Source organism: Streptomyces sp. TP-A0874 (genome assembly GCF_001748085.1).
Lineage (GTDB): Bacteria > Actinomycetota > Actinomycetes > Streptomycetales > Streptomycetaceae > Streptomyces.
Genome location: NZ_BBZK01000013.1, coordinates 57,447 through 112,938, shown reverse-complemented (window position 1 = coordinate 112,938; position 55,492 = coordinate 57,447). Strand labels below are relative to the sequence as shown.

58 protein-coding genes (2 of these 58 only partly in view) are annotated in these 55,492 nt (G+C 70.6%); 33 read left to right on the top strand and 25 right to left on the bottom strand.

Annotation, left to right across the window (positions count from 1 at the left end):
- Positions 1-384, top strand: the 3' portion of a protein-coding gene (locus tag BGP73_RS20465; protein ID WP_069817087.1) for an RICIN domain-containing protein. The gene continues 192 nt to the left of window position 1, outside the view; the window shows 384 of its 576 coding nt (coding positions 193-576); the start codon falls outside the window, past its left edge; its stop codon occupies positions 382-384.
- Positions 385-525: 141 nt separating this feature from the next.
- Here BGP73_RS20465 and BGP73_RS20460 read toward each other — a convergent pair whose 3' ends face one another.
- Positions 526-1,467, bottom strand: coding sequence for a DUF5996 family protein (locus BGP73_RS20460; RefSeq protein ID WP_069817086.1), 942 nt, complete (start codon positions 1,465-1,467; stop codon positions 526-528).
- A 491-nt stretch (positions 1,468-1,958) separates the two neighbouring features.
- On the opposite strand from BGP73_RS20460, the gene BGP73_RS20455 reads away from it, so the two are divergent.
- Positions 1,959-2,417, top strand: a complete 459-nt coding sequence (locus BGP73_RS20455; RefSeq protein WP_069817085.1) for a VOC family protein — start codon at positions 1,959-1,961, stop codon at positions 2,415-2,417.
- A gap of 179 nt (positions 2,418-2,596) precedes the next feature.
- Here BGP73_RS20455 and BGP73_RS20450 read toward each other — a convergent pair whose 3' ends face one another.
- Entirely contained in the window at positions 2,597-3,217 is a 621-nt protein-coding gene (locus BGP73_RS20450) for a DinB family protein (protein ID WP_069817084.1), read from the bottom strand.
- Between the two features lie 1,023 nt (positions 3,218-4,240).
- Positions 4,241-4,741 carry a hypothetical protein gene (locus BGP73_RS20445; protein ID WP_079127718.1) on the bottom strand — a complete coding sequence of 167 codons (501 nt, stop codon included), beginning with the start codon at positions 4,739-4,741 and terminating at the stop codon, positions 4,241-4,243.
- Between the two features lie 135 nt (positions 4,742-4,876).
- Here BGP73_RS20445 and BGP73_RS20440 point away from each other — a divergent pair, with 135 nt between their 5' ends.
- Positions 4,877-5,650, top strand: coding sequence for a class I SAM-dependent methyltransferase (locus tag BGP73_RS20440; protein ID WP_069817083.1), 774 nt, complete (start codon positions 4,877-4,879; stop codon positions 5,648-5,650).
- A 187-nt stretch (positions 5,651-5,837) separates the two neighbouring features.
- On the opposite strand, the gene BGP73_RS20435 is transcribed toward BGP73_RS20440, so the two are convergent.
- Positions 5,838-6,491: an AraC family transcriptional regulator gene (locus BGP73_RS20435; RefSeq protein WP_244501289.1), complete on the bottom strand. Its 654-nt coding sequence runs from the start codon at positions 6,489-6,491 to the stop codon at positions 5,838-5,840.
- A 355-nt stretch (positions 6,492-6,846) separates the two neighbouring features.
- Here BGP73_RS20435 and BGP73_RS20430 point away from each other — a divergent pair, with 355 nt between their 5' ends.
- From BGP73_RS20430 to BGP73_RS20415, 4 genes are all read left to right on the top strand, one after another.
- Positions 6,847-7,530 (top strand): TetR/AcrR family transcriptional regulator, encoded by a 684-nt coding sequence (locus tag BGP73_RS20430; RefSeq protein WP_069817082.1) that lies wholly within the window; start codon positions 6,847-6,849, stop codon positions 7,528-7,530.
- Complete coding sequence (locus BGP73_RS20425; protein WP_069817081.1) at positions 7,527-8,624, top strand: ABC transporter permease; 1,098 nt, start codon at positions 7,527-7,529, stop codon at positions 8,622-8,624. Before BGP73_RS20430 ends, BGP73_RS20425 begins: the two co-directional genes overlap by 4 nt.
- Before the next feature lie 318 nt (positions 8,625-8,942).
- Positions 8,943-9,224, top strand: a complete 282-nt coding sequence (locus BGP73_RS20420; protein ID WP_069817080.1) for a ribosomal protein L7/L12 — start codon at positions 8,943-8,945, stop codon at positions 9,222-9,224.
- 166 nt (positions 9,225-9,390) lie between these two features.
- Positions 9,391-9,789, top strand: a complete 399-nt coding sequence (locus BGP73_RS20415; RefSeq protein WP_069817079.1) for an SSI family serine proteinase inhibitor — start codon at positions 9,391-9,393, stop codon at positions 9,787-9,789.
- Positions 9,790-9,856: 67 nt separating this feature from the next.
- Here the strand turns inward: BGP73_RS20415 and BGP73_RS20410 are convergent, their stop codons facing one another.
- Both BGP73_RS20410 and BGP73_RS20405 read right to left on the bottom strand, forming a co-directional pair.
- Entirely contained in the window at positions 9,857-12,328 is a 2,472-nt protein-coding gene (locus BGP73_RS20410; protein ID WP_069817077.1) for a SpoIIE family protein phosphatase, read from the bottom strand.
- A 271-nt stretch (positions 12,329-12,599) separates the two neighbouring features.
- Positions 12,600-13,361: an SDR family oxidoreductase gene (locus BGP73_RS20405; RefSeq protein ID WP_244501288.1), complete on the bottom strand. Its 762-nt coding sequence runs from the start codon at positions 13,359-13,361 to the stop codon at positions 12,600-12,602.
- A 264-nt stretch (positions 13,362-13,625) separates the two neighbouring features.
- Here BGP73_RS20405 and BGP73_RS20400 point away from each other — a divergent pair, with 264 nt between their 5' ends.
- The gene (locus BGP73_RS20400; RefSeq protein ID WP_374701173.1) at positions 13,626-14,180 is read left to right on the top strand and encodes a snapalysin family zinc-dependent metalloprotease; all 555 of its coding nucleotides are present in this window, start codon (positions 13,626-13,628) and stop codon (positions 14,178-14,180) included.
- 71 nt (positions 14,181-14,251) lie between these two features.
- Here the strand turns inward: BGP73_RS20400 and BGP73_RS20395 are convergent, their stop codons facing one another.
- A complete protein-coding gene (locus BGP73_RS20395; protein ID WP_069817073.1) occupies positions 14,252-14,785 on the bottom strand; it encodes a hypothetical protein in 534 nt (177 codons plus the stop codon).
- 323 nt (positions 14,786-15,108) lie between these two features.
- Entirely contained in the window at positions 15,109-15,489 is a 381-nt protein-coding gene (locus tag BGP73_RS20390) for an RNA-binding S4 domain-containing protein (protein WP_069817071.1), read from the bottom strand.
- A 194-nt stretch (positions 15,490-15,683) separates the two neighbouring features.
- Between BGP73_RS20390 and BGP73_RS20385 the strand changes: the two genes are divergently transcribed.
- A complete protein-coding gene (locus BGP73_RS20385; protein ID WP_069817069.1) occupies positions 15,684-16,382 on the top strand; it encodes a type 1 glutamine amidotransferase in 699 nt (232 codons plus the stop codon).
- Positions 16,383-16,404: 22 nt separating this feature from the next.
- Here BGP73_RS20385 and BGP73_RS20380 read toward each other — a convergent pair whose 3' ends face one another.
- The 5 genes from BGP73_RS20380 to fdxA form a co-directional block, all read right to left on the bottom strand.
- Positions 16,405-17,388 carry an aldo/keto reductase gene (locus BGP73_RS20380; RefSeq protein ID WP_069817067.1) on the bottom strand — a complete coding sequence of 328 codons (984 nt, stop codon included), beginning with the start codon at positions 17,386-17,388 and terminating at the stop codon, positions 16,405-16,407.
- 55 nt (positions 17,389-17,443) lie between these two features.
- The gene (locus BGP73_RS20375) at positions 17,444-17,872 is read right to left on the bottom strand and encodes a hypothetical protein (RefSeq protein WP_069817065.1); all 429 of its coding nucleotides are present in this window, start codon (positions 17,870-17,872) and stop codon (positions 17,444-17,446) included.
- A 76-nt stretch (positions 17,873-17,948) separates the two neighbouring features.
- Entirely contained in the window at positions 17,949-18,317 is a 369-nt protein-coding gene (locus BGP73_RS20370) for a cupin domain-containing protein (protein WP_069817063.1), read from the bottom strand.
- Positions 18,318-18,414: 97 nt separating this feature from the next.
- On the bottom strand, positions 18,415-19,152 hold the full coding sequence (locus BGP73_RS20365) for a helix-turn-helix transcriptional regulator (RefSeq protein WP_069817061.1): 738 nt from the start codon (positions 19,150-19,152) through the stop codon (positions 18,415-18,417).
- A 2-nt stretch (positions 19,153-19,154) separates the two neighbouring features.
- Complete coding sequence (fdxA, locus tag BGP73_RS20360) at positions 19,155-19,481, bottom strand: ferredoxin (protein WP_069817059.1); 327 nt, start codon at positions 19,479-19,481, stop codon at positions 19,155-19,157.
- Positions 19,482-19,584: 103 nt separating this feature from the next.
- Here fdxA and BGP73_RS20355 point away from each other — a divergent pair, with 103 nt between their 5' ends.
- Both BGP73_RS20355 and BGP73_RS20350 read left to right on the top strand, forming a co-directional pair.
- Entirely contained in the window at positions 19,585-20,280 is a 696-nt protein-coding gene (locus BGP73_RS20355; protein ID WP_107474098.1) for a DUF2249 domain-containing protein, read from the top strand.
- Positions 20,273-20,701 carry a hypothetical protein gene (locus tag BGP73_RS20350; RefSeq protein WP_069817055.1) on the top strand — a complete coding sequence of 143 codons (429 nt, stop codon included), beginning with the start codon at positions 20,273-20,275 and terminating at the stop codon, positions 20,699-20,701. The genes BGP73_RS20355 and BGP73_RS20350 overlap by 8 nt, the downstream gene beginning before the upstream one ends.
- 101 nt (positions 20,702-20,802) lie before the next feature.
- On the opposite strand, the gene BGP73_RS20345 is transcribed toward BGP73_RS20350, so the two are convergent.
- Entirely contained in the window at positions 20,803-21,747 is a 945-nt protein-coding gene (locus BGP73_RS20345; protein ID WP_069817052.1) for a D-2-hydroxyacid dehydrogenase family protein, read from the bottom strand.
- Positions 21,748-21,856: 109 nt separating this feature from the next.
- On the bottom strand, positions 21,857-22,462 hold the full coding sequence (locus BGP73_RS20340) for a DNA polymerase ligase N-terminal domain-containing protein (RefSeq protein WP_069817050.1): 606 nt from the start codon (positions 22,460-22,462) through the stop codon (positions 21,857-21,859).
- A 242-nt stretch (positions 22,463-22,704) separates the two neighbouring features.
- Here BGP73_RS20340 and BGP73_RS20335 point away from each other — a divergent pair, with 242 nt between their 5' ends.
- Positions 22,705-24,171 (top strand): amino acid permease, encoded by a 1,467-nt coding sequence (locus BGP73_RS20335; protein ID WP_079127714.1) that lies wholly within the window; start codon positions 22,705-22,707, stop codon positions 24,169-24,171.
- 75 nt (positions 24,172-24,246) lie between these two features.
- Here BGP73_RS20335 and BGP73_RS20330 read toward each other — a convergent pair whose 3' ends face one another.
- From BGP73_RS20330 to BGP73_RS20315, 4 genes are all read right to left on the bottom strand, one after another.
- Entirely contained in the window at positions 24,247-25,347 is a 1,101-nt protein-coding gene (locus tag BGP73_RS20330; protein WP_069817048.1) for an LLM class flavin-dependent oxidoreductase, read from the bottom strand.
- Positions 25,348-25,407: 60 nt separating this feature from the next.
- Complete coding sequence (locus tag BGP73_RS20325) at positions 25,408-27,063, bottom strand: FAD-binding dehydrogenase (protein WP_069817046.1); 1,656 nt, start codon at positions 27,061-27,063, stop codon at positions 25,408-25,410.
- 249 nt (positions 27,064-27,312) lie between these two features.
- The gene (locus tag BGP73_RS20320) at positions 27,313-27,723 is read right to left on the bottom strand and encodes a hypothetical protein (protein WP_069817044.1); all 411 of its coding nucleotides are present in this window, start codon (positions 27,721-27,723) and stop codon (positions 27,313-27,315) included.
- A gap of 290 nt (positions 27,724-28,013) precedes the next feature.
- Complete coding sequence (locus BGP73_RS20315) at positions 28,014-28,661, bottom strand: phosphoribosyltransferase (RefSeq protein WP_069817042.1); 648 nt, start codon at positions 28,659-28,661, stop codon at positions 28,014-28,016.
- 394 nt (positions 28,662-29,055) lie between these two features.
- Here BGP73_RS20315 and BGP73_RS20310 point away from each other — a divergent pair, with 394 nt between their 5' ends.
- The 5 genes from BGP73_RS20310 (at position 29,056) to BGP73_RS20290 (ending at position 34,120) form a co-directional block, all read left to right on the top strand.
- On the top strand, positions 29,056-29,817 hold the full coding sequence (locus BGP73_RS20310) for a DeoR/GlpR family DNA-binding transcription regulator (RefSeq protein WP_107474100.1): 762 nt from the start codon (positions 29,056-29,058) through the stop codon (positions 29,815-29,817).
- Between the two features lie 118 nt (positions 29,818-29,935).
- On the top strand, positions 29,936-31,288 hold the full coding sequence (locus BGP73_RS20305; RefSeq protein ID WP_069817038.1) for an ABC transporter substrate-binding protein: 1,353 nt from the start codon (positions 29,936-29,938) through the stop codon (positions 31,286-31,288).
- Entirely contained in the window at positions 31,288-32,265 is a 978-nt protein-coding gene (locus BGP73_RS20300) for a carbohydrate ABC transporter permease (RefSeq protein ID WP_069817037.1), read from the top strand. The genes BGP73_RS20305 and BGP73_RS20300 overlap by 1 nt, the downstream gene beginning before the upstream one ends.
- Positions 32,262-33,134 carry a carbohydrate ABC transporter permease gene (locus tag BGP73_RS20295; RefSeq protein ID WP_069817035.1) on the top strand — a complete coding sequence of 291 codons (873 nt, stop codon included), beginning with the start codon at positions 32,262-32,264 and terminating at the stop codon, positions 33,132-33,134. The genes BGP73_RS20300 and BGP73_RS20295 overlap by 4 nt, the downstream gene beginning before the upstream one ends.
- Complete coding sequence (locus BGP73_RS20290; RefSeq protein WP_069817033.1) at positions 33,131-34,120, top strand: zinc-dependent alcohol dehydrogenase family protein; 990 nt, start codon at positions 33,131-33,133, stop codon at positions 34,118-34,120. The genes BGP73_RS20295 and BGP73_RS20290 overlap by 4 nt, the downstream gene beginning before the upstream one ends.
- 49 nt (positions 34,121-34,169) lie before the next feature.
- Here BGP73_RS20290 and BGP73_RS20285 read toward each other — a convergent pair whose 3' ends face one another.
- Positions 34,170-35,405, bottom strand: coding sequence for an acyl-CoA dehydrogenase family protein (locus BGP73_RS20285; RefSeq protein ID WP_069817031.1), 1,236 nt, complete (start codon positions 35,403-35,405; stop codon positions 34,170-34,172).
- Positions 35,406-35,581: 176 nt separating this feature from the next.
- Here BGP73_RS20285 and BGP73_RS20280 point away from each other — a divergent pair, with 176 nt between their 5' ends.
- The gene (locus tag BGP73_RS20280) at positions 35,582-36,238 is read left to right on the top strand and encodes a TetR family transcriptional regulator (RefSeq protein ID WP_069817029.1); all 657 of its coding nucleotides are present in this window, start codon (positions 35,582-35,584) and stop codon (positions 36,236-36,238) included.
- Between the two features lie 99 nt (positions 36,239-36,337).
- Here the strand turns inward: BGP73_RS20280 and def are convergent, their stop codons facing one another.
- Positions 36,338-36,880 (bottom strand): peptide deformylase, encoded by a 543-nt coding sequence (gene def / locus BGP73_RS20275; protein ID WP_069817027.1) that lies wholly within the window; start codon positions 36,878-36,880, stop codon positions 36,338-36,340.
- 195 nt (positions 36,881-37,075) lie between these two features.
- Here def and BGP73_RS20270 point away from each other — a divergent pair, with 195 nt between their 5' ends.
- The 6 genes from BGP73_RS20270 (at position 37,076) to BGP73_RS20250 (ending at position 42,752) form a co-directional block, all read left to right on the top strand.
- The gene (locus BGP73_RS20270; RefSeq protein WP_069817024.1) at positions 37,076-38,314 is read left to right on the top strand and encodes a Mur ligase family protein; all 1,239 of its coding nucleotides are present in this window, start codon (positions 37,076-37,078) and stop codon (positions 38,312-38,314) included.
- 30 nt (positions 38,315-38,344) lie between these two features.
- The gene (locus tag BGP73_RS20265) at positions 38,345-39,073 is read left to right on the top strand and encodes a type 1 glutamine amidotransferase (RefSeq protein ID WP_069817022.1); all 729 of its coding nucleotides are present in this window, start codon (positions 38,345-38,347) and stop codon (positions 39,071-39,073) included.
- Positions 39,074-39,233: 160 nt separating this feature from the next.
- Positions 39,234-40,184: a cytochrome c oxidase assembly protein gene (locus tag BGP73_RS20260; RefSeq protein ID WP_069817020.1), complete on the top strand. Its 951-nt coding sequence runs from the start codon at positions 39,234-39,236 to the stop codon at positions 40,182-40,184.
- A gap of 123 nt (positions 40,185-40,307) precedes the next feature.
- Positions 40,308-40,472 carry a hypothetical protein gene (locus BGP73_RS23220; protein WP_170837900.1) on the top strand — a complete coding sequence of 55 codons (165 nt, stop codon included), beginning with the start codon at positions 40,308-40,310 and terminating at the stop codon, positions 40,470-40,472.
- Positions 40,473-40,806: 334 nt separating this feature from the next.
- The gene (locus tag BGP73_RS20255) at positions 40,807-41,760 is read left to right on the top strand and encodes a M28 family metallopeptidase (RefSeq protein ID WP_069817018.1); all 954 of its coding nucleotides are present in this window, start codon (positions 40,807-40,809) and stop codon (positions 41,758-41,760) included.
- Positions 41,761-42,263: 503 nt separating this feature from the next.
- Positions 42,264-42,752, top strand: a complete 489-nt coding sequence (locus BGP73_RS20250) for a C40 family peptidase (RefSeq protein ID WP_069817016.1) — start codon at positions 42,264-42,266, stop codon at positions 42,750-42,752.
- Positions 42,753-42,871: 119 nt separating this feature from the next.
- On the opposite strand, the gene BGP73_RS20245 is transcribed toward BGP73_RS20250, so the two are convergent.
- Positions 42,872-44,017 (bottom strand): 8-amino-7-oxononanoate synthase, encoded by a 1,146-nt coding sequence (locus BGP73_RS20245; RefSeq protein WP_069817015.1) that lies wholly within the window; start codon positions 44,015-44,017, stop codon positions 42,872-42,874.
- Positions 44,018-44,176: 159 nt separating this feature from the next.
- Here BGP73_RS20245 and bioB point away from each other — a divergent pair, with 159 nt between their 5' ends.
- From bioB to bioD, 3 genes are read left to right on the top strand one after another with little or no spacing between them, the layout of a single operon-like run.
- On the top strand, positions 44,177-45,280 hold the full coding sequence (gene bioB / locus BGP73_RS20240; protein WP_069817014.1) for a biotin synthase BioB: 1,104 nt from the start codon (positions 44,177-44,179) through the stop codon (positions 45,278-45,280).
- Positions 45,273-46,577, top strand: coding sequence for an adenosylmethionine--8-amino-7-oxononanoate transaminase (locus BGP73_RS20235; protein WP_069817013.1), 1,305 nt, complete (start codon positions 45,273-45,275; stop codon positions 46,575-46,577). The genes bioB and BGP73_RS20235 overlap by 8 nt, the downstream gene beginning before the upstream one ends.
- 57 nt (positions 46,578-46,634) lie before the next feature.
- Positions 46,635-47,369 (top strand): dethiobiotin synthase, encoded by a 735-nt coding sequence (bioD, locus tag BGP73_RS20230; protein ID WP_069817012.1) that lies wholly within the window; start codon positions 46,635-46,637, stop codon positions 47,367-47,369.
- A 64-nt stretch (positions 47,370-47,433) separates the two neighbouring features.
- Here bioD and BGP73_RS20225 read toward each other — a convergent pair whose 3' ends face one another.
- Together BGP73_RS20225 and BGP73_RS20220 are read right to left on the bottom strand one after the other, a co-directional pair.
- The gene (locus BGP73_RS20225) at positions 47,434-47,805 is read right to left on the bottom strand and encodes a fic family toxin-antitoxin system, toxin component (protein ID WP_069817010.1); all 372 of its coding nucleotides are present in this window, start codon (positions 47,803-47,805) and stop codon (positions 47,434-47,436) included.
- Positions 47,802-48,092: an antitoxin gene (locus tag BGP73_RS20220; RefSeq protein WP_069817008.1), complete on the bottom strand. Its 291-nt coding sequence runs from the start codon at positions 48,090-48,092 to the stop codon at positions 47,802-47,804. The genes BGP73_RS20225 and BGP73_RS20220 overlap by 4 nt, the downstream gene beginning before the upstream one ends.
- Positions 48,093-48,341: 249 nt before the next feature.
- Here BGP73_RS20220 and BGP73_RS20215 point away from each other — a divergent pair, with 249 nt between their 5' ends.
- The 5 genes from BGP73_RS20215 (at position 48,342) to BGP73_RS20195 (ending at position 54,374) form a co-directional block, all read left to right on the top strand.
- Entirely contained in the window at positions 48,342-49,685 is a 1,344-nt protein-coding gene (locus BGP73_RS20215; protein WP_069817006.1) for a hemolysin family protein, read from the top strand.
- Entirely contained in the window at positions 49,682-50,698 is a 1,017-nt protein-coding gene (locus tag BGP73_RS20210; protein ID WP_069817003.1) for a hemolysin family protein, read from the top strand. Before BGP73_RS20215 ends, BGP73_RS20210 begins: the two co-directional genes overlap by 4 nt.
- Before the next feature lie 23 nt (positions 50,699-50,721).
- A complete protein-coding gene (locus BGP73_RS20205; protein WP_079127712.1) occupies positions 50,722-51,597 on the top strand; it encodes an SGNH/GDSL hydrolase family protein in 876 nt (291 codons plus the stop codon).
- A gap of 44 nt (positions 51,598-51,641) precedes the next feature.
- Positions 51,642-53,075 (top strand): adenylosuccinate lyase, encoded by a 1,434-nt coding sequence (gene purB, locus BGP73_RS20200; protein ID WP_069817001.1) that lies wholly within the window; start codon positions 51,642-51,644, stop codon positions 53,073-53,075.
- 108 nt (positions 53,076-53,183) lie between these two features.
- A complete protein-coding gene (locus BGP73_RS20195; RefSeq protein ID WP_069816999.1) occupies positions 53,184-54,374 on the top strand; it encodes an ROK family protein in 1,191 nt (396 codons plus the stop codon).
- Between the two features lie 88 nt (positions 54,375-54,462).
- Here the strand turns inward: BGP73_RS20195 and BGP73_RS20190 are convergent, their stop codons facing one another.
- The gene (locus BGP73_RS20190; protein ID WP_069817096.1) at positions 54,463-55,218 is read right to left on the bottom strand and encodes a GntR family transcriptional regulator; all 756 of its coding nucleotides are present in this window, start codon (positions 55,216-55,218) and stop codon (positions 54,463-54,465) included.
- 269 nt (positions 55,219-55,487) lie between these two features.
- On the opposite strand from BGP73_RS20190, the gene BGP73_RS20185 reads away from it, so the two are divergent.
- Positions 55,488-55,492, top strand: partial view of an alkaline phosphatase D family protein gene (locus BGP73_RS20185; RefSeq protein WP_069816997.1) — the 5' end (the start) only. Its footprint extends 1,570 nt past the window's final position; the window shows 5 of its 1,575 coding nt (coding positions 1-5); it begins with the start codon at positions 55,488-55,490; the stop codon falls past the right edge of the window.

Genomic DNA, 55,492 nt, shown 5'->3' with positions numbered 1-55,492 from the left:
TGGGACAGGGATCCAATGGCCAACAACGGCGCAGGCAGCGTCTGGCGCCTCTCTCCCCGAGGAGACGGCAGCTACAGCATCTCCCCCAGCGAGCCGTACGGCAGCAATCCGCGGTTCTGTCTCAGCAACGAGAAGGCTCCGAACAGCAGTGGGGAGGGGGCGGTGTGGGTCAGGCGCTGCAACAGCAGCGACTCCCGCCAGGCCTGGTGGATCTCTGAGACCAGCAGCCGCTCCTACGTGCACACCATCGTCCCGGTCAACGACACCGACTACGCGCTCGGCCCCTACCGCGGGCTGCCCGCTGCCGACACCTATGTGAACGTGACCCGTCAGTGGGGTGGCACACCCTCGACCGTCCAGATGTGGAAGATCAACCCCGCGTGAGGAAGCGAGAAGTGCGGCAGCCTCAGTAGGCCGCTCCCCCCCCTCTCGCCAGCCCGCGGGTACGCCGGCTGGCGAGAGGCCAACGGGAGCCCACCGCCCCCAGCCGCCGCGTCACAGCGCGTGCGCCTTGGACCCGGGACGTTATCGGACGTCGTCCCACCGGTGCGGGTCGTCCTCCAGCATGTTCCGGTCCCAGCCACCCCGTTCAGCCGCCGCTTCGTAGGTGGTCTGCAGAAACTCCATGAGTCTCAGGTCAGGATCGTCGGCGGTGCGCACCGCCTCGTAGGGCAGCAGGAACTGCCCGTTCTCCCTGCTGTAGAAGGCGCCTGCCGGCCCGATCGGGTGTTCGGAAAAGCCCTTCGGTTCGGGATACGCGTAGGCGTAGAACGCCCCCTCCTCGCCGCCTCCCGGCCAGAACCCGCAGCTACTCAACTCCCGTGAGTAGCCCTCCACCATCACCCGGTCCGGGCAGTTCGGTGCACCGCCCGGGTGCTGTGGAGCAGAACGTCCGGAGAACCTCGTGCAGGCCAGGTCCATGGACCCCCAGAAGAAGTGCACCGGGCTGACCTTGCCCATGAAGCGTGCCCGGAACTCGCTCATGACGCGATCGGCCTGCAGGAGTTGGCGCCAGAACAGGCTGGCGGCAGCAGGGTCGTAGGAGGTATGTGTGTGGTCCTCGGCGAACGGGATCGCCGGCTCGACCTCGTTCGGATGGGGCTGGATCGGCGCTTCGATGCCCAAGTCGTGTAGGGCGTGCATCGTCTCGTCGTAGAACTGGGCCACCGACTTTGGCTCCAGACCCACTCGGCTGGTGCTTCCTCCGCTGTCGCGGATGTTCAGTTCGTGATCAACGAAATCGAACTCGATATCGAAGGATCCGGACCGGTACGGAATGGCGGACGTGGTCAGTCCACGTGGGCTGACATACAGCGTGACCTGCCACCAGTGATTGACCAGCGGGGCGTGTGAGAGCCGTACCTTGCCCACGATCTGCGTCCACATGTGCAGGGTGTCTCTGGTTTCCGCCCAGTCGGCCACCAGTAGACGCGGCCAGGCTGAGAGCGTCGCTGCCTGTTTCGTCACCGCTCTGCCTCCTATGTCAGCGCCGTGGACATTCCCGAGTTGCGCAGGTGGGCCGCCTGTGTCTCGGCCCCGCCACCGGAAGTCGTCCCGGCGCCGCCGCCAGAAGTCGGAGAATCCTGACTCGCCGCCTGCTCCACCTTGGGGCGTCAGCGGCAACACATCGTTGAGCAGTGCCGACGGAGATGCCTCGGGTCTGCTACCTGTACGGCTGCACCGCGGAACTCCCCGACCGGCTTCCTTCCCTCAGGCTGACCGTTCTGCGGCCGACCGGCAACCCGGCCCCGCCAGGTCCGCCTCGGCAACACTCCCCACCCTGGTCCGGGGGCCGTCGTCCGCCGCGTTTCGCACACGTCGGGAACCGGTCCGTGCGGCGGTGGCGGCGGGACAGGTCTATCCCGGTCCGGGAGTGGATACCCGGTTCGGGTGGATCGGGCGTGGCGTACCCCTGTCCGATCCAGCCGAGTCTCCAGCATCCTGAGAGGACCAAGGCGATGGCGACCCACGGGAATCTGCCAGCCCCTGAGCAGGGGCTCGTTCTCACCCATTTCCTGACCGTGCGCGATGTCCAGAAGTCACGACGTTTCTACGCCGAGATCTTCGGCGGGGAGATCGTGTTGGAGGAGAACCCCGCCATCGTGAAGGTGGCCAACAGCTGGATCATCATGAACCCGGGAGGTGGCCCGACCCCGGACAAACCGAACGTCGCCCTGGCGCCGCCGACAACCGACGAGATGGTGTCCGGCTTCCTCAACGTCCGGGTGGCCGACATCGAGTCCTTCTACGCCGACGCCACCGCCAAGGGGGCCGACTTCCTCACCGAACCCCTCGACCGCAAGGCCGAGATCCGGTGTTATCTACGCGACCCGGACGGTTACCTCATCGAAGTCGGCCAGGCCACCGGGATGCTTCACGGGCTTCTCGCCGATCCACCGGCCGGATCGCGGCACTGACGACCGCGGCCGCGTACAGCAGTAGTCGGGGCGGACGCCGGGCTGCGTGTCCGGAAGGTGTCGCCCAGGGCGACGCCGGCGTCACCCACCGGTCGCCGCGCCGCTGAGCCCCGGCACTGCCCGCTGGGCGACCGACGGCCGACCCGTGGGCTTCCGCCGATTGCCCTGGCGCCGGGTAGTCAGCGCTGCCGGGAGCGGTACAGGTCGCGTATCAGGGCGATCTCTGCTCCGTGGTGGAGCAGTTCCTGGTTGACCCACCAGACGACGTCGATGAACGGGTCCTCGGGGTCGCTGCCGTGGGGGTAGCCGCTGTGCCCGATCGTGTCCAGGTCACTGTCATCCACACTGAGCAGGGCCGCCCGCCACGCCGTGGCTCCGGCCTCGAAGGCCGCGATGGCCCCGGCAGCGTCTCCGCTGCTGCGGTAGTCGTCCCGCGTCAGCTTGCGGCTGCCGGCCGTGTGGTCGGCACGGAGGGCCAGAAGTTCACTGAGGTGACTCAGCCGCCAAGCGATCGTGGTGAAGGGTGGTGGGGTGGGGTGGGGGGCCGGCCAGGCGTCTCGCCGCCAACGGCCGGATCCGACCAGGATCCTCGCACGCGGTCCCGGCCGCTCCGTACTTCGCCGGACCGACCAGCAGTCGGGCACCGGCTCCCAGAGGTACTCTTCGTCGGTCATGGAGCCGACCTCGATGTCCGTGCCGTTGCCGCTGTCCACGACAGGGCCCGTCAGCCGGTCGGCAAGTCGTTTGCGCGCGAAGTCGAACTGCCGCAGCAGCGGAACCAGACGCGGCGGCGTGGACATCCGACTCTCCTCCGGCAGGCTGTGGGACGTGGTGCAGAGCCCATGCCCGGTCAGCTTTTCACAGCCGGTTCAACGCCTCACCTCCTTTTCCCACGGGCTGTCACACAGCACCCGGACGCCGTTCCCGCGGTTTTCCCAGGGGGGTTTCGGCAACTCCACTCCGGGCGGGCTTGTCGGCCGACGCCCTCACCGGCCGACGGCACCTCGCGGCTGACCTTTGGCGGGAAGGAGAGATCAGCGCGTCGCTGACGGTTTCAGCAGCGGCAGCCAGACCTCGTCCACGATCTCGACGATGGTTTCCTCGGGCACCGGGCCCCGGGCGTCATCAGCATGTCGTGGCGGAAGAGGTCGAACGGCAGGTTGACGATGCGGGAGGCGCGGGCGGGTGGTCGGTGCCGGGCGGAACCGTGCCCGTTTGGAGGAGCTACTGTCCGAGGGCGCCGACGCGATCGTCCCCCTCGCTCCGGCCCCGGAGGTGACCGCGGCGGCGTACGCCGAGGTCAGGGCAGAGGTCGACGTGGTGCTCGACTACGTGGGGGCCCGCCGACGGAGCTCGCGCTGGAGGCGGTACTCGGGGCACGTACCGAGCACGCGAGGGTGCTCGACTGGGTGCAACTCGGCGGACGCGGAGACGGACGCGGAGACGGAGGCGGAGGCGGAGGCTCTGAGATCACCTTGCGCGGTTTCACCCGGATCTCGAGCGCCGTCCGCATCCTGGGGAGTGGCTACCGCACGACACCGCCCGGTTTCTGTCGCAGGGCCTTGCCGAGCTGGCCGCCACAGTGGCCGCGGGCGTGGTAGCGCTCCGCCCGCGTCCGGTGCCGCTCTCCGAAAGTTGAAAGGGCCTGGGCAGACGAGGATTCCCCGGGTGAGCGCACCGTCGGCCTCCTGGGACACGGCCCGTGTCGTCCAGGACGTGCGTCCTGGACGACACGAGAGCGGGTGGAGGGAGTGGACGGGCGAAGCTGGCGGTGGTTCAACACCCCGTTCCGAGGGCGACGCTGGACCGGGTCCGGCCCGAGATCACTGCTCGCCCACCGGTGGTTGTCGGGCCAGGAACTCTTCGAATGCCGCTGCCTGCTTGGGGTCCATGTAGGTCTGGCGCTTGTGCATGGCTCTGTTTTCGAGCCAGTCCGCCTCGTCGGAAGTCAGCTGCACGGCCACCACGATCCCGCTCCGTGACGCGAAGCTCACCCGCCTGCCGTCGGGGCGCACGTACCGGGTGTACGGTCCGTACTCCCGCGGTCGCGCCAACGGCTCGATCCGCAGCCGACCGACGTCCCACTTCGGCTCCTTCGCCTCCTCCTCTTCGCCCTCCGGTGACATGAGTGCGGCGTAGTCGGCGCGGGCCCAGTGTTCAAGCCGGGCCACAGTCCCCGCCGGGAGCAGCACACTCACCGGCACGCCATGCTCGGTGAACACCACGCGCTCGCCGGTGGACTCGACCAGCGAGACGAAGCGCTCATAGTCGATCGGGTTCGGGGCGTACTGACGCTCGACAACGATCTTCACGACATCGGTCATGCAACTGAACGCTACCGGGCGGGAATTGGCGGGGCGCTCTGGGCGGGGCTGGCTGCTGCCCCCGGCGGCGACGGATGCCGGAGGACGAGCGATTCGTTCAAGACGCGGCTCGTCCGTGCGGCCGACACTGCCGGTATGACGAACACGGACTTCACACCCGCGCTGGGCCGCTTCGCCCCCGTCCGCTTCTACGACGCGGTCGTCGGAGCCGTGACGCGCGAGCGCGTATGGCGTGGCCTGCTCGTGGCGCGTGTGGCGCCGCGCGCCGGCGAGCTGGTGGTCGATGTGGGCTGCGGCACCGGCACACTCGCACTGCTGCTCAAGCGTGCGCAGCCGGAGGGCCGCTTCATCGGCGTCGATCCGGACCCCAGGGTGCTGGCCCGTGCCCGGCGGAAGAGCGCGGGAGTCGACGTGGAGTGGCGGGTCGGCATGGGCGCCGGTCTGGCGACGATGCCCGAAGCCGGCACGGTGGACGCCGTGGTGTCCTCGCTCGTGCTGCACCAGTGCCCGATGGCGGTGAAGCGGGCGATCCTCACCTCGATGTTCGCGGTGCTGCGCCCCGGCGGCCGACTGGTGATCGCGGATTACGGACTGCAGCGAACCCGCCTCTCCCGTCTGGCCTTTCGCCTGGTTCAGTTCGCCGACGGTGTGCGGGACACCCAACCGAACGCCGACGGTGTTCTGCCCGAGTTGATCTCCGAGGCCGGTTTCCAGGACGTCCGTGAGGACGATGTCCTGCGCACGGTCACCGGGTCGATCTCCCTCTACACGGCCCGTCGTGCGGGCCGTCGCGGAAACCCCGGCGAGATCCCGACGACGGCTGGGCCCCTCCCCGCGTTGTCGGGGAATGACCTTGAACAGTCCTCCTTCACGGTGAACTCGGCTTTTTCGCGATGCACCGGGTCCTAAGGGTTGTCCCGTGATCCCCGGTGGATCAGCGCACGGCGTCAGATGCGATACATCGCAAGGCGGAGGGACGTCCCGATACTGGGCGTATCGGGACGTTCCGACAACGCGGCGAGGTGCCGCAGCTGTCGTCGTGCGCCCACCAGGGATTACGGGACAACCCTTAGGCCGTCCGCTGTTCCAACGGGGCTCATGGGGCGTCCCTCAGCTGATGCCGGAGAACGGGCAGTACGGACCCGGGCGTGACACCCATCAACTCGCGCATCCGCCGGGTGAGGTGGGCCTGGTCGGCGAACCCTCCGGCGACGGCCGCATCGGACAGCGAGTGGCCGTCGCCCAACGCCTCGACGGTGCGTCGCAGCCGTGCCCACATGCGCCAGCGGGACAACGGCATGCCCAACTGGTGTCGCGCGAGCGCGCGTAGTCGCTGGGGCGACAGACCTGCGAGGGCGGCGAGTTCGGGTATCGGTACTTCGCGCGCCAGCGCCGCGTCCATCGCGGTCCTGAGACGAGGATCGAGCGCGCCTGACGGGCGCGCCGGCACATCCGGCTCACCCTGGCCGCACAGTGCGCGCAGATGGTCGGCGAGATCGCACTGCGGCTCGACGAAGACGGTCAGCAGATCTTCGTCGGGCAGCAGGTGGTGCCGTGTCATCGGGGGCACTACCAGCACCGCGCCGCGGTGGCAGACCCCCGAGTCGTCCATCACCGCGACCTCGGCGTGTACCGCGACAGCGATCTGGTACGCCGCATGGGCGTGCATGACACTGTCGGCCACCGGGCCCCGATAGATCGCGTATCCGTTCCCGATGACGAACCGGCCCTCGGGCCCCCCACTGTCCACATGTCGATTCTGACAGAGCAGGGCGCCCGCTCAGAGGTACGGCCGCCAGCTCGACGGGTTTCTCCCGGCAGGGCAGCGCAGGAGGGGAACAGCTTGCCCGCCTGCCCGACGGCACCCGCCGCACCACTCACAGAGAGCCTCGGTATGGGCACTCTGCGAGATGCTCGTCCACTTTTTCGATACACCCTGTATCCGATACACTCTGTATCCAGCGGCACTCGACGCCTCCGCCCACGCCCGAAGAGACGGGGTTCGGTTTCCGCGGCCGGAGCCGCGCACCAGGACGCGAGCGATCGGGGAGCCCCGCGGCCCCGAAGACGGCCGCTCATCCCTGCCGAACGAAAGAGCCGTACCCGTGCCGAAGTCCCCGACCAAACGCCGCCCCGCCACGCTCGCCTCGCTCGCCGACAGCGCACTGGCCCTCTTCACCGACCACGGCTTCCATGCCACCTCGATCAGCGACATCGTCCAGCGCGCCGGGCTCACCCGCGGGGCCTTCTACTCCAACTACCGCGACAAGGAGGAAATCTTCCTCGCCCTCTATGACGCGCGGACCGACACCCTGCTGACCGGGCTCCAGGAGGCGGCGGCCCGCCTGAGGCCCGGACAGGGCCCGGTCGAGCAGTTCCTGGAGTACATCGCCGGCCGCACCCCGCAGGAACGCAAGTGGTTCCTGGTGTCGATGGAGTTCACCCTGCACGCCGCCCGCAACCCGGAAGTGGCGGAGGCACTGGCGACCCATGAGGACCGTCTGATCCACGGACTCTCCGAGATCTTCGGCAAGACCCTCGCCCGTGACGGCCTGAGTCCAGCCATCGCCGCGGATGACCTGACGCGACTGGTCATCGCCATCTCCAGGGGTCTGACCGCCATGGGGCTGATCCGCGGGAACCACGCAGGGAACCACGAACTGGCCGACCGCATCGCCCCCCACCTGCTCGATGCCCTGACCACCCGCGTCCCGTCCGACGGGACTCCGCGGCAAGGCTCCCGGCCGGGGCGCGACAACCGAGAAGACGAAGGAACCCGTACACCATGAGCGACCCGACCACCACCGACGAACGACCGCACCGTTCACAGCCGCGCCCACGGCGCCTCCTCGGCGAGGTGCGCGCTGCCCTCAGCTCTCGCGGCCTCCTGCTGATCTGCGGAGCGCTCCTGCTTCAGCTGGCCTTCATCCTGTCCTACATCGGGGCCTTCCACTCCCCCACCCCGCACAAGATCCCGGTGGCCGTGGTCGCGCCGACCGACGTATCCGGGCAGGTCGTCCAGCAGCTCAACGACCTGGACGGCACTCCGGTGGAGGCCCGCCCCGCCGAGAGTGAGGCCGCCGCCCGGGCCTCGTTGCTGGACCGGAGCGTGGACGCGGCCATCCTGGTCAACCCCCGGGGCGCCACCGACACCCTGCTCGTGGCCTCTGCCGGCGGACCGGCAGTCGCCGCCAGCGCGACCGAGATCGCCGAGAACGTCGAGGCTTCCCAGGGCCGGCAGGTGACCACGGAAGACATCCTTCCGCCCGCTCCCGGTGACAGTCGCGGAATGTCCCCGTTCTACCTGGCCATCGGGTGGATCGTCGGAGGATACCTGGCAGCGGCCATCCTCGGCATCGCCGGCGGGGCCCGTCCGAAGGGCGCCCCGCACACCGCCGTCCGACTCGGAGTGCTGGCGGTCTACGCCGTGGTCTCCGGACTGGGCGGCGCCATCATCGCCGATCCGGTACTCGGCGCCCTGACAGGACACTTCGGCGCACTATGGGCACTGGGCGTCCTGACCGTCTACGCCGCCGCAGTCACCACCGTCGCCCTGCAGGCGCTGCTCGGGCTCCTCGGTGTCGGCGTCGCGATCCTGGTCTTCGTCGTCCTGGGCAACCCCAGCGCCGGCGGCGTCTACCCGTCCTCACTCCTGCCGCCGTTCTGGCGGGCCCTCGGCGACCACATCCCGACCGGGGCCGCCACCAGCGCCATCCGCGACACGGTCTACTTCCCCTCGCACACCATCGACACCCCGCTGACCACTCTGGCCGTCTACACCGTCGCCAGTATCCTGGTCACCTTCCTCGCGGCCTCCCGGCGGGCAAAGGAACCTCTGCCAGGAAATACTGCCGAGGCACCGAAAGCATCCGCTGACGGCTGAAATCCGGAGCCTTGCCGCCCCGACGACACGGTCCGAGCACGTAACACCGTGTACAGGTAATTCACAAGCACCGTCTACTCACGGCCGCGTACGGCCGTCGTGTATGCCGATCCTGACTGCGGACGGGGTTCAGGAGGGAGCAGAATCACCTCCCCGTAGGCCCGGACGAGCGGCCAACTGCCCGGGGCCGTCAGGGAAGTCCTCCTCAGCGGCCCCGGGCGCTCCATCAGCGACCTGCGGGCCCCGGGCAGGAAAGCACTCCAGGCTCAGCTGTCCTTTACCGGAGGCCTCACACCGTTGCCGTTGTAGACTCCGGTCATGAGTGTTCCAGTCCTGTGCACATTCTTCGTTATCCTGCTCATAGCAACCGAGCTCAGGTCCTCCCGTATTGAACGGAAACTCGACCGGCTGGCCCGCAAAGTCGACGCCATTTCGAAGAACCTGGGTATTGAGGAAGTCGAATCAGCCGATCTGGCGCCGATAGAAGCACTCCTGCGGGAGGGAAAGCAGATAGCGGCGATCAAGAAATACCGCGAGATCACGGGCGCCGGGTTGCAGGAGGCCAAGGAGGCAGTCGAGCGGATGGCCGCTCAAAACTGATCAGCAGCGGCTTCGACGCGTCGGCTCCCTGCTCGGAGACCACCGCAACCGGCTCGGTGGCTCCTCGGCCTGACTCCCACGAAGCGGAAGGGCCGGAACACCGCTGTCCACGCCGCTCGGGTACCGCGGGAGTTACCCACCAGGGGGGTGACTCGTTGGGACGGTCATGAAGGCTCACCATGTGCTGCGGCACTGTGTCCGTGTTCTCGCGGCCGCTGCCCTCGCCAGCACCCCGCTGCTTCCCGGCACTGCCCAGGCGGTCGAACCAGACCAGCTGTTCCTCAGGGTCGTCGACAACAACCACTCATGGGTCCGCGGAGTGCGTCTGTCGTGCCCGCCCGACGGTGTTCGGCACCCCAACGCTCTGGCGGCCTGCCAGGACCTGAGGGCAGCTCGGGGCAACCTCAACCGGCTGCCCGGTGATCCGCACGCGTGCTCCCTCCACTCTGAACCGGTCACGGCCACTGCCGACGGGAGCTGGCGCGGAAAGCGGATCCACTGGCGCAAGGAGTTCGCGAACCCCTGCGCACTGGATGCCTACGCGGGCCCGGTCTTCCGGTTCTGAACCGCCGGTTCCCTTCCCCTTCCCAGGATGTCTCCGCAGGTCCGGGAAGCGATCGGGCAGGAGCCTCTCACCGCCCGACGCCTTCGGGGGTGAGGGGCTGTTCGGTCCAGATCACCTTGCCCTTCGGGGTGTAGCGGGCGCCCCAGCGGTCCGTGAGCTGGGAGATGAGAAAGAGCCCCCTGCCGCCCTCGTCCGTCGTTCGCGCGTGACGCAGGTGGGGCGAGGTGCTGCTGGAGTCGGAGACCTCGCAGATCAGCGAGCGCTCGCGGATCAGGCGCAGATTCAGCGGCCCCGAAGCGTGTCGGATGGCGTTGGTGACCAACTCGCTGACGATCAGTTCGGTGGAGAAGATCAGCTCGTCCAGGCCCCACTGGCTCAGCTGCCGGGTGGCCATTTCACGCGCCCGAGAGACGACGGCGGGATCGGTCAGCAACTCCCAGGTGGCCACGCGGTCCGGTCCCAGGGCCCGGGTCCTGGCCAGGAGCAGGGCCACATCGTCGACCGGTCGGCCGGGCACGAGTTCGTCCACGACGGCCTGACCGAGGCTCTCGAGTTCCGCTCCTCGGAAGCTGGTCAGAGCCTGCCCCAGCCGGCCCTGACCTTCCGTGCGCTCCGCTTCTCGGTCGTCTTCCCCGGCGATGAGCAGGCCGTCGGTGTAGAGCGCGAGGATGCTGCCTTCCTCCAGGAGGAGTTCGGCGCTGTCGAAAGGCAGGCCGCTGACGCCGAGAGCCGGGCCGCCGGGCAGCTGCGGGTAGTCCACCGTGCCGTCCGGTTTCAGGATCACCGGGCCTGGATGGCCTGCGCTGGCCATGGAGCAGCGACGGGTCACGGGGTCGTAGATGAGGTAGAGGCAGGTCGCTCCCAGCGCCTTCTCACCGCTGGCCTGATGCCCGGCACTCCCCTCTCGGGACACCCGGACGACGAGGTCGTCGAGGTGGGCGAGGAGATCCTGCGGGCGCAGATCGAGATCGGCGAGGGTCTGCACGGCGGTTCGGAGCCTGCCCATGATCGCGGCCGCTTCGATCCCCTGCCCGGCGACCTCGCCCACGACGAGGGCCACCTGGGCTCCGGACAGCGGGATCACGTCGAACCAGTCGCCTCCCACGCCTGCCATGTCGTCGGCGGGCCGGTAGCAGGAGGCGACCTCCACCGCCCCCTGACCACGGAGGCCGCGCGGGATCAGACTGCGTTGGAGCACCAGTGCGGCTTCCCGTTCCCGTGTGTAGCGGCGGGCGTTGTCGATGCAGACGGCTGCGCGGCCGAGGAACTCCTCGGCGAGCCGCAGGTCCCCCCGGTCAAAGGCGTCCGTCTGCCGGCCCCGGAAGAAGGTGGCGACCCCGAGGGTGACCCCGCGGGCGCGGATCGGAACGGCCATGGCCGTGTGGAATCCGAAGTCCCCGAAGCGCAGTGTCCGGCCCGCCTGGACACCGGCGGACCAGACCGGTTCCTGTGGGTCCATCTCTTCGGCGATCCAGGACTCGCCGGTGGCCAGGCATCGGATGGGAGGGGACCACGAGTGGTAGACGGCGAGCTCTCCCACCTCCACCGAGATGTCCGATCCGGGCGGCGGGGTGACCGAGCACCGTCCACTGCGGCGGAGCCGGATGGTGCTCGCCCCCCTGATCGGGCCGGGTGCCGGCTCGTCCCCCTTGGTCACCGCCTCCAGCAGGTCGACGTTGACGGCGTCTGCGAAGTCCGGCACCGCGACCTCGGCTGCCTCCTGCGCCGTCCGGAGGATGTCCATGGTGCGGCCGATGTTCTTGCTGGCCTTGTCGAGCAGGGTCAGGCGTCGCAGCGCCCGGTAGCGGTCGGTGATGTCGATCACCGTGTAGTACACGCCGAGGGGTCGTCCGTCCTCGTCTTCGAGGCGGACGAAGGACAGCGAGTGGGCGTGTTCGTGGCGGGGGTCTGATCTGGGGTGGCCGGTGTGCTCGTAGTCGATGATCGGTTGCCCGGTTCTCAGCACCTGCCTCATCTGGTCCTCGAGCCTTTCGACATCTATGCCGGGCTGGACCTCACCGAGTCGGCGTCCCAGCCGCCGTTCGAGTGATCCTCCACCGAACCGCTCCAGTGCGGCGTTGGACCACACGTACCGCAGATCGGTGTCGACCACCGCGGTGCCGATCGGAGACTGACTGATCATACGTTCGATAACAGGTCGGCTCATGTACCAGCCGGGCGAACGGGACAGGTTCTTCGCGATCACCAGCCAGGTCCTGTCCTCACCGCCCTTCTGCAGGCTGCAGACCCGCACCCGGAGGCGGCTCTCATGGCCGTCGCGGTGCCGCGCCGAGAGCAACCCCACCCACGCTTCCTCTTCTCGGCTCTTACGCGCGTAGGCGGGGAACCTCTGACGCTCCTCCGCAGCCAGCAGCGCGCCCACCGGCTGTCCGATGACCTCCTCGGCCGGGTAGCCCAGCAGCCGCTCGGCGTTCGAACTCCAGGCCGCCACCGCGCCGCTCGCGTCCACCAGCAGGGTGGCCGCGGCGTACGAAGCCGGGGCAGTGGCGAGATCGTCTCCCTCGTCAGCGCCTACCACCAGCCACTCCTCCCTGCCGGCCCCTGTACCGCCCGATGGTCCCCTTCTCGTGTCCGGCACGCTCCCAGGGCCGCCTCCGGGGCGGCGATGGCGACTGTGCGTGTGTGCTCCGCGTGTTCTCTGGTCCCCCCATGATGGGGGCACTGGAAGCCGATGCGCATGCTCGTCAGGTTGGCAGGGGGAACGGTCAGCCGCCCCGCTTACCGACTCGTCCGTGGAGCCGGTCACAGCGGTGGGCCCCGGCACGCCGGGAGGGGTCGTCACCAGTGGATCACTTCCGGGAGCGTCCGTGCGCGGCGGCGAGCCAAGTCCCGAAGGTCGTACTGCCATGGGTGTCGGGCTGTTCGGCGGTCAGCGCGCCGCGACGCAGCGCTCGGCCGAGCCTGCCGGGAAGGGGCAGGGGAAGCAGGAGCACCCGTCTGCCGGTGATCGACCTCCAACTCCGGGCGAGCTCTGGCAGCTCGGTGATCTCCGGACCGGCGACCTGTACGCGTTCCCGAAGAGCCGTTCCTTCGGCGATGTCGGCGACGGCCCGCGCCGCCTCGGCACTCCGCACGGTCTGCAGGGGCACACGGGGAACGGGGATGACCCGCCAGCGCGCGGCCGTGGTGAACAGAGCGTCGACCAGTTCGTGGAACTGGGTCGCACGAACGATGGTCCATGGGACCGGCTCCTGTTCAACTACCCGCTCCTGTTCGGTCTTGACCCGGTAGTAGGCCAGTCCGGCCTGGTCACACCCCACGATGGAGACGCAGACGTGGTGGCGCACGCCGGCCGTCCGCTCAGCCGTCAGCAACCGTTTGGATCCTTCGACGAGGGTTTCGGCCGCTCGGGTGGCCGACGAGGCGTTGCTGGCGTCGACGACGGCATCGCAGCCCTCCAGCGCCTCAGGGAGCCCCTCACCGGTCCGCAGGTCGATCGGGAACTCCCGGGCCCCGCGGCTGAGCGCCCGCACCTCGTGTCCGCGCCGGCCCAGTTCCTCGGCGACTTGGCGTCCGAGCGTGCCCGTTCCTCCGACAACGGCGATTCTCATGGCCCCAGGACACCGCATTCGGCCCTGTTGTGACAGCTCGCCGGTGCTGGCGCCGCCGCTCGCCCGGGGGGGTCTGAGGGTGACCAAGAGCGTGGTCGATCAAAGATCCGGGAGGTCGGCGATGCTTGTCCAGCCCGCAGGGCGTACTCGATTCGGGGCGGGGGCTGCGCTATAAATGCGATGCGTCATGCACACGACAGGAGGCCCTCACGGTGGGCCCGCCTGCAGCGACGCTTCCTTCCCCCCACACCGAAGGAGATCGACGTGTTGCCAGGAAAGAGGGTCTACGCGTTCTTCGCGGCCCTGTTCACGGGCATCGCCCTGTTGAGCGGCCAGGCCGCCGCCGCAGCATCCGATCCGACCGCCGCGCGGGTCGTGGTGTACGACGCCTCCGCGGCCGCCGAGTTCGTCGACGCCGTGCACCAGGGCGCCGCGATCTGGAACGAGAGCGTGAGCAATGTGCAACTACGTCCCGCCGCGGCCGGAGAGCGGGCGAACGTACGCGTCATCGCCGACGACGGCTGGCCGCGCGCCATCACCACCAGCCTGGGCAACGGCACGGTCTACATAGGACGGGAGGCGGTCGACGAGGGGTACGACACCGTACGCATCTCGGCGCATGAGCTCGGGCACATCCTCGGCCTGCCCGACGTCAAGCCCGGTCCGTGCTCGAGCCTGATGTCGGGTGCCTCGACCGGCACGGCGTGCACCAACCCCTACCCGGACTCCGCGGAGAAGGCCAAGGTCGAGGCCGCCTTCGGCGGTGGCGCAGCGGCGCTCCCGGGGCAGGCTGGCCAGCGGCTGGTCTTCCGGGACTGAGCGTCGGCACCGCAAGGGGCGGGCCGGGTGTTCCCTGCGGGAACACCCGGCCCGCCCTTTTTACACCGGTGTCAGCAACCACCGCAGTTGTAGAACGTCACGTCCCAGTGGTTCACCTCGTTGTAATAAATGTTCCCGGCGGCCGACTGCCACTTGCTGCCGCCGATGGAGGTGAACGCGCTGGTGATGTAGTTGGTCAGGCAGCTCGTCATGGAGAGGTCGAGCTTGTAGCCGTTCCAGTGGCTGTAGGTGCCGTCGGCGTGCCCGGTCTCCGTGCCGCCGGTGATGGTGATGGCACAACCACTGGCGCTCTTCAGCGTGATCACGCCGGCGATGGTCTCCGAGTTCACCTGGTCGAGAGAGGTGCAGTTGGGCTTGTTGCGGTCAGTGCAGCCACCACTGGAGGTGACCCCGATGCCCGCCGCGTTGAGCTGGCTCATGGCCTGGGAGTGGCTCAGTTTCGCGGCCGCGCCGCGCGTATCGTGCGTCACCGTGGTGACGTTCTCCGCGGCACCCGCGAGGTCCTGAGCGGTGGCCGGCGACGCGAGGAGCGACAGGGCGAGCGCCAGTACGGCGACCGCGGCTCTCATCACGATCTTCTTCATGTGGGGGGTTCCTTCTCTCGAGGGATGTCGGGCGGTTCCGCCCGACCCTGCGGCTCGCAGCCGCTGAAGGCCGAGCCGATCAGCCGCACGGTCCGTGCCCAAGGGCACGGGGAGCGGGGGCGGCGGGGCACCGGCCAGGCGAGGAAAGCATGCCCATGACAATGGCCCCTCCTGCGGCTGCCTGCGTCCTGTCTTGACGGCTGTCGAGCACGCCGGAGAAACCGACCGGCCCGCGGTGGGAAGCCGTCTCTTCGGCAGGAACCTATATAACGCAACTCCGCGCTGGTCGGCCAGACCGTCGGCGCGGGTGCCGTCCGCAGCCGCTAACCCGACCGGCCTCGGAGTTGGTCCAGTTCCCGCCGGTCCCGCTTGGTCGGTCGGCCCGCACCACGCTCTCGCTGCCCGACCGCGACCAGCTGTTCCCTCGGCGGCGGGGGCGGACTGTTGTCGACGAAACACTCCGCGGCGACAGCGGCGCCGACCCTCTTGCGCACGACACGGGAGACCACGACGATCCGCTCACGCCCGGCGTGCCGCAGCCGCACCTCGTCTCCGACCCGCAGGACCTGCGCGGGTTTCGCCCGCTCCCCGTTGACCCGGACATGACCCGCCCGGCAGGCCGTGGCTGCCATCGCCCGCGTCTTGGTGAGCCGCACGGACCAGATCCAGGCGTCGGTCCGCACCGTCTCCTCCCCTGATGCCATACCGGAATCCTACCGACCGGCCAGCTCAGGCGGGAGGTCGAACCCTGAGCGGACCGCCGGACCACTCCGGCCCTCCTCGGTGCCGAGAGCGGGCAGGTGCGGCTGTCGGCTGGAGCTCCGCGGGAGTGAGGTTTCGTCCGCGGCCCCGGAGGAAGACAGGCTTCGGTGGTGCGTTACGGAGAGGGAGCGTGTCGATGGGGCGGGTCGTGGTCGTGCAGAACGATGCCACCGGGGGACCCGGCCGGTTCGGCACCTGGTTGACCGAGGCCGGACTGAATCTGGAGGTGGTGCACGCCTACGACGGCGCACCGGTTCCGGAGCAGCTCGACGGCCGGGCCCTGGTCGTCCTGGGCGGCGGCTACATGCCGGACGAGGACGGACGGGCACCCTGGCTCGCCGCGACCCGGCGGCTGGCCGCCCAGGCCCTGGAACAGGGTGCTCCGTTCTTCGGTATCTGCCTGGGAGGACAACTACTGGCCCATGTCGCGGGCGGCACCGTCAAGGCGCGGCACGGGGCGCCCGAGGCGGGCAGCACCCCGTTGCGGCTGCGGGCCGACGCCTCGGGCGACGCTCTTTTCCACAACCTCCCGGGCCGGGTCACAGCAATCGAGCGCCATGTCGACTCGATCACCGCCCTCCCGCCGGGGGCCGTGTGGCTGATGGAGAGCGAGCGGTGCCCGTACCAGGCGTTCCGGGTGGGTGAGCGGGCATGGGGGGTCCAGTTCCACCCCGAGGCGGCAGCGGAACGTATCCGCGGCTGGAACCCGGAGCGGCTGCGGCAGCAGGGCTTCGACCCCGAGGAGTTGCAGCGCACCGCGGAAGGGGATGAGCCGGCGGCGGAGGCGGTCTGGCGGCGTGTGGCACTCCGGTTCTCCGCGGTGGCCGCGGGCTGAGAGCTCTCGACGCCACCCTCGCCTACCAGTTGTCGTGTACCTGGGGGCGGATGCGCCGGTCGTACAGGCTCTGCACCGCGTCGAGCTTCCCCTGCGGCAGTGGCGGCAGCGCCGCGGCCGCCGCGTTGGCGCGCGCCTGTTCCGGTGAACGGGCACCGGGGATGACCGAGGTCACCCCCGGCTGCTGGATGATCCAGCGCAGCGCGGTCTGGGCGGGGGAGGCCCCGGCGGGGGCGAGTTCGCCGAACTCGGCCGCCGCGCTCACACCGGTGGCGAAGTCCACGCCGGAGAAGGTCTCCCCGCGGTCGAAGGCCTCGCCGTGCCGGTTGAACGTCCGGTGGTCGTCCGCCGCGAACACCGTCTCGGTGGTGTACCTGCCGGAGAGCAGCCCGGATGCCAGCGGCACCCGGGCGATGATGGCGACGCCCGCCGCCTCGGCTGCGGGCAGCACCTCCTCCAGCGGCTTGAGCCGGAACGGGTTGACGATGATCTGCACACTCGCGGTGCCGGGCCGGGAGATCGCCGTCAGCGCCTCTGCACAGGTCTCGACGCTCACGCCGTAGGCGGCCGTCCGTTCTTCGGCGACCAGGGTGTCCAGTGCGTCGAAGACGGCGTCCGAGGAGTACACGGACGTCGGCGGGCAGTGGAGCTGCACCAGGTCCAGCGTGTCCACCCCGAGGTTGCTGCGCGAGCGGTCGGTCCACGCCCGGAAGTTGTCCAGGACGTAGTTCTCGGGCACCTGCTCCTGCCGGCGGCCCATCTTGGTCGCGACCAGCACGTCGGCGTCCGGGCGCTCACGCAGGTGGCGGCCGATCAGTTGCTCGCTGCGACCGTCTCCGTAGACGTCGGCCGTGTCGAGGAAGGTGACTCCCGCTTCGAGGGCCGCGTCCAGCACCGCGATGGCCTCGTGCTCGCCGACCTCTCCCCAGTCCGCGCCCAGCTGCCAGGTGCCCAGCCCGACGACGGACACCGCACGGCCGGTCCTGCCCAGTATTCGCTGCTCCATGCGGTGATCCTACCCATCGGCCACCCGCCGCCGGCCTGCTCGGACGGGCGCCAGGTCACCCGGAGACCACGGCGACGCCCAGGCCGAGCAGCGCCGGTACCTTCAGGCCCTCCAGCACGACGTAGTACAGGTGCCCGCGGGAGCGGGGCAGCTCCTCCCCCGCCAGCACCCGGTCGGACCGGCGGTTCAGGCGGGGTCGCACCACGAGGAGTTGCAGCGCCAGGAGGACGACCACGAGCCCCGTGAGCACGTTGACCGGGACGGGTGCCGCCGCCGTCGCGACGGCCACGACGACCACCGCGGCGAGTACGGCCTCGACCAGGTTGAGCGCACGGAAGACCAGACGTCCGATGCCGAGGCCGATGGGGACGGTCACCCCCGGGGCGCGGAACTTCAGCGGCGCCTCGAGGAAGGAAATCGCCAGCACCATGCCCAGCCAGGTGAAGGTGGTGGCGCCCGCTATGGCCGCCGGTACCGCGTTCATGGTTGTTCCCTCCTCCATTTCCCGTTCTGCCCTCGACCCGATCGTCGAGGGGCTTCCCCTCTTCTTCAGGGAGCCCCTACTCCACAGGCCAGGCATCCAGTCCGCGGACGAACTCCGGCGGCGCGGCCACGACCATCAGAGTCGCCGCTTCCGTACCGGGGTTGGCGAGGCTCACCCGCTCGCCCTTTCCGATGTGCGCCGTCGAGCCGGGCGAGAGCGGGTGCTCCTCTCCCTCGTGGCGTAGTTCGATGGCTCCGGAGAGCGGGACCAGCACGATCTCGGAGGCTCCGTGGTCGTGTTCCGGCAGCCGGGCGCCGCCCGGGAGCTCCATGCGCATGACGGCGACCTGGTCGGAGGCCTCGTCGGGCGTCAGGACGCTTACGGCGGGGCCGTTGGCGATCGGTGCGCGGCGGCGGGGTACTTCGTGGGCGTGGGTGACGTGCACGGTGCTCCTTCGAGTGTTGGTGAGTCGTGGTGCGGGTGCCTTGCGGTTCGGGGGAACAGGTGGCTTGAGGCTCGCGGTCCGGTGATCGCGGGGGTGGTCAGGCCGCCTCGACCGGAGAGAGATGGGCGAGGCAGGCGGCCGGCTCGGCGAAGGGCTCCAGCACGGTGGCCGCCACCGGAGCCCGGAGTCGCTCGAGCGCCCCCTGCATCAGCCCCAGGTGCATGGGGCAGACGACCGATCCGTACTCCTCGGCGAGCTCCAGGAAAGGGCAGTGGCGCAGTCGGACCGGCTCGAAGCCGCTGGGCCCGTCCTCCTTCTCGAGACCGTCCTGCTCGGCTCGGCCCTCCCCGTCTCTCCGCCCGGGGGCCTGGTGCGGGTCGAATCCGAGGTCGGCGAGGAGGGCGTTGAGCCGGGCGACGGCCTCGTCCGCGGTGGGCCGCTGGTATGGCGGTGGTTCCTCGACCAGGTGTCGGCCCCAGGTCCGGCCGGCCTCGGTGGCCGCCGCTCCGGGCTCTTCCTGACCGGACAGGAACTGTCCGAGCAGCATCCGGGCGAGAAGCAGGTAGCTCCTGGTCCCGCCCCGGTCCATGCCCTGTCGGGGTGCGTAGACCGTCCGTGGGCGTCCCGGCCCGGTCCGTTCCTCGGCAGCCGTTTCGACCAGGCCGTCCCGGATCAGCGCGTCGAGGTGGAACCGGACGGTGTTGGGGTGGACACCGACTCGTGCGGCGGTCTCGGTGACGCCCAACGGGGCGTCAGCCTCGCGGAGTGTGTTCAGCACTTCGAGGCGACGGGAGCGCTGCCGCGGCCCTCGTGCCCCTTCCGACCGGCGTGCCACGGTCAGCCCTCCCGGTTCTGCGGCGGCAGCGCTGCGACCAGCGGGTGGTCATGCTCGATAACGCCCAACTTCGAAGCTCCGCCGGGGGAGCCGAGTTCGTCGAAGAACTCGACGTTGGCCTGGTAGAAGCCCTGCCACTCAGCCGGCGTGTCGTCCTCGTAGAAGATCGCCTCGACCGGGCACACCGGCTCGCATGCCCCGCAGTCGACGCACTCGTCGGGGTGAATGTAGAGAGAGCGGCGCCCTTCGTAGATGCAGTCGACCGGGCACTCCTCGACACAGGCCCGGTCCTTGAGATCCACACATGGCTGGGCGATCACGTAGGTCATGGCTGACTGCCCCCTCACGGTATCCGCCGGGCGCCTCCCGGGGTTTTTACGAATCCTACATGTAATAATGAGCAAACTGTGCAGGCGAGGAGAGAGGACTGCCGTGACATCGGCGTCAGAGATCTACATCCAGGCCACGGAGACCGACCCCGCGGTCCGGGCCACATCGACACTCCGCGAGGTGCACCAGGCTCTCCGCACGGACTTCACCGGGAAGGACCGGGGCGGAGCGGCGGAGGACCGCGTCGCCACCCTCCGCCGTTACCTGGCGGGGGCCGCGGACGCGCTCTACGCACCCGCATCCGGCGCGGCCGGCACCCGCCTGCTGGTACGAGCCCTCCGCAGCGGGGCGGCCGCGCTGGAAGCGCGTCTCGACGCCCTCTCGAACGCCGCCGACCCGGCCTCCGCGACAGCCGCTTCCCAGGCGGTCGCGGCGCTGCTGGACCATCAGTTGACGGTCGAGGAGACGGTGCTGGTCCCTGCGCTGGCCGAACTTCCCGGGGTGGATCTGGCCCGTTGCGTCGCCGATCTGGAGACGGTCCTCGGAGGAGGCCGGCTGGAGCAGCCCGACACCATCGACGTGCGCGAGATCCCGCACGGTCAGCGGCACCCCACCATCTTCGCCCGCTTCGCGCGACTCGCTCCCGGTGAGGGTTTCGTCCTGGTCAACAACCACGACCCGAAACCGCTGCGCCGCGAGTTCGAGGCGACCCACCCCGCGGGCTTCACCTGGGACTACCTCGAGTCGGGCCCGGAGCGGTGGCAGGTGCGCATCGGGCGGGCGGCGGAGGATGCCTGACGTCGGCCGCGCCGGGCGCCCGGAGGCGGAAGCTCCGGTGCCGCAGGTGCTGTGCGACACGGCGGCGCTGACCGCCGACCTGTCCGCTCCCTCGGGGGCGCTGTGGCGACTGGCGGAATCCGGACGCCAGTTGGACTCCAACCTCGTCCACCTGCCGGCTCACGGGCTCGTGGGCAGCCATGCCGAGCCGGATCTCGACGTGTTGCTGCTGGTGGTCGCGGGAGACGGGACGCTCGGCACCGAGACCTCACCCGTCGAGTTGCGCCCGGGTCTGCTGGTCTGGCTGCCGCACGGCTCCACCCGCGACCTCCGCGCGGGCCAGGCGGGGCTCTCGTATCTGACGGTCCATGTCCGGCGCCCCGGCATGCGCATCCGCTCGGGTCCGCCGCCGGGAGCCACCCCGCCGCCGCCCCGCGGATAGCCTCGGAGACTGGAGCCGGCTGCGCCGGGCCCGTGCCGGCGACCCGGATGCCCGAAACGTGCGAGGCCGGCCCGCGGGCCGGCCTCGCATGTTTCGGTGGCTCAGGCCGTCAGTACGCGGATCGGGGCCCCGGCCCGGTATGCGGCGATATTTTCCACCACCTGACGGTAGAAGACCTCGTAGGTCTCCTCCGTCACATATCCGAGGTGGGGGGTGAGGACGGCGTTCGGCAGCATGCGCAGCGGGTGGTCGGCGGGCAGCGGCTCGGTGTCGTAGACGTCGAGTCCGGCGCCGGCGATCCGGCCCTGGCCCAGGGCGGCGATCAGTTCCGGGGTGTCGACCAGAGGACCGCGGGAGGTGTTCACCAGGTAGGCGGTCGGCTTCATCCAAGCGAGCTCCCGGCGGCTGACGATGCCGCGGCTGCGCTCGCTGAGCTTGTAGTGGAGCGTGACGATGTCCGAGTCGGAGAACAACTGCTGCTTGCTGACGGGTTCCGCGCCACAGCCCCGGGCGTGGTCGGGGTCGAGGTTGGTACTCCAGGCCAGCACCCGCATGCCGAACGCCCCGGCGATCGCGCTGACCCGTGCGCCGAGTCGGCCCATCCCGACGATGCCCAGGGTGCGGCCGTGCAGATCGCCTCCGACCGTGTGCTGCCAGCCCCCTTGCCGCATGCCCGCCGCTTCCTGGGGGATGCGGCGGACCAGGGCGAGGATCAGGCCCCAGGTGAGTTCGGGTGTGGCGTGGGGAACGCTGTCCGTACCGCAGACGGTGATCCCGTGACGGCTCGCCGCCTCCAGGTCGATGGCGGCGTTGGCCCGCCCGGTGGTGACCAGCAGCCGCAGGTCGCTGAGGCCTGCCAGCCGCTCTGCCGTGAAGGCTGTCCGCTCCCGCATGGCCACCAGCGTGTCGAAGCCGCGCAGCCGTTCGAGCAGGGTATTGGTGCTGGACACGTGTTCGTTGAAGAAGACGACCTCGGCGTCGAGCGTGTTCCAGTCCGCGAAGCGGTGGGCCGCGTTCTGGTAATCGTCCAGGACCGCGATACGCAAGAGTCGGCTCCTCGCCCGGTAGACGGTTGGGACGAGACGACACTACCCCTCGGCCGGCAGGCTCTTCCCGGAGGCCGCCGGCGCTCTTCGGCGGTACGGCCGGTGGTGGTCAGCCCTCGTCGGCGAGTTGCTCGACCGTGCGGCCGGTCCGCACCGAGGCCGGTTCGGTGGCCACCGGATCACGTCGGGGGTCGGCCCGGTCGTCTCGCATCTTGACCAGGATCCAGCGCTCCTTCTCACCCGAGCGTCCCGTGCGGGTCAGGGCGTAGCCGCCGGTGAGCTTCTCACCCTCCAGCCAGACGGTGAGGTGCCCTTGGCTGAGGCCGGCCGACATCGGGATCTCCTCGTCCGCGCGGTGGGTCAGGTTGCGGTAGCCGCCGGTGTCCCAGACGATCACCTGTCCGGCACCGTACTCGCCGCTCGGTATGACGCCCTCGAAGTCGAGGTACTCGACCGGGTGGTCCTCGGTACGCATGGCCAGCCGCTTCTCCCCGGGGTCGGTGGACGGGCCCTTGGGCACCGCCCAGGAGACGAGCACCTCGTCCGTCTCCAGGCGGAAGTCGTAGTGGAGGGAGCTGGCGGCGTGCTTCTGGATCACGAAGCGGCTGCGGCCACCGCCCGGCCGGGGCGGCGCCCCCATGGGTTCGGGGGTGCGGGCCGGCCGCCTCCTGGAGTGGTACCGGCGGAGTGCCTCGTTCTCGCCTTGAGCGGACATACCGCCCGCGTGCCCGTGGACCGCCCTGGCAAACGAGGGCCGGCCGCGGCGCGAGGCGTCTCGGTGCGGTCCGGGCTCCCCCGGCTGCGCCGCCAAGCCCGTGGCGGCGTGTTCGAAGGCCTCGCCGGTCGCGCTCCGGGCCGGTCCGCCGAGGTTCCGGATCCCTCCCGCCCGCGGGGTTCCGACGGCCGTCGAGATCGGCGATCATAAGCCGCCGACCTCCGACGGAGAGAGGAACTCCCATGGGCCGACTCCAGATGGGAAAGGGCGTATTACGCCGCAAGCCGATCGAACAGATCCAGGAGGCCGCTCCGAGCGAGCAGCTGACCCGGACGCTGGGTGTCTGGCAGCTCACCGCCATCGGAGTGGGCGGGATCATCGGCGCCGGGATCTTCACCCTGGCCGGCACGGTCGCCAACGGCACCGCGGGGCCGGCGGTACTGCTGTCGTTCCTGATCGCCGGTGTCGCCAGCGCCGCCGCGGCCTTCTCCTACGCGGAGTTCGCCGGGCTCATCCCCAGGGCCGGTTCGGCCTACACCTACGGCTACGCGGTGCTGGGCGAGCTGGCGGGCTGGCTCATCGGCTGGGACCTGCTCCTCGAGTACACCGCGATCGTCGCCGTCGTCGCCATCGGGATATCCGGCTACTTCTCGTTCCTCGTCGGCGAGTTGGGCATGGACATCCCCGCCTGGATGCTCGGTGCGCCGGGGACCGGGGAGGGGCACCGGGTCGACCTGTTCGCCGCTCTGCTGTGCCTGTTGATCGCCTATCTGCTGACCCTGGGCATCAAGAACGCCGCCCGGTTCGAGATGGTCGTGGTGGGCCTGAAGGTCCTGGTGGTGCTGCTGGTGATCGTGGTGGGCTTCTTCCACGTCAAGACCGGCAACTACCGGCCGTTCTTCCCGTTCGGCGTCGGTGGGGCGCTCACCGGCGCCGCCACGGTCTTCTTCGCCGTCTTCGGTTACGACGCGATGAGTACCGCGGCGGAGGAGTCCAAGGACTCACAGCGCCACATGCCGCGGGCGATCCTGTACTCCCTGGCGATCGCCATGGTGCTGTACGTGCTGGCCTGTCTCGCACTGACCGGGATGCAGAACTACCGGGAAATCGACCCGGAGAGCGGTTTCTCCTCCGCGTTCAAGTCGGTCGGTCTCAGCGGACTGGCCGATGTGATCGCCGTCGGTGCGATCATCGGCATCCTTTCGGTGATGTTCACCTTCCTGCTGGGGGTGACCCGGGTCTGGTTCTCGATGAGCCGGGACGGCCTGCTGCCCAGGTGGTTCGCCAAGACGCACCCGACCCGCCACGTGCCGACCCGGGTCACCTGGATCGCCGGGGGTGTCTCCGCGGTCATCGCGGGCTTCCTGCCGATCGCGGAGGCGGCGGAGCTGACGAACATCGGCATCCTGCTCGCCTTCGTCGTGGTGTGCAGCGCCGTCATCGTGCTGCGCTACCGGCAGCCCGAGCTGCCGCGCACCTACCGCTGCCCGGGGATGCCGGTGGTCCCGGTCATCGGCATCGTCTTCTCGCTCTGGTTGGTGACGTTCCTGAACTGGGAGACATGGGTCCGGTTCGCCGTGTGGTTCGTCATCGGGATCACCGTCTACTTCTGCTACTCCTACCGCCACTCGCTGCTCAACGGGGATCGGGTGCCCGAGCGGAACGACGGTTCCCGGACCGAGCGGAGCTCTGAGGAGCCGCAGCCGTAGCGGGAGGCGGGAGGCCCTGCCGGGGAGAGAGCAGGGCCTCCCGGCCCGACGGGCCGTGGCGGTGGCCACGGGCGCTCAGCCAGCGGTGGACGGGGCGCCGCCGGCGTCCCGGAGTGCGCGGCGCGCCTCGTGCGTGGGGCCGTCCGGCACCGATGCGGGGCGGTCGGAGGCGAACTCCCGGCGGAGGACCGGCACGACCTCCTCCCCCAGGATGTCCAGTTGCTCGAGCACGGTTTTCAGCGGCAGTCCGGCGTGGTCCATGAGGAACAGCTGCCGCTGGTAGTCGCCGAAGGTGTCACGGAAGGTCAGGGTCTTGTCGATGACCTGCTGGGGGCTGCCCACGGTGAGCGGTGTCTGCTCGGTGAACTCCTCCAGCGTCGGGCCGTGGCCGTAGACCGGCGCGTTGTCGAAGTAGGGCCGGAACTCCCGCACCGCGTCCTGGGAGTTCCGCCGCATGAAGACCTGCCCGCCGAGCCCGACCACGGCCTGCTCGGGGGTGCCGTGGCCGTGGTGGGCGAAGCGCTCCCGGTAGAGCCCGATCAGCCGGGCGAAGTGCTCCTTGGGCCAGAAGATGTTGTTCGCGAAGAACCCGTCGCCGTAGTAGGCGGCCTGTTCGGCGATCTCGGGGCTGCGGATCGAGCCGTGCCAGACGAACGGGGGGACGCCGTCCAGGGGCCGCGGTGTGGAGGTGAACCCCTCCAACGGGGTGCGGAAGCGTCCCCGCCAGTCCACCGCCTCCTCCCGCCAGAGCCGGTGCAGCAGGGCGTAGTTCTCGATGGCCAGCGGGATGCCCTGCCGGATGTCCTGGCCGAACCACGGGTAGACCGGTGCGGTGTTGCCGCGGCCCATCATCAGGTCGACGCGGCCGCCCGCCAGGTGCTGGAGCATGGCGAAGTCCTCGGCGATCTTCACCGGGTCGTTGGTCGTGATCAGCGTGGTGGAGGTGGAGAGCAGGAGCCGCTCGGTCCGGGCCGCGATGTAGCCGAGCATGGTGGTCGGCGAGGACGGCACGAAGGGCGGGTTGTGGTGCTCTCCGGTCGCGAAGACGTCCAGCCCCACCTCTTCGGCTTTGAGCGCGATGGCGACCATCGCGTTGATCCGCTCGTGCTCGGTCGGCGTCCGGCCGGTCGTGGGGTCAGGGGTGACGTCACCCACGGTGAAGATCCCGAACTGCATCACTGGGCCCACTCCCTAGGTAGTTTACGCTTCAATCACCTTACCTCCTCTCGCCGCCGCTCATGAGGTCGCCCGGGCGGCCGCTCGCCCGGCGACCCTGCCGGAGAAGAGGCAGCCGCCGAGGAAAGTGCCCTCCAGTGAGCGGTAGCCGTGCATTCCGCCGCCGCCGAAGCCGGCCGCCTCCCCGGCCCCGTACAGGCCGGGCACGGGCTCGCCCTCAGCGTCCAGGACGCGACCGGACAGGTCGGTGTGCAATCCGCCGAGGGTCTTGCGGGTGAGGACGTGCAGCCGGACGGCGACGAGCGGGCCGGCCCGCTCGTCGAGAACGCGGTGCACGGCGGCGGTGCGGACCAGCCGGTCGCCGAGATACCTGCGACTGCCCCGCACGGCGGTCAGCTGGAGGTCCTTGGTGTACGGGTTGGCTACCTCCCGGTCCCGCTCGGTGATCTCCCGGCGCAGCTCCGCCTCGTCGATCAGCGGTTCCCCGGTGAGTCCGTTCATGCCCCGGACCAGCGCGGCCAGGTCCCGGGCCACGACGAAGTCGGCTCCGTGGTCCATGAACGCCCTGACCGGCCCCGGCACCTCGGCGCGCGCCCGGCCGATGACTCCGCGGACGCTCCGGCCGGTGAGGTCCGGGTTCTGCTCCGACCCCGAGAGGGTGAACTCCTTGCCGATGATCCGCTGGTTCAACACGAACCAGGTGTGCTCGTAACCGGTCCGCAGGATGTGCTCCAGGGTGCCGAGCGTGTCGAAACCGGGAAAGAGCGGCACCGGCAGCCGCTTCCCGCCGGCGTCGAGCCAGAGTGAGGACGGCCCGGGCAGGATCCGGATCCCGTGCCCCTCCCAGACCGGGTTCCAGTTCTGGACACCCTCGGTGTAGTGCCACATGCGGTCCCGGTTGACGATGGCGCCGCCGGCCCGCTCGGTGATCTCCAGCATCCGCCCGTCGACGTGGGCGGGAACCCCCGACAGCATGCGCCTGGGCGCCGGGCCGAGCCGCTCGGGCCAGTTGCGCCGCACCAGCTCGTGGTTGCCGCCGATACCGCCGGAGGCGACGATGACCACCCCCGCCGTCAGCTCGAACTCACCGACCACCGTGCGCGAACTCGCCTCGCCGCGCCGGACGCCGCTGGGCTCCAGGACGGCGCCCCGCACCCCCTGGACCCGGCCGTCGGTGACGACGACTTCGTCGACCCGGTGCCGGAAGCGCAGCTCGACCCGGCCGCGGTCGACGCCCTCACGCACCCTGCGCTCGAACGGTTCGACCAGCCCCGGGCCGGTGCCCCAGGTGATGTGGAAACGGGGCACCGAGTTGCCGTGTCCGCGTGCGTCGTAACCTCCGCGCTCGGCCCAGCCCACGACAGGGAAGAGCCGGACGCCCAGCGAGCGGAGCCAGGACCGCTTCTCCCCCGCCGCGAAGTCGACGTAGGCCTCGGCCCAGCGGCGGGGCCAGTGGTCCTCCGGCCGGTCGAAGCCGGCCGTGCCCTGCCAGTCCTGCCAGGCCAGCGCGTGGCTGTCGCGGATGCGCAGCCGACGCTGCTCGGGTGAGTCCACCAGGAACAGTCCGCCGAACGACCAGTGGGCCTGTCCGCCGAGTGAGCCTTCCGGCTCCTGGTCCAGGACGATCACCCGGCGGCCGGCTTCGGCCAGCTCCGCGGCGGCCACCAGTCCGGCCAGTCCGGCACCGACCACGATCGCATCGGCCGTGTGGGCCATCGGGCCACCTCTTCCACCGTCGAGTCCGTTTCGGCTCCACGCTCTCCGAGCCGGTCCGGTGCGACAAGCGTTCGTCGTCGACGGTGATCAGAGGGTTATCAGTCGCGCGACGGTACTGCCGGACCGAGGCGCCTCTCGGACGTGACGGATCGGCCGTGTGCCACCGGACGCGGACGAGGGTGCCGTCGCCCGGGGCGCGGCACCCTCGTGGCGGCGAGCCGTGGGGCCCGCCGTGTCAGCCCCGCGGCTTCACCCCTTGGCGTGCTTGGCCTGCTTGCCGTCCGTCAGCGGGCTGCGCAGGACCTCGTTGCAGAACCGCACGGTGCCGGTGTTCTCCACGTACCTCGCCGTCACCCAGACCGGGCGGTCGCGCAGCAGGTACCAGATGTTGTTGCCCTCGACGTTCTCCGCGCGGACCTTGCACTTCAGCCCGATCTGTGCGCGGTGGGGCAGCGTGCCCTTCACCGACGAGTCGGTGCTCGGGAACTGCCGCTCCTTGACCCCCTGGACCGCGATGACCGTTCCGTACGGCTTGGCGGGGGCGGCGACGGCCGCCGGAGGTGCCGCGGCGACTGCCGGGCTCCCGGCCATCAGCAGGGCGGCCACTGCTCCGGCGGCCTTGAGATGGGGCTTGCGGGCCAACTGCGCGAACCTGAACATGACGTGCTCCCCTTTTCCCAGAGTGAAACGAGACTTCGTCACGCTTCACTCTGGGAAATCCAGGCAAACCCGAACACCTTCCCGGCCCTCCGTTCGGGGGAACGGACCCTCCGTGACCGGGGCACCCACGGTGCGTCCTCTTGGACAGGGCTTCGGGAAGCGGAAACTCGTCCTGCACGACCGGGCGGTACGCGGTTGCCCCCGAGCATGGTCACCAGTCGGAAAGGGTCGGGCGGACGCCGCCGGTGGTACGACGGCCCAGACGGCCGGGACCGACGGTCCTCCGGCGTTCAGCTCACCGTTCGGGGCGCCATGAGAATACTGACCACCTCGTCGTCGCTGACCTGGGCGAAGTCCTCGTACCACCGTCCGACGGCCGTGAAGCCCTGGGGTTCGTAGAGGCAGACCAGGTCCTCACCCGCATTCCGGAAGGCTTCCGCGGTGTCGGGAGCCGACACCGGGACCGCCAGCAGCAGTCGGGCCGCGCCACGGTCGTGGACCGAGGCCAGCGCGGCCCGGGCGGTGATCCCGGTCGCGAGCCCGTCGTCGACCACCACCACGCTGCGCTCCCGGAGTTCCGGCGCCTCCCGACCGCGCCGGTAGAGCGCCTCCCGGCGCCGGACTTCGGCGCGCTCCTCCTCCGCCGCGGCGGCGAGTTGGTCGGTGGACAGACCGAGGGCGGCGATTGACCGCTCGTCGTAGATCGGGGGCTGTTCCCCGGCGACCGCGCCGACACCGAACTCCGGGTTGAACGGTGCGCCGATCTTGCGGGAGACCAGGACGTCCAGCGGCGCCCCGAGTGCCCGGGCCACTTCGTCGGCCACCGGAACACCACCCCGGGGCAGCCCGAGGACGACGGGGTCAGGCAGCCGCCCTCGTTCTTCCCGCAGCCGATCGGCGAGCTCCTGACCTGCCTGTCTGCGGTCGCGGAATCGCATGCTCCGGCTCCCTCCGTGGCTGCCGAAGGACCGTGGTACCCGCTGAGCGGCACCCTAAGCCACTGCCCCGAACACCGTCCGCGGTGTGTCGTCCTCGTCACACCACCCGGCCGGTGTGACGGCACGCCGATGACCGCCCCGGAACCAACGGAAACCCGCCGCAGGCAGGCAACGGGCCGTCCAACCACCGAATCGGGCACCCGGGTCGGCGGTTCCGGCTCGCTCCAGGCCGCTGAGCTGGGCACCGCAGGCAGCGAAAGCGGGCACAAACAGTCATCATCCGCCCTCCGTAGAACCTGGCCAGAGCCTTGTCCTACCGGTAGAAACGTCTTCGCAAGCCCGAACGGGCATCGCCGGGCCCGCCAGACAGATCATGGAAACAGGTGTTGTGCCGTTGGACGCCGAAGAACGCCGCCGGGGAATCCTGGAGCTCGCCCGGCGCTCGGGCTCGGTGGACGTCGGGAAGCTCTCGGCCGAGTTCCAGGTGTCCAAGGAGACCGTCCGCCGCGATCTGCGGGTGCTCGAAGACCACGGTCTGGTGCGCCGCACGCACGGCGGCGCGTATCCGGTGGAGAGCGCGGGGTTCGAGACCACCCTCGCCTTCCGCACCACCATGCACGTACCGGAGAAGTCCCGGATAGCGGCGGCCGCGGCCGATCTGGTCCGGGACGCCGAGACCGTCTACGTCGACGAGGGCTTCACCCCGCAGCTGATCGCCCAGGTACTCCCCGACGACCGCCCGCTGACCGTCCTCACCTCCTCACTCGCGACCGCCGGCGGCCTCGCCGACCGGGAGCGGACGACCGTGGTCCTCCTGGGCGGACGGGTCCGCGGTGGGACGCTGGCCACCGTGGACCACTGGGCGACCCGGATGCTGGCGGGCTTCGTCATCGACCTCGCCTTCATCGGCGCCAACGGCATCTCCCGGGAACACGGCCTGACCACACCCGACCCAGCGGTCTCGGCCGTCAAGTCCCAGGCAGTACGGGTCTCCCGGCGGAGGGTCTTCGCCGGGGTGCACACCAAGTTCGGAGCGGCCAGCTTCTGCCGGTTCGCCGAAGTCCCGGACTTCGAGGCCATCGTCACCGACACCGGGTTGCCGCTGTCCGAGGCCCATCGCTACTCGCTCCTCGGACCGCAGGTCATCCGGGTGTGAGCCGCGTCCACCGGGACGGCCCCACCCCCGGGCAGCAGTGCCAAGTGTCCCCCCGCCCGCCCCGCGCTCCGGAGCGCCCCGGCCCACGACCAGCTCAGACGAGCGGTTGGGAGAACCCATGCCGAATCGACGACGACATCTGATACGAACCCTGGTGGTGGCCGCGACCTCGGGTGCTCTGCTCACCGGCTGCGCGGGGGCGGGCGGACTCGGCTCCGACCGGGAGACCATCAACGTCCTGATGGTGAACAACCCGCAGATGGTCGAGTTGCAGAAGCTGACGGCGGAGCACTTCACCGCGGAGACCGGCATCAAGGTCAAGTTCACCGTGCTCCCCGAGAACGACGTGCGCGACAAGATCAGCCAGGATTTCGCCAACCAGGCGGGCCAGTACGACGTCGCCACGCTCAGCAACTTCGAAATCCCGTTCTATGCCAAGAACGACTGGCTCCACCCACTGGACGAGTTCGTCGAGGCGGACAGGGAGTTCGACCAGGACGACATCCTGCGCCCGATGCGGGACTCCCTCACCGCCGAGGACGGGAAGCTCTACGGCCAGCCCTTCTACGGTGAGTCTTCCTTCCTGATGTACCGCAAGGACGTCTTCGAGGAAGCGGGTCTGGACATGCCCGACCGTCCGACCTGGAAACAGGTGGCGGAGTTCGCGGCGAAGACCCACGGGGCCAGACCGGGGATGAAGGGCATCTGCCTGCGCGGGCTGCCCGGCTGGGGCGAGTTGATCGCTCCGCTCACCACCGTCGTCAACACGTTCGGCGGCACCTGGTTCACGGAGGACTGGGAGGCCCAACTCACCTCACCGGCGTTCACCAAGGCGACGGAGTTCTACGTCGACCTGGTGCGTTCGCACGGCGAGGCGGGCGCGGCGCAGGCCGGGTACGCCGAGTGCCTGAACAACCTCACCCAGGGGAAGACCGCCATGTGGTACGACGCCACGGCTGCCGCGGGGTCGCTGGAGGCGGCGGGATCACCGGTGAAGGGGAAGATCGGGTACGTCCAGGCCCCGGTCGCCGAGACGGACAGTTCGGGGTGGCTCTACACCTGGGCTTGGGGCATGCAGAAGGTCTCCCGCAAGGCGGACAAGGCCTGGAGGTTCATCTCCTGGGCCTCCGGCAAGGAGTACGAGGAGCTCGTCGGCGAGGAGATCGGCTGGCAGAACGTCCCGGCCGGCAAACGGGCCTCCACCTACGAGAACCCCGAGTACCGCAAGGCGTCGGCGGCCTTCTCGGAGGTCACCCGCCGTTCCATCTCGAGCGCCGATCCACGTGACCCGGGGAAGCAGCCGCGGCCGACCATCGGCATCCAGTTCGTCGACATTCCGGAGTTCTCCGATCTCGGCACGAAGGTCTCCCAGGAGATCAGCGCCGCGATAGCCGGCAGGCAGTCCGTGCAGTCGGCGCTCCGCAGGTCGCAGAAGTTGGCGGAGAAGGTCGGAGAGGAGTACCGGGACTGATGAGTACCCCACTGGCGGACCCCGCTCCGCGCACGGTCGCTCCGGCCTCCGGGGAACCCCCTCGGGCCGGCTCCGGGAAGTCCGACCGGCTCAAGGCCTGGGTGACCCGGGCCCCGCTGCTGCCGGCCCTGGTCTTCCTGATCATCGTCACCCAGCTGCCCTTCGTCACCACCCTGGTGATCTCGTTCTTCGACTGGAACGCCTTCTCCCCAGGAAACCGGAGCTTCGCCGGACTGTCGAACTACGGCGAGGTGGCCACCGATCCCGACCTGCGCAGCTCCGTCCTCACCACCGCCCTGCTGACGGCGACGGTCGTCATCGCCAGTGTGGTGCTCGGGCTGCTGCTGGCACTGCTGCTGGACCGCTCGTTCCGCGGCCGGGGGCTGGTGCGCACCATGCTCATCGCACCGTTCCTGCTGGTGCCGGTGGCCGCGGCGCTGCTCTGGAAGCACGTGCTGTACAACCCCGAGTACGGCCTGCTGAACGGCTCGCTGGTCTGGGTGGCGGAGCTCTTCGGCGCCGATCCGCCGCAGCCGGACTGGATCTCCTCGATGCCGCTGCTGGCCGTAGAGGCCTCCCTGGTTTGGCAGTGGACGCCGTTCATGATGCTGATCCTGCTCGCCGGGTTGCAGAGCAGGCCGCTGGAGACGGTGGAGGCGGCCCGGCTGGACGGCGCGGGGAGCTGGCAGATCTTCCGTTACCTCACCCTCCCGCATCTGCGCCGCTACCTGGAGTTGGGGGTGCTGCTCGGGTCGATCTACATCGTGCAGAACTTCGACGCCGTCTTCACCATCACCTCCGGCGGGCTCGGCACCGCGAACCTGCCCTACACCGTCTACCAGACCTTCTACCAGGCCCACGAGTACGGGTTGGCCTCGGCCGCCGGCGTGCTCGTGGTGATCGGCTCCATCGTCATCGCGACCTTCGCCCTGCGGGTCGTCTCGTCCCTCTTCAGCGAGGAGGTGTCCCGGGCGTGAGCATCCCGACGGAATCCGTACCGCCGAACGCGCCCGCCCTGGTCCGCGGCCGCCGCCGCGGTGCCGCCCTCACCCTGCTCACCTGGGTGGTCGGGGTGCTGTTCGTCCTACCCATGGTCTGGATGGTGCTGACCTCCTTCCACTCCGAGCCGGACGCGGCGACCAGCCCGCCCTCGCTGGCCGCGCCGCTCACGCTGGACGCCTACCGCCAGTTCTTCGGCTCCGGCGGTGGAGGGAGCCCCTGGCCGCCGCTCCTCAACTCGCTGTGGGCGAGCACCGCCTCCACCCTGCTGGTGCTGGTGCTGGCACTGCCGGCGGCCTACGCGCTCTCGCTGCGCCGGGTGAAGAAGTGGACCGACGTGCTCTTCTTCTTCCTGTCCACGAAGATGCTGCCGGTGGTCGCCGGGCTCCTGCCGATCTTCCTGTTCGCCAAGAACACCGGGTTGCTCGACAACATCTGGCTGCTGGTCCTCCTGTACACCTCGATGAACCTGCCCATCGCGGTGTGGATGCTGCAGTCCTTCCTCGCCGACGTGCCGGACTCGTTGATCGAGGCGGCGCAGATCGACGGGGCACGGCTGCCGGCCGTCCTCACCCGGGTGGTGGCGCCGGTGGTCGGTCCCGGCATCGCCGCGACCGCGTTGATCTGCTTCATCTTCAGCTGGAACGAGCTGCTCTTCGCCCGTGTGCTGACCGCGGTGGTCGCCCAGACCGCGCCGGTCTTCCTGACCACCTTCGTCACCAGTCAGGGGCTGTTCCTGGCCCAGCTGTGTGCCGCGTCGGTCGTCATCTCCCTGCCGGTGCTCGTCGCCGGGTTCGCCGCCCAGGACAAACTCGTCCAGGGCCTGTCTCTTGGAGCCGTCAAATGAGGGCCGCACTCATCGAAGCCCCCGGCAAGGTAACGCTCACCACCGTCCCCGACCCCACCCCGGGCCCGCGGGAAGTCGTGGTGGACGTGGCGGCCTGCGGCCTCTGCGGCACCGATCTGCACATTCTGCAGGGCGAGTTCGCGCCGACCCTGCCGATCGTCCCCGGACACGAGTTCGCCGGTGAGGTCGTGGGCCTCGGCAGCGAGGTGAGCGAACTCGCCCTGGGCGACCGGGTCGCGGTCGACCCGTCGCTGTACTGCTACGAGTGCCGTTACTGTCGTTCGGGGCACAACAACCTGTGCGACCGGTGGGCGGCGATCGGGGTGACCGTCTCCGGCGGCGCCGCTGAGTACGCGGTCGCTCCGGTGGCCAACTGCGTACGGCTCCCGGACCACGTGTCGGTGGCCGACGCCGCGCTCATCGAGCCGCTCTCCTGCGCGGTACGCGGGTACGACGTGCTCGGCAGCCGACTCGCCGCCCAGGTGCTGATCTACGGCTCGGGCACCATGGGGCTGATGATGCTCGAACTGGCCAAGCGCACCGGGGCAGCGGCGGTCGACGTCGTCGACGTCAATCCGGAGCGGCTGGCCACGGCTCGGCAGCTGGGCTGCTCCCGGGCCGCCGCCGGCGCCGAGGAGTTGGACCGGCCGCAGGGCTGGGACGTGGTGATCGACGCCACCGGCAACGCCGCGGCCATCCAGGACGGGATCGGCCGGGTGGCCAAGGCCGGCACCTTCCTGCAGTTCGGGGTCTCCGACTACGCGACCACCGCCACCATCGAGCCGTACAAGATCTACAACCAGGAGATCACCATCACCGGCTCGATGGCCGTGCTGCACAGCTACGAGCGGGCCGCCGAGCTGTTCGCCACCGGTGTGCTGGACCCGGAGGTCTTCATCAGCCACCGGCTGCCCCTGGAGCGGTACCCCCAGGCGATGGAACAGTTCCGCTCCGGGCAGGGCAGGAAGATCGTGGTGGAGCCCTGAGGCCCACCCGCTTCCCACCGGGGCCGCCCGGCGGCCGACGCCGGGCGGCTCAGCGGATCGGCATCCCGGACAGGGTGCGGGCGATGACCAGCCGCTGGATCTCGCTCGTCCCCTCGAAGATGCTGTAGATCGCCGCGTCGCGGTGCATACGCTCCACCGGGTACTCGCGGGTGTAGCCGTTGCCGCCCAGGATCTGCATCGCCTGAGCGGTGACCTTCTTGGCCACCTCACCGGCGTACAGCTTGGACATGGACCCCTCGGCGGAGGTGAACGGCTTGCCCGCCATCGCCATCCAGGAGGCGCGCCAGACCAGCAGCCGGGCGGCGTCGATCTGGGTGCGCATATCGGCGAGCTGGAAGGCGACTCCCTGGTTGTCGATGATCGGCCGGCCGAACTGCACCCGGGTCTTGGCGTACTCCAGGGCCACCTCGTAGGCGGCACGGGCGATGCCGACCGCCTGCGCTCCGACGGCCGGGCGGGAGGCCTCGAAGGTGGCCATGGCGGCGTTCCTGACCCTCTCCCCGCCGCTGTCGGGGTTCTTCAGGCGCTCCCGGGCCCGGGCCAGCCGCTCGTCGAGCTTCTCCTTGCCCCCGAGAAGGCAGTGTCCCGGGACTCGGACGTCCTCCAGGACGACCTCCGCGGTGTGGGAGGCCCGGATTCCGTGCTTGCGGAACTTCTGGCCCTGGGAAAGGCCCGGCGTGCCCGGCGGGATCACGAAGGAGGCGTGCCCCCTGGAGCCGAGTTCCGGGTCGACGACCGCGACCACGACGTGGACGTTGGCGATCCCTCCGTTGGTGGCCCAGGTCTTGGTGCCGCCCAGCACCCACTCGTCCTTGGCCTCGTCGTAGCGAGCGCGGGTGCGCATCGCCGCGACGTCGGATCCGGCGTCGGGTTCGGAGGAGCAGAACGCGGCGACCTTGACGTCCTGCGCGTCGCCGTACATCTGGGGCACCCAGGTGCCGATCTGCTCCTCGGTGCCGTTGGCGAGGACGCCGACGGCGGCCAGGCCGGTGCCCACGATGGACAGCCCGATACCCGCGTCGCCCCAGAAGAGTTCCTCCATGGTCAGCGGAATACCGAGACCGGTGGGGTCGAAGTACTGCTGGGCGTAGAAGTCCAGGGAGTACAGGCCGATCTTGGCCGCCTCCTGGATCACGGGCCAGGGGGTCTCCTCTCGTTCGTCCCATTCGGCCGCGGCCGGCCGAATGACCTCGGCCGCGAAACCGTGGATCCAGTCCCGGACTGCCCGCTGATCTTCGTTGAGATCGAGCGTGAACTCCGCCATATCCCCTCCACCTGCACTTACTTACGGTAACCAAAGTCTGTTACCAGCGAGTAGGGCATGTCAACTCCTCAGCCCCCGGTAGCGCTCCGCTGGTCTGGTGTTACGTTGCGCTGCAGCGACTGGTCAGGCGTGGTGGGGAAACGATGGGCAACGTGAGGAAGGAGAGGTCCCGGGCGATGGAGAGGGAGACGGCGACCAGCCAGCGAGCGGTCAGGCAGGAGGCGTCCGAGCGCCGTCGAAGACAGCTGCTGGAGGCGGCCGACCGGGTGGTGCTGCGGGACGGTCCCGGCGCGTCGATGAACGCCATAGCCGCCGAGGCCGGCATCACCAAACCCATCCTCTACCGGCACTTCGGCGACAAGAGCGGCCTGTACCGGGCTCTCGCCGTACGCCACACCAACGCCCTGCTCGCCGGGTTGCGCGCGGCGCTGGACGCGCCGGCCGAGCGCCGGGCCCAGGTCGAGGCCACCCTGGACACCTACCTGGCGGCGATCGAGGCACGGCCGCAGGTATACCGCTTCCTGATGCACCCGAGCGACGACGACCGCGCCACGGGACAGGGCTTCGAGACGGGGCGGCACTCGGCTCCCCTGCTCCGGCGGATGGGTGAGGAGTTGGCCCAGGTCGTCATCGAACGGATCGATCTCGGCCCCGACGGCGAGGCAGCCGCGCGTTCCTGGGGGCACGGCATCGTCGGCATGATGTACGCCGCCGGCGACTGGTGGCTCCGCGAGCGCCCTTTCCCGCGCGGGCAGTTGGTGGGGCACCTCACCGACCTGTTGTGGGGCCGACTGGCTGCGGTGGGCGATCGGCCCGCCGCCAGCGGGGGCTGAGCCGCCGCCGGCACGGCGCCGCCGCGGCGGAGCGGGGCGGGCGAGGACTTGGACGCCGGTCCGCCGGCGCCCGGCGGAGGGAGCCCCCGGCAACCGTCCTCAGCTCCGCGCCCGGTGTGCCCTGGCGGCTGAGCGGAGCACCCGACGCCGCCGCCAACCACTCAGCCGGTCCGCGTAGACCAGGCCGTCGAGATGGTCCGTCTCGTGTTGCAGGCACCGCGCGAAGAAGCCGGTGCCGGCGACGCGGACCGGCGTACCGGTGGCGTCCACCCCCTCGACGACCGCGTGGTCGAAGCGGGGGGTCCGCGCCTCGACGCCCGGCAGCGAGAGGCATCCCTCCGCACCGACCACCAACTCCTCGCCGATCTCCACCAGGCGGGGGTTGACCACGTGTCCGAGGTGGCGGCGGTCCTCGTCGTCGGGGCAGTCGTAGACGAACACGCGCAGGGCCACCCCGACCTGGTTGGCGGCCAGTCCCACGCCGCGCGCCGCGTACATGGTCGCGTACATGTTCTCGATGAGTCCGCTCAGGGCCGCGCCGAACTCGGTGACCTCGGCGCACGGCTGACGGAGCACCGGATCGCCGTACCGCCGCAGCGCCTGCACCGACCCTGAGCTGCCGGGGATCCCGCCGTGTCGCATGCGGAGAAGGATACGGATGGGCCGCGAGCCGTCGAGTCGGCGGGTGGCGGGGTTCGGGATGGGCAGTTGATCTCGGTAGGCTGAGCCTGACCGAAGCCTCCCGGCCGGCGATTCGGCGCGTGGAGAGCGTCCGTTCCTCGGCGGACCGGGTCTGGCTGCGGGCTGCGGCGCGGGATTCGAGGAGGAGCAGGGACGATGTCAGGCAACACGGAGCCGTTGTCGCCGCGAGCCAAACTGGCCGTGACGGCGGGCAGGGCAGCGGCGGCGGTATCCCGAGCGGCAGGCCGCGGCAGCGGATCGGTGATCGGCGGCAAGGTGGCGCTGCGGCTCGACCCGGACCTGCTGGCCCGGGTGGCGCAGCACCTCGACGTCGTCCTGGTCTCCGCGACGAACGGCAAGACGACCACCACCCGGTTGATCGCCGAGGCGCTCCGGGCCAGTGGCCCGGTGGTCTCCAACGCGCTGGGCGCGAACATGCCGGCCGGCATCACCTCCGCGCTCGCCGGAGGTTCGGACGCCAAGTACGGCGTCATCGAGGTCGACGAGAAGTACCTCGCCGGGGTCGCCCGGGACGTCACCCCGAAGGCGATCGCCCTGCTCAACCTCTCCCGCGACCAGCTCGACCGGGCCGGCGAGACCCGGATGCTCGCCGAGAAGTGGCGGGAGGGCCTGGCCGGCAACAAGGCGATCACCATCGCCAACTGCGACGACCCGCTCATCGTCTGGGCCGCCTCCTCCTCCCCCAACGTCATCTGGGTCGCCGCGGGGCAGGAGTGGAAGGACGACGCGTGGTCCTGCCCGTCCTGCGGAGGGGTCCTGCAGCGCCCCGACGACGACTGGCTCTGCGCCGACTGCGGTTTCCGGCGGCCGGCGCCCAGCTGGGCCCTCTCCGGCGACTCGGTACTGGACCCGCACGGATCGGCGTGGCCGATCCGGCTCCAGCTCCCCGGTCGGGCCAACAAGGCCAACGCCACCACCTCCGCCGCCGTGGCCGCGGTCTTCGGGGTGCCGCCGCAGGTCGCTCTGGAGCGGATGTACGACGTCCAGGCCGTCGCCGGCCGCTACGACGTCATCTCCTTCCAGGGGCGCGAACTGCGGCTGCTGCTGGCGAAGAACCCGGCCGGCTGGTTGGAGACGTTCTCGCTGATCGAGCCGCCGCCCGCCCCGGTGATCCTCTCGGTCAACGCCCGCCCCGCGGACGGCACGGACACCTCCTGGCTGTGGGATGTCGACTATCCGCGCCTGGCCGGCCACCCGATCCTGGTGATCGGCGAACGGAAGTTGGACCTGGCGGTCCGCCTCGAGGTCGCGGGGCTCGACTTCCGGGTCTGCGAGACGGCCGAGGAGGCCGTGCGGCAGGCTCCGCCCGGCCGGATCGAGGTGATCGCCAACTACACGGCCTTCCAGGACCTGCGCCGCCGCGTGGGCAACTGACCCGGCCCCGACCCACAGAGGAAACCGAGCATGAGCGAGAGCAGCCTGCGTCTGGTCTGGATCTACCCGGACCTGCTGAGTACCTACGGTGACCAGGGCAACGCGCTGGTGGTGGAGCGCCGGGCCCGGCAGCGGGGACTGGACGTGACGCGCCTGGACGTACGGAGCGACCAGCCGCTCCCCACCTCCGGCGACATCTATCTGATCGGCGGCGGAGAGGACCGCCCGCAGCGGCTGGCCGCGGAGCGTCTCCGCCGGGACGGGGGGCTCAGCCGGGCCGTCGCCGACGGTGCGGCCGTCTTCGCGGTCTGCGCCGGCTACCAGATCCTGGGGCACGAGTTCGTCAACGATCTGGGCGAGCGGGAGGCCGGGCTCGGTGTCCTGGACGTGGTCAGCACCCGCAGTGGGGACCAGCGGTGCGTGGGCGACCTGCTCGCCGACATCGACGGGACGCTGGGGCTTCCGCCGCTGACCGGCTTCGAGAACCACCAGGGGATCACCCGCCTCGGCGCGGGGGCCAAGCCGTTCGCACGGGTGCGGTTCGGTCACGGCAACGGCAGCGGGGACGGTACGGAAGGCGCCTACAGCGGCAACGTGTTCGGCACCTACATGCACGGTCCGGTGCTGGCCCGCAACCCGCTGATCGCCGATCTGCTGCTGAAGCTCGCCCTTGAGGTGGACACGCTGCCACCGACCGACGACCGCTGGTACGAGGCGCTCCGGGAGGAGCGGATCGCCGCCGCCACCCAGTCGGCCTGAGCCGGCTCGTTCCACCGCCCGGGGGAGGACGCCGGCACCACCGGCCTCCCCCGGGCGGTGGTCGCAGAGCAGCGGGGCTGCGATCGGCACCCGGCCGAGTTCCCGGCCGGGTGCCGATCTAGTCTGGTGGTGCGATTCGGTGTGAAATGAGGAGAGCGGAATGGATCACAGCGGGCACGGCATGATCATGGATCTGCCGCCGTTCACGCTGGGGCGAGGTCTGGAGTTCACCGGCGAGCCGTTCTTCCTCGTGGGCAGTGTGCTGGCGCTGGTGCTCTACGGATGGGGGGTGCTGCGGCTGCGCAGGAGAGGCGACAGCTGGCCGGTGTCCCGCACCGTCGCCTTCGTCGTCGGAGTGCTGACCGTCGCCCTGACCATGTGCACCGCTCTCAACGAGTACGGCATGGTCATGTTCAGCGTGCACATGGTGCAGCACATGGTGATCAGCATGCTCTCCCCCATCCTGGTGCTACTGGGCGCTCCGATGACACTGCTGCTGCGTGCGCTGCCCTCGGCGGGGCGGGGTCGCAAGGGCCCGCGGGAACTGCTGGTGGCGCTGCTGCACAGCCGGTACGTGCGCGTCGTCTCACATCCGGTGTTCACGATCCCGATGTTCATCGCGAGCCTGTACGGCCTCTACTTCACGCCGATCTTCGACGCCCTGATGAGCAACAGGGTCGGGCACATCACGATGATGGCGCACTTCCTCGTCGTGGGACTCTTCTTCTTCTGGCCGATCATCGGTGTGGACCCGGGCCCCCACCGTCCCGGCTACGTGATGCGGATGCTCTCGCTCTTCGCCGGAATGCCCTTCCACGCGTTCTTCGGTATCGCGCTGATGATGGCGAGCGAGCCCATGGTGTCGACCTACTTCGATCCACCGGCCTCGCTGGGCATCGACGTCCTGGCCGACCAGAACGCGGCGGGGGGCATCGCCTGGGCGTTCAGCGAGGTGCCCTCGGTGCTGGTGCTGGTGGCGCTGCTGTTCCAGTGGTACCGGTCGGAGGAGCGCGCCTCGCGCCGCTCGGACCGTGCGGCCGACCGCGACGGCGACCAGGAGCTGCTGGCCTACAACGCCTACCTGGCCTCGCTCCAGGGGCGTGGGCAGTAGCCCGACCGACTCCGGTAGCGCCCTCCTCTCCTCGGGGCGACGATGGCTGTCCGGCCCCCGGCCCGGGTTCCGGTCCCCGGCCGGGACCGCTGGATCGGCCGGGGTAGCGAGGAGGGTGCCGAGATGGCCGGTGCTGCGAAGACGATGGCGGGCTGCACGGTGGTCGGCTTGATCTTTGTCACCGCCTACACGGTGGCGCTGGGAACCAGCGCCTGGCTGTGGCTGACCTGGTCCGTGCTGTGCCTCATGACGCTGGGGCTCGCCGTGACGCGGCGCACAGGCGGCTGACCCAACTCACCTGAGGAGCCCCCCTCCGCCCCGGCACCGCTCCGGGACGGGGCTGTTCCACCGCTCCGCGGTCTGTGCCCGAGCTGACGACTCGGCCGCTCTTTCGGGACCCGCCTCAGGGTTCGCCCCGCCTCAGGGGCTGTTCCACCGCCTCAGCCGGCACGCCTCCGCGGCGGCCGGCTCTGCCGCGCGCCTCCCGCGGGCCCCCGACCACACCGCTCAGTGGTACGGGCTGTCCGGTCAGCGCACTTGACGCACCCCACGCACCCGTGAACCATCATGTCCGCGTCATTACGCGAAGGCCCGGTACCCCCCACACTCATCGGAGCCCACCGTGACACGTCACTTCCGTCTGCGCGGCACAGCCGTGGCCGCTGCCGCCTGCACCGCGCTGCTCACCGGACTCCTCGGCACCGCCAACGGAGCCGAAGCCGCCCGGGCGCCCGCCCTGGCGGCGCCCGACATCCCGATACAACAGGTCAAGGCACACCTGGGCGAACTGCAGTCGATAGCCGAGGCGAACGGCGGCGACCGCGCCCACGGACGGCCGGGATACCGGGCCTCGCTCGACTACATCAAGGGCCAGTTGGACTCCGCGGGCTTCACCACCACCGTCCAGGAGTTCACCCAGAGCGGCACCACCGGCTACAACCTGGTCGCCGACTGGCCCGGCGGCGACCCGGACGCGGTGGTGATGGTCGGGTCTCATCTGGACTCCGTCACCGCCGGTCCCGGCATCAACGACAACGGCTCCGGATCGGCGGGGATACTGGAGGTCGCGCTCGCCGTGGCCCAGAACGACCTGCAGCCGGCCAAACACCTCCGGTTCGCCTGGTGGGGAGCCGAGGAACTCGGCATGGTCGGTTCCAAGCACTACGTGAACGACCTCGCCTCCGACGAACGGTCGAAGATCGCCTCCTACCTCAACTTCGACATGATCGGTTCGCCGAACCCCGGATACTTCGTCTACGACGACGACCCGGCCCTGGAGAAGGTCTTCAAGGACTGGTACGCCGCCAGGGACATTCCCACCGAGATCGAGACCGAGGGCGACGGGCGTTCCGACCACGCCAGCTTCAAGTCGGCCGGAATTCCGGTGGGTGGGCTCTTCACGGGCGCCAGCACCCGGATGACCAGCGAGCAGGCGGAGAAGTGGGGCGGCCAGGCGGGAGCCCCCTTCGACCCCTGCTACCACTCCTCGTGCGACACCACCGAGAACATCGACGACACCGCGTTGGACAACAACAGCGACGCCATCGCACACGCGGTCTGGGAGCTCAGCACCTGATCCGGTCGCGACACGCCGGGTGACACCGATGGCTCCGAACGGGCTACCGCGATCGGGCTATCCGGTGTCACCGGCGAAAGGCCCCCTGACGGCGCTCCGTTCAGCCGTCCGCCCGCCCTCCCCGTGCCGCTCCGCCGCTGGTGGGCGAGGGGGCGGGCGCCTCGGGGAGGGCATCGAGCCCCCTCGGGTCCGCTGGAGGCAGAGGGTCGATCGTCAGGTGACACGGCGTCGACGCGTTCCGGAAAGCAGCGGCCTGGTGCGCGACCATCCCGGAGACGGGCAAGCCCCCGCCACCACGGCGGGGCGGTCCGGGGCGGAAGCCGAGTCCTGCCGCCGCCTCGGACCTCTGGTCGACACCGCGGTGGCGGCAGGAGTGGAGGCGGCCTGGGATGTCGGAGCGCCCACGCGGAGCGAACGGGACCGGGGAAAGCCCGACCGGACGGCTTCGCCAGTGCGCGTCCGACGAGGCCGGCCACCACAGGCTGCCGACGAAGGGTTGTGCATTGCCTGCATACGGATCCGGCTCCCCGCACCGCGTTCGCTCACGGTTCTCCCGACTCGGTGCCGCCTCCGCCCTCACCTCCGCGGCTGTCGCCTGCACGATGCTGGCTCCCGCCGCGGCTTCCCCGGCCCAGGCGGCCACCCACTCGGCCAAGGCGCTGCGGATCGCGGCCTCGAAGAAGGGCGCGCCCTACCAGTACGGCGCCGTGGGACCGCACCGTTTCGACTGCTCGGGCCTGACGCTGTACGCCTTCGGTCGGGCGGGGAAGCAGCTGCCGCGGACGGCGGACGCCCAGTTCCGCAGCGCCCGCCGGATCAGTGCCGCCGAACGCGCCCCGGGCGACCTGGTGTTCTTCCACTCCGCCGGCCACGTCTACCACGTGGGGATCTACGCCGGCCAGGGAAAGATCTGGCACTCGCCCAAGAGCGGCTCGGTGGTGCGGCTGGAGAAGATCTGGACCGAAGCCGTCCGGTACGGCCGGGTGGGCTGAGCGCCGGACACCGTGGACCGTGCCCCCACTTCCCGTCCGACGTGCCCGTCCGACGTGCCGGTGCTCCGGCTCCCGCGGCGGCCGGCACGCCGGACGGGTGCCGGGCGGGTGCCGGACGGCTACGAGCCGGCGGGGGCGGTGGTTGCGATCGTCTCGACCGCCGTCGCCAGCTGTGCCGGCGACAGGTCGGCGCGTGCGGTAAGCCGCAGCCGGGAGACGCCGTCCGGCACCGACGGCGGGCGGAAGCATCCGACCAGGAGCCCGGCCGACCGGCAGTCGGCCGCCCAGCGCGCGGCGGCCTCGGGCGACGGGGCCTGCACGGAGATCACGGCGGCGTCGGGGCGGGCGGCGGTGATACCGGCGTCGGTCAACCGCTCATGGAGCTCGCCTGCCACCTCCCGCACCCGCTCCGCCCGCCGGGGTTCGTCGCTCAGGAGGCGCAGCGCGGCCAGCGCGGCACCGGTGGCGGCCGGAGCGAGCCCGGTGTCGAAGACGAAGGTGCGCGCGGTGTTGACCAGGTGGTCGATCACCCGGGCCGGGCCGAGAACCGCGCCCCCCTGGCTGCCGAAGGCTTTCGAGAGGGTGACGGTCGCGACGGTGTCCGATCTTCCCGCCAGACCTGCCGAGTGCGCCGCTCCACGGCCCCCGGCTCCGACCACGCCGAGACCGTGCGCGTCGTCGAGCACCAGTGCTGCACCGCGCTCCCGGCAGACGGCGGCCAGCGCCGGCAGTGGGGCGGCGTCACCGTCGACGGAGAACACCGTGTCGCTGACCACCATCGACCTGCCGTCGTGACCGTCGAGGGCCTTGCCCACCGCCCCCGGGTCGGCGTGCGGGGCCACGACCGTCTTCGCCCGGGAGAGCCGGCAGCCGTCGATGAGGGAGGCGTGGTTGGCCGCGTCCGAGACCACCAGAGTCTCGCGGTCGCTGAGCGAACCGACCGCCGCGAGGTTGGCGGCGTACCCGGAGGAGAAGACCAGCGCGGCCTCGAAACCGCAGAAGCGGGCGAGTTCACGCTCCAACTCCGCGTGGAGCTCGGTGCTGCCGGTGACCAGACGTGAGCCGGTGGCGCCGGCGCCCCAGCGCCGCGCCGCGCCGGCGGCCGCTTCGACGATCTCCGGGTGGCGGGCCAGGGCGAGGTAGTCGTTTCCCGCCAGGTCGAGGAGGGCGTCCTCCGCCGGACGCGGCCGGAGGGTCCGCACGAGCCCTGACCGGGCCCGGGCGTCGGCATGTTCCCCGAGCCAGTCGAACGGATCCTGGCGCATCCCGCTCCCCTTCCTGCCCACCGCGCCGCTGGCGGGGCTCGTGCCGACGGTAGTCCCGTGGCGAGCCGTTACGGGTGTCGCGACGCACAGACCTGCCAGCTGCGGAGTTGTCCGGTCCCTCCTTGGTGCGGCTCGGCGGCGTGGTGGAGGATCGAGGCCATGGAGCTGCTGAAAACGCTGGTGGACAAGGGACTGCGGCCCGAACCGCCGACCCGGGACGAGGCGCTCGCCGTGCTGGCGACGACGGACGACGAACTCCTCGATGTGGTGGCCGCCGCCGGACGGGTGCGCCGCCGCTGGTTCGGCCGCCGGGTGAAGCTCAACTACCTGGTCAACCTGAAGTCCGGGCTCTGTCCCGAAGACTGCTCATACTGCTCGCAACGGCTCGGTTCGCGCGCCGAGATCCTCAAGTACACCTGGCTGAAGCCCGAGGAGGCGGCAGCCGCCGCGGAGGCCGGCGTGGCCGGCGGGGCGAAGCGGGTCTGCCTGGTGGCGAGCGGGCGGGGCCCGACCGATCGGGACGTGGACCGGGTCTCGCAGACCATCGAGGCGGTCAAGGCGGCCAACGAGGGCGTCGAGGTGTGCGCCTGCCTCGGTCTGCTCTCCGACGGGCAGGCGGAGCGGCTGCGCTCGGCGGGGGCCGACGCCTACAACCACAACCTCAACACCTCTGAGGCGACCTACGGCGACATCTGCACCACCCACGACTTCTCCGACCGGGTGTCGACGGTGCGACAGGCGCAGACGGCCGGTCTGTCCGCCTGCTCCGGGCTGATCGCCGGGATGGGAGAGTCCGACGAGGATCTCGTCGATGTCGTCTTCGCGCTGCGCGACCTCGATCCCGACTCGGTTCCGGTGAACTTCCTGATCCCGTTCGAGGGCACACCGCTTTCGAAGGAGTGGCACCTCACGCCACAGCGGGCGCTGCGCATCCTGGCGATGGTGCGGTTCGTCTGCCCCGACGTGGAGGTCCGGCTCGCCGCGGGCCGCGAGGTGCACCTGCGGTCGCTCCAACCGCTGGCGCTCCACCTGGCCAACTCGATCTTCCTCGGGGACTACCTGACCAGTGAGGGCCAGGCGGGACGGGCGGACCTGGACATGATCGCCGACGCCGGTTTCGAGGTGGAGGGCGTGCGTACCGAGACGCTGCCGGAACATCGGGCAGGCACGGGCTCCCCCGTACCGCGGGCCGGGCAGGCGCGGGCCGACCTCGTCTCGGTCCGTCGCCGCGGCACCGGGACCGAGCTGCCGCCCAATGCCTGAGCGGCTCGGCACCGAGGAACTGCTGGCCCTCGATCGACAACACGTCTGGCACCCCTACGGCCCGATGCCCGGCCGCCAGGCACCCCTGGTGGTGGATTCGGCCTCGGGTGTCCGGCTGAGGCTGGCGGAGCCTGCCGAGGGGCGGAGCGAACTGGTCGACGGGATGTCCTCGTGGTGGTCGGCCATCCACGGGTACAACCACCCGGTGCTCAACGCTGCCGCGCACCGGCAGTTGGAGCGGATGAGTCACGTGATGTTCGGCGGACTCACCCACGAGCCGGCCGTCCGGCTCGCCGCCCGGCTGGTGGAGATCACCCCGGAACCGCTGTCGCACGTCTTCCTCGCGGACTCCGGTTCGGTTTCGGTCGAGGTCGCGGTGAAGATGTGCCTGCAGTACTGGCGGTCCCGCGGCCGTCCGGCCAAGCAGCGCCTGCTGACCTGGCGGGGCGGCTACCACGGCGACACCTGGCATCCGATGTCGGTCTGCGACCCGGACGGCGGGATGCACGAGCTGTGGTCGGGCCTGCTGCCGCGGCAGGTGTTCGCCGACGCTCCGCCGCCCGGTTTCGAGAAGGGGCTCGACGAGACCTACGCCGACCGGCTCCGGCAGCTGGTCGCCCGGCATGCGCAGGAGCTCGCGGCGGTGGTCGTGGAACCGGTCGTGCAGGGCGCCGGCGGCATGCGCTTCCACTCCCCGGGCTATCTGCGGGTGCTGCGGGAGGCCTGCGACGAGCACGACGTCCTGCTGGTCTTCGACGAGATCGCCACCGGTTTCGGCCGGACCGGGGAGCTCTTCGCGGCGGAGCACGCCGGGGTCGGTCCGGATGTGATGTGCGTCGGCAAGGCTCTGACCGGCGGCTATCTCACTCTGGCGGCGACATTGTGCAGCTCTGAGGTGGCGGAGGGCATCTCCAGCGGGGAGATGCCGGCCCTTGCCCACGGCCCGACGTTCATGGGCAATCCACTGGCGTCGGCGGTGGCCGGGGCCTCGACGGAGCTTCTCCTGGCACAGGACTGGCGGCGGGAGGTGAACCGCATCGAGGCGGGGCTGCGGGCCGGTCTGTCCGGGGCCGCCAGGCTGCCGGGCGTGCGTGAGGTGCGGGTGCTGGGCGCCATCGGGGTGGTCCAGCTCGACCACGAGGTCGACATCGCGGCGGCCACCCGGGCGGCGGTGCGGGAGGGTGTCTGGCTCCGCCCCTTCCGCGATCTGATCTACACCATGCCGCCGTACGTCACCGGCGACGGTGATCTGAGCCGCGTCTGCGCGGCCGTGTGCGCCGCCGCCAAGGCGGGTTGACCGGAGCCGGGCGGCTTGCGGGAGACGGACGGGAACAATGGAGGGCGGTGCCGGCGGATGCCGGTCATCATCGTGACGGGGACGGACACCGGGGTCGGCAAGACGGTGGCCACCGCGGCGATCGCCGCCGTGGCAGTGGCCGAGGGCCGCTCGGTCGCCGTGCTGAAGTCCGCCCAGACCGGGCTCGCCGAGGGCGTCCCGGGGGACGCGGCCGAGGCCGCTCGGCTCTCCGGGGCCGGTACGGCGGTGGAGGTGGCCAGGTTCCCCGAGCCGTTGGCGCCAGCCACGGCGGCCCGGCGGGCAGGAATGCCTCCGGTGCGGCCGGCGAAGGTGGCGGAGGCCGCCCGGCGGTTGTCGAGCCGGCACGACCTGGTGCTGGTCGAGGGAGCGGGCGGGTTGCTCGTCCGCTTCGACGACTCCGGAGGGCAGTTGGCCGATGTCGCCCGGCTGCTCGCGGCTCCGGTGGTGCTGGTGGCGGCGGCCGCGCTCGGCACCCTGAACGCGACCGCGCTCACCGCCGAGGCGCTGAGCGCCCGCGGTCTGGACTGCCTGGGGGTGCTCATCGGAAGCTGGCCCGCCCGGCCCTGTCTCGCCTCCCGCTGCAACGTCACCGATCTCCCGGCGGCGGCCGGTGCTCCGCTGCTCGGAGCGATCCCCGAGGGTTCGGCGGCGCTCCCCCCGCCGGTCTTCCGCGAGCGGTCACCCCGGTGGCTGGCTCCCCGGCTGGGAGGCGGCTGGGAGGCGGAGTGTTTCGCCGCTTCGGTCGGCTCCGTCCCGGAGGTGAACGGCTGAAGTCGTTCGTGGGGTTGACGCCGGGCGGCCCCGGAGGCTCTGGGCGAACCGCCCGTCGGCCCGGCTACCGGCACCATTCCCTGAGTTCGTCGGCGATGGTCTCGAGGTCGGCGGTGCCGTCCTTGACCAGTCGCGCCAGGTCGCGCACGCGCTCGGGCGAGGTGGAGACCTTCTGCCCGCCGGCCACCAGGTACGCGTAGGCGACGGCGGAGGCGAACATGGCGTTCGACCGCTCCAGCGCCGGCACGTGCAGCAGCAACTGCAGCAGAGCGGCGGCACGGGTTGGTGCGTCCTCGTACACCGGGACGCCGAATATCTCGGCGTCATGCCGGCTGACGGCGGCGACCAGGGCACCCCAGTCGGTGATCTGAGGATCGCCGGGCGTGTTGTGCTCGGCGACCATCAGCAGCCAGGCGAGATCTATCCGTAACGTCACGTGCCACTGCGGTCCGCGTCGGCGGCCTGCACCACGGGGTCCGTCGACCGGGCACGGCGGTTGCGAGCGGTCCCCCGCGCCTCGACGAACTCTTCGGCGAAGACGTTCTCGTACTGCTTCATGAAGTCGGCGGCGGCCTCGACGAAGGTGTGTCCGACCTCCGCGGCGTCCTTCCGGACCAGGTCCTCGATGTACTTGTTCATACTCACCCCACGTTGGAGGGCACGTTCGCGCGCGGTCTCCGCGGTCGTCTCGTCCACTCGGACGTTCAGCTGGGTCTTGGCCACGCCCCCACGCTAGCGCCCATGCGCTAGCACCGGCAACCGTAGGGCCTCGGGGGAAGGCTCGGGGCCCTCTCGACCAGCACCGGCGTCTCCACCTTTTGCCGCTCCTTTACGATGGACTGTCCCTTCCGGAGCCCCCCGGCTCCGCTCGCCGAAACGAGAGGTGTGAGCGTCGCCCATGGGCGAGCCTCCCAGTTGCCGATGCCGCGCAGTGTTCTCCTCCCTCCCTGGCCCAGGGGCGGAGGTGAACCGGTGACCGAAGTACTGCTGCTGGCGCTGTCCCTGCTGCTGACCCTCGCCTGCGGTGTCTTCGTGGCGGCCGAGTTCTCGCTGACCACCGTCGAGCGGAGCGTTCTGGAACGGGCCGCGGCCGACGGGGAGCGGGGCGCGGACGGTGCCCTCAAGGCCGTCCGCACACTCACCTTCCAGCTCTCCGGGGCACAGCTGGGCATCACCGTCACCGGGCTGGTGATCGGCATGCTCGCCGAGCCCTCGCTGGGCAAGCTGCTCGCCGGGCCGCTGTCCGAGACCGGACTGTCGTCCACGGCTTCCGCCTCGGTCGCGCTGGGCCTGGGCACCGCGGTCTCCACGGTCGTCCTGATGGTCGTCGGCGAACTCGTGCCCAAGAACTGGGCCATCTCCAACCCGCTGAGGGTCGCCAGAGCGGCCAGCGGTCCACAGCGCCTGTTCAGCGCCGCCTTCCGTCCGCTGATCGGCCACCTCAACGACACGGCCAACCGGATCCTGCGCCGGCTGGGGCTGGAGCCCACCGAGGAACTGGCCTCGGCCCGGAGCCCCCAGGAACTGGTGGCGCTGGCCCGGCACTCCGCCGAGCAGGGTGTCCTGGAGCCGGACAGCGCCGAGCTGTTCATCCGCACCCTCCAGCTCGCCGAACTGACCGCGGAGAACGTGATGACCCCCCGGGTTCAGGTCATCGCGCTGGACGTGCAGACCACGGCCGAGGACGTCGCGAACGCCTCCCGCGCCACCGGGCTGTCCCGCTTCCCGGTCTACCGCGGCGGTCTGGACACGGTGGTCGGGGTGGCCCACATCAAGGACGTGCTGGCGGTCCCCGCCGAGGAGCGGCTTCGCCGTCCCGTCTCCGGGCTGCTGCGCGAACCGCTGCTGGTGCCGGAGTCCCTGACCGTCGACCGCCTGCTGGACCGCCTCTCGGCCAGCCGGAGCATGGCTGTGGTGATAGACGAGTACGGCGGTACCGCGGGGGTCGTGACCCTTGAGGACATCGTCGAGGAGGTCGTCGGAGAGGTCCGGGACGAACACGACCCGCGGGAGCTGCCGGATCTCGCTCCGGCCGGTCGGGACGACCAGGGCCGCCAGCTCTACGACGCGGACGGTGCGGCGCGCACCGACCAGCTCGAGACCATCGGCCTGCGCCCGCCGCAGGGGCCGTTCGGCACGCTCGCCGGACTGGTCGCCACCGAGCTCGGCCGGATCCCCGCCGTCGGGGACACCGTGGAGGTGGGCGGCTGGCTGCTGGTGGTCCGGGACGCCACGGGGCGCCGGGCCGCTCGGGTACGGCTGACCGCGCCCGCCCCCGAGGCCGACACCGCCGACGACGGGGGTCAGGACCGGTGATGGCGCTCCAGTTGCTGATCGGGCTGCTCACCCTGGTCGCCAACGCGTTCTTCGTGGGCGCCGAGTTCTCCCTGGTCTCGGTGCGCCGCAGCCAGGTGGAACCACTGGCGGAGGAGGGCGACCGCCGGGCCGGGAAGGTGCTGTGGGCGCTGCGCCACGTCTCGGCCCTGATGGCCGCGGCGCAGCTCGGCATCACGGTGTGCACACTGGTGCTCGGCGTGGTGGCCGAACCCGCGATCGCCCATCTGCTGGCGCCTCTGTTCGACGCGACGGCCATCCCGGACGGTCTGGTCCGCCCGGTGTCGTTCGCCATCGCCCTGGGCGCGGCCACCTATCTGCACATGCTCTTCGGCGAGATGGTGCCGAAGAACATCGCCCTGGCCTCACCGGTGCGGCTCGCGCTCCTGCTGGGGCCACCGATGGTGGCGCTCACCCGTGCGCTGCGGCCGGTGATCTTCTCCGTCAACGCCTTCGCGAACACGCTGCTGCGCCTGTTGCGGGTGGAGACGCGGGATGAGGTGGAGTCGAGTTTCTCGGACGAGCAGCTGGCCCGCATGGTCGCGGAGTCCAGTGCGGCCGGGCTGCTCGACGCCCGCGCCACCGAGCGGCTGCGGGACGCCCTGGAACTGGGGCGGCGACCGGTGCACGAGGTGGTCCGCCCGGTGGAGCGGGTGGTCTCGACCCGCATCGGGGTGACCCCGGAGGGGCTGGAACGGCTGTCGAGCCAGTCCGGGTTCTCCCGTTTCCCGGTGGTCGACGGGAGCGGCCGGATCCTCGGCTACCTGCACGTCAAGGACGCCCTTGAGGTGGGGCCGCGGGATCTGCCGTTCCCGACCTCCGCCCTGCGTCCGATCGCCCGGGTGCGGGCCGAGACACCGCTGGACGACGTGCTCGGCGCGATGCGCGACACACGGACCCACCTGGCCGCGGTGATCGGCCCGAACGGGGGGCTGACCGGGCTGGTGACCATGGAGGACGTACTGCGGGAGCTGGTGGGGCGGGCGGTCGGATGACCGCGGAGTAGTATCGGGGCGCCATGCAGATGAGTGCCCGATACAACAGCTTCGTCGCCCTCGGCGACTCGTTCACCGAGGGCATGTCGGATGAACTGCCGGATGGCTCCTACCGCGGTTGGGCGGATCTCCTCGCCGCCCGGCTGGCCTCCCGTACCTCCGGATTCCGCTACGCCAACCTGGCGGTCCGCGGCAAACTCATCGGGCAGATCGTCGACGAGCAGGTGGCTCCCGCGGCTGCGATGCGGGCCGACCTGGTGACCCTCGTCGGAGGGCTCAACGACGTCCTCCGTCCGCGGTGCGACATGGACCGGGTGTGCGCCCGGCTGGAGGAGGCGGTGAGCACCCTGGCACCCGAGTGCGGTCGGCTGGTGCTGATGCGCAGCCCCGGTCGTCAGGGCCCGGTCCTGGAGCGGGTCCGTCCCCGGATGGAGGGGCTCTTCGACTTCGTCGAGGAGCTCGCCGAGCGGCACGGGGCCACGGTCGTCGACCTGTACGGGGCGGGCGTCCTCGCCGATCCGCGGCTCTGGCACGTCGACCGGCTGCACCTGACCGCGGAAGGGCACCGGCGGGTGGCGGAGGCGGTGTGGCAGGCCGTCGGCGGGGAGCCGCGGTACGACTGGACCGCACCGCTGCCGGCCGCGGTGCCGCCCGGCTGGGCGGCACGGCGCGGCAGTGACCTCCGGTTCGCCCGTGAGCACCTGCTGCCGTGGATCGGACGCCGCCTGACCGGCCGATCCTCCGGGGACGGGCGCCAACCCAAGCGTGCGGAGCTGAGCCCGTACCGGCCGCCCTCGCTCCCCGCTCAGCCGAGCTCGTACGAGGCAGTCGAGGAGTCCACGGCCCCGTCCCGGGGGCCGGAGGGCAGCCCGCACCCGGCGAAGGATCCACAGGGCTGACCGGAGCCGGGCGGGCCTCGGCCGGCTGCGTAGAATCTCCTCATGTGACTGCCAAGCCCCGCATTCCGAACGTCCTGGCCAACCGCTATGCCTCTACGCAGCTGGCCCTGTTGTGGTCTCCCGAGGAGAAGGTGAGACTGGAACGGCGGCTGTGGCTCGCCGTGCTCCGAGCGCAGCGGGACCTGGGCATCGAGGTGTCGGAAGAGGCCGTCTCCGACTACGAGCGGGTGCTCGACCAGGTGGACCTGGCCTCCATCGCCGAACGCGAAAGGGTGACCCGGCACGACGTCAAGGCCCGGATCGAGGAGTTCAACGCCCTGGCCGGGCACGAGCACGTACACAAGGGCATGACCTCCCGGGACCTCACCGAGAACGTCGAGCAGTTGCAGGTGCGGCTCTCGCTGGAGCTGGTCCGCGACCGCGCGGTCGCCGTCCTCGACCGACTGGGGCGGTTGGCCGGTGAGCACGCGGAACTCGTCATGGCCGGGCGCTCCCACAACGTGGCGGCGCAGGCCACGACGCTGGGCAAGCGTTTCGCGACCGCGGCGGACGAGATGCTGGTCGCCTTCGGACGGCTGGAGGAGCTCCTCGGCCACTACCCGCTGCGCGGGGTCAAGGGGCCGGTGGGCACCGCGCAGGACATGCTCGACCTGCTGGGCGGGGACGCCGCCAAGCTCGCCGAACTCGAGCGGCGGATCGCCTCGCACCTCGGCTTCGAGAAGGTGCTGACCTCGGTCGGCCAGGTCTATCCCCGCTCCCTGGACTACGAGGTCGTCACCACCCTGGTGCAGCTCGCCGCAGCGCCCTCCTCGGTCGCGAAGACGGTCCGGCTGATGGCGGGGCACGAGTTGGTCACCGAGGGCTTCCAGCCCGGCCAGGTCGGTTCCTCGGCGATGCCGCACAAGATGAACACCCGGTCCTGCGAACGGGTCGGCGGGCTGATGGTGATCCTGCGGGGTTACGCCTCGATGACCGGTGAACTCTCGGGTGACCAGTGGAACGAGGGCGATGTCTCGTGTTCGGTGGTGCGCCGGGTGGCGCTCCCGGACGCGTTCTTCGCCCTCGACGGTCTGCTGGAGACCTTCCTGACCGTACTCGACGAGTTCGGCGCCTTTCCGGCGGTCATCGCCCGTGAGCTGGACCGGTATCTTCCGTTCCTGGCCACAACAAAGGTGCTGATGGGCGCCGTACGCGCCGGCGTGGGCCGGGAGATCGCCCACGAGACCATCAAGGAACACGCCGTCGCCTCCGCGCTCGCAATGCGGGAGAAGGGCGTCGAGCGCAACGATCTGCTGGACCGGCTCGCGGCGGACGAGCGAATTCCGCTGGACCGCGAGCAATTGGCCGCGCTGATGGCGGACCGGCTCTCCTTCACCGGGGCGGCGGCGGACCAGATCACGGCCCTGCTGGAACGCGTCGCCGAGGTCAGTGCCCGGTACCCCGGGGCCGCCGGCTACCGGCCCGGGGCCATCCTCTGACCGCAGCCCTCTGAATCCTTTCCCGGGACGGGGGTCGCGCAGCCGACGGGGCCCGTCTCCGCGCGGAGGGGATACCATCCGGGCAGAGTGCGGAGAGGGAGGCCGGCGTTGGGACGGCTCACCGGCGGGGATCCGTCCCTGCTACGACGGATCAACTCCGCTGTCGTGCTGCACGCACTGCGCGACGGCCTGGCGCATGCCTCGTCGGCAGCCCCCACGCTCACCGATCTGGTACGGCTGACCGGTCTCTCCCGCCCGACCGTCGAAGGCGTGGTCGAGGGACTGATCGAGAGCGGCCTGGTGGTGGAGGTCCGGCCCGCCAGTGGGGAGACCCGCCGCCAGGGGCGCCCGGCGCGCCGGTTCCGCTTCCACGCCGAGGCCGGTCACCTGCTGGGCATCGAGATCGGTCCGCACCGCGTGTCGGCCCTGCTGAGCGACCTGCGGGGCCGTGTGCTGGGCTCGGGGGCGGCCGTGTTGGCCGCTACCGCCTCGGCCGAGGAGCGGCTGGAGCGTACCCGGGGGGTGGTCGCGGAGTTGCTGCGCCGCCAGGGGGTGCCGCGCAGCACCCTGCGGGCGGTGGGGGTCGGCACGCCCGGCATCGTGGAGGCGGACGGCGCCGTACGCCTCGGCACTGCGCTGCCCGGCTGGACCGGCCTTCCGCTCGGTGAGCGGCTGCGGCGCTCCTTCCGCTGCCCGGTCCTGGTGGAGAACGACGCCAACGCCGCCGTGCTCGCCGAACACTGGCAGGGCGCGGGAAGCGGTGCGGACGACCTGGTGATGGTGCTGGCCGGGCTGAGCCCGGGCGCGGGATCCCTGATCGGCGGCCGACTCCACCGAGGCCACGGGGGCGCGGCGGGTGAGATCGGCGCGCTGCACCTGCTGGGACGGGAGGCCAAGCCGGAGCAGGTGCTGTCGACCACCGGCGAACCGCTCCACCCGCTCGACGAGGCAGCCGTAGCCCGGGTGTTCGAGCAGGCCCGCGAGGGGGATCGGCGCTCCCAGCAGGCCGTGGAGCGGTTCATCCAGCGGCTGGTGCACGATGTGGCCGCTCTGGTGCTGGCGCTGGACCCGGAGCTCGTGGTGGTGGGCGGTTGGGCCGCGGGGTTGGACGGGGTGCTGGAGCCGCTCCGGCGCGAACTGGCCCGCTACTGCCTCCGTCCACCACGGGTCGTTCTCTCCGCACTCGGGGAGGCGGCGGTGGCGACGGGCGCACTGCGGTTGGCCGTGGAACATCTGGAGGAGGAGCTCTTCGCCGTGGCGGGCACGGCGGAGTCAGGAGCGGTCGGCTTCCGCCGCTGATCCGCCGGGGCACGTCCGGCGCTCGGTCCTCGGTGGCGCACCTCACCGCGCGCCGGGCCGAACTCCGGCCCGGCAGCGGTCGGCGGGGTCAGGATGCCGCGAGGTCCTGCTGGTGGACCAGGCCGCCGCTCTCGCCGAAGGTCAGCCGGCAGGTGTCCGCGCGGTAGGTGGCGACCGCGACGGCAGCCGTGCGGTCGGCGGACCGGTACCGGCTGGTGACGACGAGGACGGGAGCGCCCGGAAGCCGGTCGAGCTGCCTGGCGTCGTCCGCGCGGGCCGAGCCCAGTTCCACGGACCGCTCCTGGCCCTGGAGTTCCAGGCGGTTCAACTCGCGTAGCACCGCGCGGGCCCGTGCCGGACCTCCCGATGCCGCTATCGAGGAGAGGCCGGGTACGGAGGCCGCCGGCACGTACAGGGACTCGGCCGCGACCGCCACCCCGTACGAGAGACGGGTCCGGCGTACGGTGTGCACCCGTTCGCCGGCAGCCGTGCCGAGCAGTCGGGCCACGGCGGGGAGCGGGGTGCTGTCCGCGCAGTCGACGGTCTGCCAGGCCTCGCCGTCGGCCCCGGGCCAGGCCGGCCGTTCCTCCATGACCGAGACGCCCACCCGCGGGGGTGCGACGGTGGTGCCCACCCCGCGGCGCCGCTGCAGTCGGCCTTCGAGTTCCAACTGCTCCAGCGCCTGACGCAGCGTCGCCCTGGCGACGTTGAACCTGGCGGCCAGTTCGCGCTCGTTGGGCAGGACCTCCCCGACCGTGAACTCCGTCTCCAAGGCCTCGCTGAGGACGGTCTTCAGGTGCCAGTACTTCGGCTCCGCCGCCGTGTCGACTCGCGTGGTCCCCACCCTGTCCTCCGCCGTCGCCGTCTCCGTCACCCGGTGTCCGACCGCCGGGAGAGTCACCGTTATGCGCCCTTGTTTATTAAAGGTTCCTGCACTATTCAGCGACGATAGGGCGGGCGCCCGGACTTGGTCAAGACCAATACGGATCGGAGCGGGCCGTCTTCCGGAGCCCGCTTCGGGGTTGTTCACTGGTGCGCGTGGCACCTGGCCGCGGCACCGGGCCGGGTGCACTGTTGTGGGAGTCAGCCGCGCCCGTCCACGGGAGGTACCTCATGTC

Bases quoted from the DNA above. Each gene is read 5' to 3' on its own strand.
- BGP73_RS20390 (WP_069817071.1), bottom strand. From the start codon at position 15,489: ATGGCATCAGGGGAGGAGACGGTGCGGACCGACGCCTGGATCTGGTCC.
- BGP73_RS20300 (WP_069817037.1), top strand. From the start codon at position 31,288: ATGAGTACCCCACTGGCGGACCCCGCTCCGCGCACGGTCGCTCCGGCC.
- BGP73_RS20375 (WP_069817065.1), bottom strand. From the start codon at position 17,872: ATGAACGCGGTACCGGCGGCCATAGCGGGCGCCACCACCTTCACCTGG.
- BGP73_RS20205 (WP_079127712.1), top strand. From the start codon at position 50,722: ATGCAGATGAGTGCCCGATACAACAGCTTCGTCGCCCTCGGCGACTCG.
- fdxA (WP_069817059.1), bottom strand. From the start codon at position 19,481: ATGACCTACGTGATCGCCCAGCCATGTGTGGATCTCAAGGACCGGGCC.
- BGP73_RS20450 (WP_069817084.1), bottom strand. From the start codon at position 3,217: ATGTCCACGCCGCCGCGTCTGGTTCCGCTGCTGCGGCAGTTCGACTTC.
- BGP73_RS20305 (WP_069817038.1), top strand. From the start codon at position 29,936: ATGCCGAATCGACGACGACATCTGATACGAACCCTGGTGGTGGCCGCG.
- bioB (WP_069817014.1), top strand. From the start codon at position 44,177: ATGGAGCTGCTGAAAACGCTGGTGGACAAGGGACTGCGGCCCGAACCG.
- BGP73_RS20270 (WP_069817024.1), top strand. From the start codon at position 37,076: ATGTCAGGCAACACGGAGCCGTTGTCGCCGCGAGCCAAACTGGCCGTG.
- BGP73_RS20440 (WP_069817083.1), top strand. From the start codon at position 4,877: ATGACGAACACGGACTTCACACCCGCGCTGGGCCGCTTCGCCCCCGTC.
- BGP73_RS20280 (WP_069817029.1), top strand. From the start codon at position 35,582: ATGGAGAGGGAGACGGCGACCAGCCAGCGAGCGGTCAGGCAGGAGGCG.
- BGP73_RS20320 (WP_069817044.1), bottom strand. From the start codon at position 27,723: ATGTTCAGGTTCGCGCAGTTGGCCCGCAAGCCCCATCTCAAGGCCGCC.
- BGP73_RS20285 (WP_069817031.1), bottom strand. From the start codon at position 35,405: ATGGCGGAGTTCACGCTCGATCTCAACGAAGATCAGCGGGCAGTCCGG.
- BGP73_RS20235 (WP_069817013.1), top strand. From the start codon at position 45,273: ATGCCTGAGCGGCTCGGCACCGAGGAACTGCTGGCCCTCGATCGACAA.
- BGP73_RS20405 (WP_244501288.1), bottom strand. From the start codon at position 13,361: ATGAGAATCGCCGTTGTCGGAGGAACGGGCACGCTCGGACGCCAAGTC.
- BGP73_RS20445 (WP_079127718.1), bottom strand. From the start codon at position 4,741: ATGACCGATGTCGTGAAGATCGTTGTCGAGCGTCAGTACGCCCCGAAC.
- BGP73_RS23220 (WP_170837900.1), top strand. From the start codon at position 40,308: ATGGCCGGTGCTGCGAAGACGATGGCGGGCTGCACGGTGGTCGGCTTG.
- BGP73_RS20395 (WP_069817073.1), bottom strand. From the start codon at position 14,785: ATGAAGAAGATCGTGATGAGAGCCGCGGTCGCCGTACTGGCGCTCGCC.
- BGP73_RS20245 (WP_069817015.1), bottom strand. From the start codon at position 44,017: ATGCGCCAGGATCCGTTCGACTGGCTCGGGGAACATGCCGACGCCCGG.
- BGP73_RS20380 (WP_069817067.1), bottom strand. From the start codon at position 17,388: ATGGAGCAGCGAATACTGGGCAGGACCGGCCGTGCGGTGTCCGTCGTC.
- BGP73_RS20455 (WP_069817085.1), top strand. From the start codon at position 1,959: ATGGCGACCCACGGGAATCTGCCAGCCCCTGAGCAGGGGCTCGTTCTC.
- BGP73_RS20325 (WP_069817046.1), bottom strand. From the start codon at position 27,063: ATGGCCCACACGGCCGATGCGATCGTGGTCGGTGCCGGACTGGCCGGA.
- bioD (WP_069817012.1), top strand. From the start codon at position 46,635: ATGCCGGTCATCATCGTGACGGGGACGGACACCGGGGTCGGCAAGACG.
- BGP73_RS20260 (WP_069817020.1), top strand. From the start codon at position 39,234: ATGGATCACAGCGGGCACGGCATGATCATGGATCTGCCGCCGTTCACG.
- BGP73_RS20415 (WP_069817079.1), top strand. From the start codon at position 9,391: ATGAAGGCTCACCATGTGCTGCGGCACTGTGTCCGTGTTCTCGCGGCC.
- def (WP_069817027.1), bottom strand. From the start codon at position 36,880: ATGCGACACGGCGGGATCCCCGGCAGCTCAGGGTCGGTGCAGGCGCTG.
- BGP73_RS20385 (WP_069817069.1), top strand. From the start codon at position 15,684: ATGGGGCGGGTCGTGGTCGTGCAGAACGATGCCACCGGGGGACCCGGC.
- BGP73_RS20315 (WP_069817042.1), bottom strand. From the start codon at position 28,661: ATGCGATTCCGCGACCGCAGACAGGCAGGTCAGGAGCTCGCCGATCGG.
- BGP73_RS20335 (WP_079127714.1), top strand. From the start codon at position 22,705: ATGGGCCGACTCCAGATGGGAAAGGGCGTATTACGCCGCAAGCCGATC.
- BGP73_RS20350 (WP_069817055.1), top strand. From the start codon at position 20,273: ATGCCTGACGTCGGCCGCGCCGGGCGCCCGGAGGCGGAAGCTCCGGTG.
- BGP73_RS20265 (WP_069817022.1), top strand. From the start codon at position 38,345: ATGAGCGAGAGCAGCCTGCGTCTGGTCTGGATCTACCCGGACCTGCTG.
- BGP73_RS20330 (WP_069817048.1), bottom strand. From the start codon at position 25,347: ATGCAGTTCGGGATCTTCACCGTGGGTGACGTCACCCCTGACCCCACG.
- BGP73_RS20290 (WP_069817033.1), top strand. From the start codon at position 33,131: ATGAGGGCCGCACTCATCGAAGCCCCCGGCAAGGTAACGCTCACCACC.
- BGP73_RS20420 (WP_069817080.1), top strand. From the start codon at position 8,943: ATGAGTGTTCCAGTCCTGTGCACATTCTTCGTTATCCTGCTCATAGCA.
- BGP73_RS20340 (WP_069817050.1), bottom strand. From the start codon at position 22,462: ATGTCCGCTCAAGGCGAGAACGAGGCACTCCGCCGGTACCACTCCAGG.
- BGP73_RS20425 (WP_069817081.1), top strand. From the start codon at position 7,527: ATGAGCGACCCGACCACCACCGACGAACGACCGCACCGTTCACAGCCG.